Source organism: Vibrio sp. SS-MA-C1-2 (assembly GCF_021513135.1).
In the GTDB taxonomy this organism is placed as follows: Bacteria; Pseudomonadota; Gammaproteobacteria; order Enterobacterales; family Vibrionaceae.
On record NZ_CP090982.1, the window covers coordinates 1 to 57,671 of the forward strand.

The following is a 57,671-nucleotide window of genomic DNA, read 5'->3' on the forward strand; positions in this document are numbered from 1 at the left end:
GTGCGAGCACCAGATTGTACAGCCTCATGAATGAGTTGAATAATATATTGACGCTCTACCAGTGAAGTTAATCTTCCTCTTCCGCCTCGTAGAACGCATTCAACTTTTTTCTAAGCACCAATAATGCTGCAGTTTCTGCAAGTGCTTTATCTTTACGGCGGAGCTCTTTCTTAAGCTTTTTATTCTCAAGCATGAGCTCTTTATCCACTTTATTTTGTGGCTTCTTTTGTTGAGATGCATCATGAAAACCAGATAAAGCGTAACCGCCAATTACTCGACATAATGGTTCAATAAAAGTTTGCTTGAGATAATGACGTTAGTCATTATCAACCAAGGACTAGAATTATGATTATCACTGAAGAGCAATGGTATCAGCATATTGATGCTTGGGAGTTAACTCATTCTACACAAGCTGATTATTGCCGAAATAATCAATTACCACAACATCAGTTCAGTTACTGGAAAAATAAACGCCTAAAAAACAATAGTAAAACAGTCACATCTAAATTTGCCATTGCTCATGTAGAAACGTCATCACAGATAACTCATTCTACTTTATCTATGACTTTACCTAACGGCATAATTATTGACGGTATAGACGCCAATAATGCCCACATAATCCCTCAACTTGTTGAGGGATTATGATGACGTTCCCCACACTCAGACCTTCCATTAGGTTATCTACGGTTTATCTCTATCGTGACCCCATCGATTTTCGAAAGTCACATAAAGGATTGAGCGCTCTGATTGAACTGGAACTTGGACACAATCCTTTTAGTGGGGAGTTATACGTTTTTACCAATAAACAGCGTAATAAAATCAAGTGCCTGTTTTGGGAAAACAACGGTTTTGTCCTTTATTACAAGTCTCTTGCTGAAGAAAGATTTAAATGGCCAAAACGCACTGATGAGGTTGTGAACTTAACTGGTCAACAGATAAACTGGCTACTCGATGGATACGATATTTCATTAATGAAAGGCCATAAAAAATTGGAATATGAGTCACTATTTTAGCGATTTATCAGGCTACTTCTGATATGATAAAGCCTTATCAAATAAGGCTTTAGAGACTATTTAACTGTGACTTCTTCTACTGATTACATTGCTGAAATTGCGCTTCTTCGCGCTCAATTAGCTGAGAAAGAAGCGCAACTCCAAATCCAGTCAGAACGTTTACAGTCTCAATCAGATCGCATTGAAGTATTAGAGGAAGTGGTTCGTCACCTTAAAATCAAACGTTGCATGCCAAGCAGTGAAAAAACCAATGTAGACCAGTTTTTACTCTTCGATGAGTCTGAACTCTGTACTGACCCAGACCTTGAGGCACATGAGAAAAGGAACGAAGATAAAAACAAAGACATCTCTTCTAATAAACCTCGTGGCCGTAAACCTATCTCTAAAGACTTACCACGTGAGAAAATCTTCCTATACCTTACTGATGAAGAAAAGCATGGAGCTAAAAGTACTTTTTTCGCAAAAGTAAAAGAAGAGCTTGATATCGTTCCAGCGAAAGTTCGTGTTCTTGAATACATGCAGGAAAAAGCTGTATTCGAGAAAGTAGATGGCCAACAAACTTTAATCACTGCTGAGTTACCTAAACATCCACTTCCTGGCTCATTAGGAAGCACAGGACTTATCGCCCATGTGATTACATCTAAATACGTTGATGGCTTACCACTCTACCGCATTGAAAAGATGCTTCAACGTTATGGTGGTGAGTTATCACGAACCACATTGGCTAATTACGTCATTAAATCTGCGAAAGTGTTTCAACCACTGATAAACCTGCTTCGAGAGCATCAAAATAGCGGTGATATTATTGCGATGGATGAAACACGTGTTCAAGTGTTAAAAGAGCCAGAAAAAAGTGTCACATCAGATAAGTATATGTGGGTGTCACTTGGTGGGCCTCCGACACAACAAAGTGTTTTGTTCTATTATGACCCATCCCGTAGTGGTGATGTCCCATTAGAATTACTTTATGGCTTTAAAGGTTACCTGCAAACCGATGGTTATGCAGGATACAATGCTGCGTGTGAAAAATATGGGCTAACTCATGCCGGTTGCATGGACCACGCTCGCCGTAAATTCATTGATGCTCAGCAAGCTCAACCGAAGGGTAAAAAAGTTAAGGTGAGCAAGGCAGATATGGCGCTAAACTACATCAACAAGTTGTATCGTATTGAGCGTCAACTTACTGACCTACGAGAACAGCAACCAAAGATGACAGCGGAGCAAGTCATTGCTTATCGTCAAGAGTACAGCGTTCCTCTATTTAACGAATTAAAAGTTTTTCTTGAGAAAAACTTAAATAAGGTACCAAAGGACAGTTTAACCTATACCGCACTTAGCTATACACTCAATCAATGGTCTAAGCTAATTGTTTACTGTAACCACAGCGATCTGCGAATCAGTAACATCATGGCTGAAAATGCTATCCGTCCATTCGTGGTTGGTAGAAAAGCTTGGCTATTCGCTGATACTCCTCAAGGTGCGCATGCTAGTGCAGCATGCTACAGCTTGGTTGAAACTGCAAAGCTAAATGGCTTGGAGCCTTTTAGCTATCTACGCACTCTTCTTACCAAACTTCCTTACTCTGAGACAGTAGAGCAAATCGAAGCTCTGTTACCTTGGAATGTAGAAATAATTTAATTGCTAACCATCCATTAAGCGCTCATTACTGCTGAGTAAAGGGCGCTTACGATAAAGCATTCGCTTTCCATTGAGCTATTTCCTCTGGAAATAGCCCTTTTTCTCGACAATATGCACTTAACTCTGCTTGTGATAAGCAAGCTGTTTCCATGATGATATTTAGCTTTTGTTCTGGAGAAAATGATGCTGATTTTTTCATTATACCGTTCTTTTTTAGAGTGCTAGCTCGCCAAGTGTACAGCGTATTATAAGGAATACCTGTTTCTTTTGCTAAGTCAGAAACAGATTGATTTAGAGGGGGAAGCATTTTACTAATGATTGAAGATTTTAAATCTTTGGGATATTGAGTCATTGTCGTATTTCCTATTTAAATTAGGTAGTGACAACAATCCTGACATCAAGGGTTCTCTCCTGCTCTGACAAAGATTGATGTCAGAGCCATAGGTATCTACACAAATTGAGCAAAAAACGAACTGGATAACGCTTTCGTTTGAAATTACACCTAAAACTCAACCAACTTTGTCACAATGGATCTATAGAGGTGAACTTCAACCTGGCCGTTGATGTCAGGATTGTTGTCTCCACCTTGATCTACAAAGGCTTTAGCAATCTTGGTTTGACATGCCATAGCATCAATAGTTACTAGAGCTCCCTTGATATCGAGCATCTTTATCAGCTCAGGGATCGGTGTGATTCATTGCTTTTTTGTTCGGTATTTAGATGCCCTAGTACGAGCTTGTTTGACGACGCATAGGCGCTGCATATGAATGGTGCTCGTCCTGTCTTCATGATTATATGAGCCGTGAAGTGTTTTTCTGTCAATCGCAATTACTTGACCTTCGGTAAGAGTATGTATTGATGACATCCAGTTAACGAAGCACTCATGAAATTTCTCTGGCTCAACGGTAGAGATGATACGAACAATAGTATCATCCGCAGGAATACCATTCAAAAACAAGTCATTACGCTTAAACCAATCATGATGACCCAGAATGTATTCACGAATATCAAACCAGCCTTTCGCGCCTGCAATTACCGAACATAGTGAACCAAAAAGGACTTCAAACAGGCAATAAGTGACCTTTGCACCTTGGCGATGGTTGATAATCGTTTGAAAATGTTCTTTGAAGTGGTCAATGTGCATGATGCTCTCCCTTAAAAGGGAGTATATGATCACAGCTAAATGTAATCGTCAAATTAATCGTAATTTTGATTGAAAAATGTTCACGATCTCACCTTGACGCACCAATAAGATTTAATCGAGTACGGATACAGTTTATAATCTAAACACTTTCTTGGCCGTTTATTTATTCGCTCTTGTACAAATTGAAGATATTCATCTTCAACTTGCTTTAGATTTGTTCCTTTAGGAACATATTGCCTTAGTAAGCCATTAAAATTTTCATTTAGCCCTCTTTCCCATGATGAATATGGGTGTGAAAAGTATGTTTTGGTCTCTAATTCTTTTGTGATTTCTAAATGCTCCGAGAACTCTAGCCCATTATCAAAAGTGATTGATTTAACATACTCTTTATAAGGCTTAAGGATATCTATAATAGCAGTTTTCACTGCATCAGCGCCCTTATTTGGGACTTTTTTAATGAGATACAGTCGACTCTTTCTTTCAGCCAAAGTGACGATTGCTCCCGTTCCTTGTTTGCCCAATACTAAATCAGCCTCCCAATCGCCGAGACGGCTCTTGTCATTAATATAATTGGGGCGTTCATCAATAGATACGCAGTTGCGTATCTTTCCTCTAACTGATTGTTTTCCTTTACGGTATTTTTTATGTCCTTGTCTTAAATGTTGATAAAGAGTTCCGCCCTGGATTTTATCTTTTAAAACATAACGATAAATCCATTCATGGCTGACTTTTAGATCTAATGACTTTGCTACATGACTAATCTGCTCAGGACTCCAGTCCCATGATAGTGCCATATCAACAAACCAGATAGTTTCTTTAGGAATCTGATATTTATAGGCATTAACTCGTCGCTGACGAGTTAATGAGATAGCAACATCTGGGTTATATACTTGATTAACACTGTTCCTTTTAATCTCTCGATGAATCGTTGAACGATTCACTTCAAGCTTAATCGCAATTTTATTTTGGGAGTAACCCTCTGCAATGAGGAAAGAAATCTGGTATCTTTGTTTCTGAGTCAACTGTTGATAACTCATAGTAGTACTTGTTTTGATTTTGGCGATGAGAAGCATACTACAATCAGCAGTTGACCTTCTCACCTTTACTATGAGTGTTGCACTTATTATATGAATTCAGGTTTAGTTTGGTACAGCAATGATAATCTATATTAAACATGATTTATTCTTACTATTAATTTACAATTGAATATTATCTTCTATTAATTAACGCTAACTTGCAAGTTTGCCACTCTCTCTCTTCATAACTCTAAATTTATAAGTATTTATAATGCTCACTTCTCAAACTTTTAAGTAGGCACAAAAATGTCCTCGGGAATTTTATCATGGAAGTGGCCATTGAATATCAATGGCTTGTATTAAGCTAACTTTCACACAGCCACTTAGACTTGTTTATTGTCGTTATTAAATTACTATTTTTAACGATCTTTAGATTTTTTCTGACTGGTATTATCGCTAGGCAATACACGGGATAATGATGCTGTAATAAAATCATTATTAGCAATAATCTGACCAATGAAATAAAACTATTCTGCACAATCTGTTATTTATGGAACAGCTTATTTTAGCTAAGACATTAATAAAGTATGAGTTTATTTTTTCGCCACCATTATACCCAGCGAGAATAATACGACGCCCATTATTTCCAAATCAAATGACTGTTCCATGTATTGCAACAATCTGTTTTATATAGGGTTAATTATCTACGTATTTAATCCTTGTATAATCAACTTGTAATTTAATCTTAATGAGTATTTCACCTATGACATTCATGGCCTACCAGATTCTGGTAGTTTGTCATAGGTGCTTTTTGGAGCAACCTATAATGAAAATAAACAAATTAACGCTTCTAATTTCCACCGTCATATTCTTAGCGGGTTGTAATTCTTCCGAGCAGAATGTGTCAGTCCCTACAGTACCTCGCCCTGTCAAGGTTGAATTCCTTGACATTCAACATCAAACACACCAATCCAGATTACCAGGTGTGATTAAAGCAACTAATCAAGCTGATGTTGCTTTTCGTGTCCCTGGAACGATTAATGCGCTTTATATAAAAGAGGGCAGTTTGGTAAAAGAAGGCGATAAACTTGCACAATTAGATTCCCATGATTATCAAGTCACCGTTGATGAGTTAAAAGCACGTTTAGCAGAAGCCAAAGCAACGGCGACTCTCGCTAAAATTGAGTTAGATCGTATCAAGATAGCATCAGAGGGTGATGCTGTTGCTCAAGTGAACTTAGATCGTGCTAAAACGGGATTAACTAGAGCCAATCTTGGTGTGGAAGTGGTTCAACAAAATCTGAAAAAAGCTCAAGATGCCTTACGCTATACTACGCTTTATGCGCCATTTTCTGGAAAAATTGCCAAAGTTTACCCTGAGAATTTTGAACAAACCGCCCCAGGTGTTCCAGTTCTTACTTTATTAAATCCAGATGAACAGTATGTTGAAACCGATGTTCCTGAGTCATTAATCGATAACTTGGCTATAGGAGTGAAAGGGACTGTTTCTATAGATAATCAAACTATCTCGGTGCCTGTGACTATTACTGAAATTGGTCACGTTGTTTCACCTATAACACGTACTTATCCGGTCAAATTCACTTTTGATAAACCATTAAATAAAGATTTAATTGAGAAAGTTGCCAGTGTTTGGATTAAAAATAAAAGTAATTATGAAGCGGATTGGGTAGATGTTCCTCTATCAGCTCTTTATCAAGAGGTTGGTGAAAATCCTGCGATATGGTTTGTTATTGATGACCATGCCAAGCGTTTTCCTGTGATGGTGGGTAAATTAAAAGAGTCGACGATTGCGGTAAAAGGTGATTTTCCAGAAAATGGTGAGTTGATTACTGGCGGTGTTCATTTTTTAATTGATAATCAACGTGTCGGTCAACGTATTAATCGTGTTGTAAAGGGGTAAGGGGGGATTATGCAATTAGCAAATATGGCTCTTAAACGTAGACTTTTTGTCTATTTTATTACCTTAATCTTATCGTTCTCTGGATTAATCGCTTATAACAAACTGGGTAAGCTAGAAGATCCAAGTTTTACTGTTAAAACTGCCGCCATTATTACTATGTACCCAGGAGCATCAGCTAAAGAAGTTGAAGAGCTGGTAACGGATAAAATAGAAAGTAAACTTCAAGAGATGGGGTCGTTATGGAAACTACGGTCTCTATCCAAACCGGGTGCATCGATGATTTTTGTCGATTTAAAAGAGGATACGACAAGTCAAGAATTGCCACAGCAATGGGATTTGTTACGCCGTAAAGTTAATGATATTAAATTAGGCCTCCCAGCATCAGCGCAAATGCAATTAGTTATGGATGAATTCTCTGATGTCTATGGTATTTTATATTCCCTCTCTGGTGATGGTTATAGTGGCGCAGAGCTAAAGAATTATAGCAAAGAACTACAACGTCGACTCAAAACAGTTGATGGTGTAAAAAAAGTGGTTTTACAAGGCGCTCAACAACAAACGATTGAAATTAATATCAGTGATGAAAAACTCAATAGTTATAAACTATCTTCTGCTCAAGTATTAGCGCAACTAGCAAGTCAAAATATGATCATTGATGCCGGTGGATTCGATCGTAATTTAGAGCGAATTCGTGTCAATGGTAGTGGGGAGCTGTCCAGTTTATCTGATATAAAAAATATTGTTATACGCGGTGGTGTTGGTCCGATTGGTCAACAGGTTATTCGATTATCTGATATTGCAGATGTTCATTTTTCTTATCAAACACCTGCAGTTACAGCAATGCGTTTTAACGGGTATCCAGGGATCACATTAGCGGTCACTCCAAGAGATGGTATTAACGTTGTTGCTATTGGTGAACGCCTAAAACAGACTGTTGCTCAATACCAGCAAGAACTTCCTCTTGGCGTAAATATCGATACTATCGCTTTCCAGCCAGATGAAGTGCGTGACTCTGTTAATGATTTTGTTATCAACTTATTAGAGTCTATCGCTATTGTTATTGCTGTACTTTGGGTCTTTATGGGCTTTCGAAGTGCTGTTGTGGTGGGTAGCAGTTTACTGGTCACGCTGCTGCTTACGTTAGTGACAATGTGGATATTTGGCGTTGATTTACAACGTGTATCTATTGGGGCATTTGTTTTAGCATTAGGCTTGCTTGTTGATAATGCCATTGTTATCACGGATATGTACATCAGCAGAATTCGTAAAGGGGAGTCGATACAACAAGCCGCCACAGAGCCAGCCAAACAAACAGCATGGGCATTACTTGGGGCTACTATCATCGCGATTATGGGCGCTAGCCCTATCTTGTTCTCACAAACAGATGCAGCGGAATTCGCCGTTTCATTATTCTTTGTGTTAGCTTCATCGCTATTAATCAGCTGGTTAGTCGCAATGACATTAACACCAATCTTATGTGCTGATTTAATCAAGCCTGAGCATTTTGATTCAAGTAAAACCGGTAAAACATCCATTATTGCCGACCGTTTCTATCGTGTAGTTAATTATGTATTGACTTATCGTTGGACAACAATCTCAATCGCTGTATCTTCATTAGTGTTAGCGGGATTTTTGGCAACGAAATTGATGGTAAACTTTATGCCAGCATCTGATCGTCCTATCTTATTTTTAGATTATTGGTTGCCTGCCGGTGGTAAGATTGAAAAAACCTCGGACGATTTGAAAGTTATTGAACAATGGTTATTAAAACAAGATGGCGTTGAAAATGTCGCAACGTACATTGGCGAGAGCGCACCACGATTTTCTGTTACTGTTGAACCTGAACCTATAGACCCAAGTTATGGCCAAATTGTCATTAATATTGATGACTTTGATAAAATTGCACCTTTAATCAAAAAAGGCGATGCCTGGTTAGCCACTCAATTCCCTTATGCTGATCCTCGCTTTAGAGAATTAAAGTTAGCCACAAAAGATAAATTCTCTGTTGAAGCCAGATTTGCAGGTCCTGACCCGCTTGTTTTGAGATCTTTAGCTAATCAAGCCAAAGACATTATGGCTCAAAATCCTCATCTTAAATATATCCGAGATGATTGGCGTCAACAAAGTAAGGTATTAAAACCCGAGTTTAATCAAGATAAAGCGCGACGTGTCGGTATTACCCGTACTGATATGGCAATGGCATTAAAACGCAGTAGTGATGGATTACCCGTTGGTATTTATCGTCAAGGTACTGAACAAATGCCCATTATTGTTAAAAAGCCTGAATGGCAAACCCATACATTAGATTCATTGGATACATTACCGGTCACAAGTTTACTCGGTGGATACTCTGTGCCATTGGGACAAGTCGTTGATGGCTTTCAGTTAGAATGGGAAAACAGTCAAATTTGGCGTCGAGACCGTTTACCTGCTATTACCGTTCAAGCGGGTGTTCAAGATGTTTTTACTTCCGTTGCACGTAACGAAATAGCCAAACAAATTGAAGCTATTCAATTACCTCATGGGTACACTATGGACTGGGGGGAGAGTATTATGATGAGCAGCGTGCGATTAACGATATTTATAGACAATTACCGAAAGCTGCGATAATTATTTTAATTATTATGGTTGCGCTATTTAATAATTTCAAAGCACCATTAACGATTATTTTAACATTACCTCTTGGCTTATTAGGGATGGTAGCAGCATTACTCCTAGGAGGGAAACCTTATGGATTCATGGCCTTGGTCGGCTTGGTTTCTTTATCTGGCATGATCATTAAAAACTGTATTGTTTTGATAGAGCAAATTGCCATTGAGGAAGAAAAAGGACTTTCTCCATTTGAAGCAGTCAGAGAAGCAACATTAGACCGTTCATTAGCCATTGTTATGGCAGCAATGACGACGGTGCTTGGCATGGTTCCTTTATGGAATGATACGTTATTTGATAAAATTACGGCAACCATAATTGGTGGACTATCTGTGGCTACATTTGCAACCATCTTAGTGATGCCCGTCATTTATTGTTTGATCTACAAAATTAAAGCACCAAGTAGTGAATCAGAGCCAGAGTCGACACAAAATCAGCCATTATTAGGAGATAAATAATGAAAAATAAAAGCTTAATTGCCTTGTCATTAACCCTAATATTAACCGGTTGTGCCGTAGGACCCGATTATCAAAAACCGACTCAAACATTGGATGATAGCTATCAGACATTAGGTGAGGGGTTAACCAATGATACAGCCAAAGAACAATGGTGGCGTCAATTTAACGATCCCCTACTTAATCGTTATGTAGACGAAGCATTAAACCAGAATTTAAATTTAAAAATTGCCATGCAGCGAGTGCAAATGGCAGATTCTTATCGTAAAGTTGTCGCCTCTCAAAAAGTGCCAACCGTTGCATTAGGTGCTGGTTATGGTGGAGGAATGTTTAGTGAGTCAGGCCCCATTGCAGGTCCCTTAGTCACAGACAATAACCCACTAGGAATGGAGTTAATGGACAGGCAACAAGATGGCTTTAGGGTGGGTGCGGATATTGCGTGGGAAGCAGATATTTTCAAACGTATTGATCGTCAGGTTGATTATGCTGAAATACGAAAATCACAAAGCGAAATAGTGACCTACGGTGTGCAATTGATGGTTATCTCTCAAGTTGTTGATAACTATATTCAGTTGCGTGGTGCGCAAGAACGACTAGTGGTAGCAGAACAAAATATTGACGATCAGAAACAACTTTTAGCGCGAATTGAAAAGCTAAAAGAAGCAGGGTTAGCGGGTGACCTTGAGATTGCTCAAGCAAAAGGCCTCTTAGCATCGGTTAAAGCAATTAAACCGATGTTAGAAACGGCAATTGATGTTCATCAATACCGTCTCGCGATTATTTTGGCTCAACAGCCACAAGCCCTAAAAGATGAGTTAGCTGTAAAACATTCTCATCCGTTACCTAAAATAGAAGGGTTAATTCCTGTTGGATTACCCTCTGATTTATTATTACGACGCCCTGATATTCAGTTTGCAGAGCGAGATATGGCAGCAAAAAATGCAAAGCAAGCAATAGCTGTTGCCAATAAATATCCGCGTTTTTATCTCACTGGATCGCCTGGCACATTAGGGGGTAATTTTGGTGATCTATTTTCTAACGGGAGTGGTTACTGGACAGCAATGGCCGGCTTTGAATGGACGATTTTTGATGGTGGTCGTAAGAATGCATTAAAAGAGGCGGCAGATGCTGATTTTGTTGCGGCAGAATATCGCTATCAACGCAGTTGGCTCAATGCCCTTGGTGAAGTTGAGACGCTATTAAGTGCTTATAGTCATAGCCAAGATAGTTTAGTTCAGATCAAAGAGGCACTAGATGCAAGTCATTTAGCGAGTGAAAAAGCGCAGTTGCTCTATAAGAGTGGTATGGGGGGCTATATCAGCGTACTTGATGCTCAAAGAACGGAATACTCAATCCGAGATCGTTATATTGCAAGTCAGGTTAAAGTATCACAAAGTGCAGCTAGTTTATCTCGTGCGCTGGGTGGTGGTTGGAAATATCAACCACCGATGAAAAGTTAAATGTTACTAATATAAAATTCAACGCGATAAAATATCATAATTCTTTCATCAGTTTTATCGCGTTTTTATATTTTATCGAAGGTGATTGGAGTTATTACGTGGCGTCAAGTAAAAGGGGTAATAAAATCAACTACTGTGTCATAAGTTATGATAACTAGGCACTAAAAATTTTTCGGGAATTTTACCATGATGGCACTCATTCAATATCAATAAGTTACATTAAGATAACTTTCACACTGCTACTTATTACGTTTGAATATACATAAAAAGTTAGTTATTTATTTAGAGCATTGGAAATAGCAATGTAAACACTTAAATTTCATTAACTTAAAATATTTTTAATAAGGAAAGGTTTTTCATGTCAGTAGATATTTATATAGCTATATTTTGTATTGTTATTTTCACTCCATTTTACTACCTGTGGGTGAGAGAGATTCTCAAATCGATTTATTTGATTGTGTTATTTTATGAAAAAATACAGATGCAAATAATCAATACACAATGAAAAAGTAACAATTTATTGAGAAGTGACTTTTTACACTTCTTATTCCCATGGAAAATATAATAAATAAGATAAATTTATAAATATTGAGTCGGAATGATAGTTAATAATATAGATATAAGTAATAATCATGAAATCATAACTATTTACTCTGACTATCTTAAACCAACCATTTACTATAACTTATCTATGGATACTTACATACAATAAAAATCTTATCATTCTTTTAATTAATTGGTGTGTAATTATGTTTATTTTAGTTATAAAGGCATTATTCAAGAATTTCCTAGGGAAAGCTCCTACATATTATAAAATAGCAATCATTTCTTTTTTAATAATAAATCCGGTTGTATATTTTTTTATCAGCCCATTCATTGCTGGTTGGTTATTAGTTTGTGAATTTATATTTACCTTGGCTATGGCATTAAAATGTTATCCTTTGATTTCCGGTGGGTTACTAGCTATTGAAGCAGTATCTATTGGAATGACAAGTGCTGAACATGTTAAACATGAAATCATTAATAATATAGATGTAATATTATTATTAATATTTATGGTGGCAGGGATCTATTTTATAAAATCTTTACTAATGTTTATCTTTACAAAGCTAATAATTAACATTAGGTCGAAAATTTATCTTTCGCTTGCATTTTGTTTTTTCTCAGCATTCTTATCAGCATTCTTAGATGCATTAACAGTTATTGCTGTCATTATTAGTGTAGCCGTTGGCTTTTATTATGTTTATCATAAAGCAGCAACAAAAAATGAATTTTTGAATAAAAATATTATCCAATCGGAGGAAATCAATACCTTAAACCGACAAAGTTTTGACGATTATCGTGCATTTTTACGTAGCTTAATGATGCATGCTTCAATAGGAACAGCATTGGGTGGTGTGACAACCATGGTTGGTGAACCACAAAACTTAATAATTGCAAAACAAGTTAATTGGCAATTTGCAGAATTCACCTTACATATGCTGCCTGTTACTTTACCTATTTTAATGTTTGGGTTACTAACTTGCTTCTTAGTTGAAAAATATAAGTTATTTGGCTATGGCGTTGAATTACCTGAGTATATACATACTTTATTAGTTGAATATGATAAAGAAGAAAGCCTACAGAGATCTCTTCAAGATAAGATAAAATTAATTACACAAGCATTGATTGGTTGTTGGTTAATTATTGCCTTAGCTTTACATTTAGCGACTGCTGGCCTGATTGGCTTAACAGTAATAATTTTAGTAACAACAATGACTGGAATTACGGAAGAGCATGTATTAGGTAAAGCGTTTGAAGAAGCACTACCTTTTACTGCATTATTGACAGTTTTCTTTGCTATTGTTTCAGTTATTATTCATTTAGAATTATTTAAGCCAATTATTCATTGGGTCTTGCTTATGGAAGGTCAGAAACAGCTATCTATGATTTATATTGCTAACGGCTTATTGTCAATGGTCTCTGATAATGTTTTTGTGGGTACTATTTACATTAATGAAATTAAGAGTGCTTTACAAAACCATATAATATCTCGTGAACAATTTGATTTATTAGCCGTCGCTATCAATGTCGGAACAAATATTCCCTCAATTGCGACACCAAATGGACAAGCCGCATTTCTATTTATGTTAACTTCAGCTATTGCACCGCTAATTAAACTATCATATGGAAGAATGATTTATATGGCTTTACCCTACACGATTGTACTATCATTAGTTGGATTAGTTGCTATTCAATTTTTATCAATATCAACAGATTTACTTTCCTGTATAGGGTTATTATGATCCTATAAATGTATTTTTATCATATTGATGATAAGTGGCTGTGTTAATTTAATATCAATAATTTATATCAAGATAATTTTTATACAGCTACTTAGTAAAAAGAAATAGAAATTTAATAGATTACAAAATAATCTGAATATTAAGTATATTTCCTCTGAGTGAATTACAGTTGCTAGTTTTGCGAAATACGAGCAACCCTCTGTGTTAATAATTTATGATTAGCACAAATATCAGATTATAAGGACAATGATTATTCATATGAAAAAAACATCCCCCCTAAGATAAAAAAGATAACACAAGAAGATAATTTTATTTATCTATTAATAGCCTTAGTTATAAACTTATTATTAACTACTATTGTTGAACAATTTTATCATGAAAAAGTTAACATAACTCTGTTTTCAATTTTCATTTTACTTCTATTAACTGTTTTTGGTGTTAATAGGAAAAAACATTGGTATCAAACTACTTACATTATCTTAATTATATTAATGTTTATATCTCATCAATATAATTATACAGGAATTTTGAAAAATGATTTCTTATCATTAATAATTATAGCAACATTTATTTGTATAACCATCTTTTCAGCCATTAAACAAGTTTTTTTTTGCAAGGAAGTGACTGTTAATATTATTCAAGGGTCTATTTGCATTTACTTATTAATTGGATTGTTATGGGCAATTATATTTCTTATCAATATTACATTGGTTCCAAACTCATTTCATGGTATAGACGACGTTAACTGGTTAAATAACTTTCCTAAAGCTATTTACTTCAGCTTTGTCACACTTACAAGTACTGGTTATGGTGATATTACACCTATATTGCCTATTGTTCGTTTCTTTTCATATATAGAAGCTATTATTAGTCAGTTTTATATTACAATTTTAGTTTCGAGTTTAGTTGCGATTAAGGTTTCTGATTTATCTAAATAACTGCTATGTTTTTGATAGTATGAAATTTGAAGGTAACTTCTCTCACTCGAAAAGCTTAAAGAGCATTGTTATAGTTGAAAAGTTTGGCTCTTCAACGTTTTGTGTGGATTTGAGTTAAAATATGCACCTCCTAAATAGACGTCAATATAAGGTCCAGTCACGTTGAGTGCTTCTGATATTTTTATGCTCGAGTTGGGGCTGAACGTGGGGACTTTACTCCTACCCAGAATGTGGCTTCGCTTGCCCTGCACATAATTTCAAAGAGAAAACATGGCGTCATATCAACTTTTTCAGCACCATTGCTATATCACTGCAAAGATACCAGCGTTCACTGCAAAAATCACGAGGTAAGGCTTATTGAAGTGCCTTGGGCAAGACCAGGTAGTGGCTTTACTTTGCTGTTTAAAGAAGTAACCTTAGCACTGATAAGAGAGATGCCAGTTAACACTGCTGTTAAGTTTATGGAAGTGACGGATAAGCGGCTTTGGCGAGTGGTGGAACATTACGAGGAGAAAGCTTTATACGACTTGACCTGTCATGCCTCACTCCTTTGGATTTGATGAGACAGCGTCAAAGCGTGGGCATAATTACGTTACTGTTTTCATCGATATGCGCGTAAAACCTTCCCCGTTGTATTTGCTATGCCAGGAAAAGGAAAGAAAACTGTCATTGAATTGAGCATTTTTATAGAAAAGCACGGGGCGAAATATGAGCAAGTCCGTGAAGTCGAGTGTGATATGTCTCCGTCTTTTTAAGTGGTATCAAAGATGAATTTTCGAAAGCAAATGTCACCTTCGATTGGTTCCATGTTCTGCAGCTATTTATCCGAGCCGTTGATAAGGTTCGAAAAGAGGAAAGAAAGCACAAGCTTTACTTGACCTAGAGCTATATGCTCTTGAGACAGCAAAAGCTTGGCGAGTGAAAGAAAAGTTACGTTGGATAAGAGAAAACGACACAAGCGGCTCGTTGGCGCCTGACTAATTTCATCAAGTTTACACTTGAATAAATAGGCAGTTCAGAAGCTTTAGAGCCAGTAATAAAAGTATTCAGAGAGAATACATCAGTCCTGGACTTCGACCTATACTCATGCGCGATTGAAAGATCTGAATAGTTTGTTTCAAGGAGAAAGGCCGAGGGCTCGTGGCTATAGAAATACAATCACGTTCATCACTATGCTCTACATGATAGCGAGCCCTACCGCTGAAATATTGAAATTCACTTGAAACGTCGAAGAGCCAAAAATTTTGTCTTGAGAAAGGTAAACCTGTCGCTTTATAGTACAGTTACTACATCAGTTCTAAAGAACTTAGTGTAGAGCAAGCAGCGATGGTATAGAGTTAATGTGTTGGATGTTTGATATGGCAATGAATGAAAGTGTATATCAGATAAGTAGGCACTAAAAAGTTTTTTGGGATTTTATCATAGTGATGTTCATTAAATATCAAACGTTTACATCAAGATAACTTTCATGCGGCTGCTTATGAAAAATTACGGTGCAGTTGAACTTGTTTTGCCTACGTTATAATAAAACCCGTAAAATACCCAGATCTATTAGATCTACGATTGCTATATAATGACAAATTATAATTATTATCTTTAGGAATCATTATGCGATTAGATGATATAGAAATCTTTCATGTTGTCGTTGAAACGGGAGGATTTACTTCTGCTGCAAATGTACTCGACCTCCCAAAATCTAAAGTTTCTAGACGAATCTCACATTTAGAGAATAGTATTGGTACAACGCTCTTTCAGCGAACCACAAGGCATTTATATTTAACAGAAAGTGGAGAGCGATATTATCAAAAAACTAAAATTTTAGCCGATGAATTCAGAAAATTAAATGATGAAGTCCATGATAAAAAAAGTAATATAAAAACCACCGTACGTTTGCAAATTTTAAATGAAGCCATCGAAATTCTTCCCTCTTTAATCGATTTTCAAGATAAAAACCCAAAAATCAATTTAGATATTACAACCCACAGTCAACAACTCCTACTACAGCACACCGGATTCGATCTAGCAATGCGTGTTGGCCCTCAACCAGACTCATCAATGATAGCAAGACCCATTGGCAACTTTACTCGTGTTATGGTGGCTAGTCCTGAATATATCCAAAAATATGGGCTGCCAAAATCACCATTAGAGTTATCTCAACACAACTGCTTAACGTTTAGAGCCCCTGATGGCATTCTAGAAAAGCAATGGACTTTAATGGGGAAAGAACCGATTAACATATCAGGCACAATGATCAGTAATAATGCAGAATTGATTAAAAGAGGAACAATAGCAGGAGAAGGAATTAGCTTTTTACCCGAAATGCTATGTCTTGATGAAATAGAAAAAGGAAACTTGATCAATATTTTTCCACATTTAGAGTCAAAAAAAGAGACTATTTGGCTGGTATACCCTTCAAAGAAACACATCAACCATGCAACTCGATTATTACTGGATCACCTCGCCACCCACCTATAACGAAATAAAATAACGGATAGATTTCGAGCTAAAGTTATCAACGAATCGGCTATAACACAGAGAATTATGTTATAAATATGTATCATTGATTACACAGTGTTGCCATTAAAAAAACAGTTACCTTTATTAGGTTAATAATACGTTAACAAATCACAATATTAACCACTAAGAGGTATGACCAGGTAATTTCAAGTTCATTTATCGTACGAACAAGGGCATAATTATGTGATAAAGTTCAAACTTTTGGATATGTGATGAACAATTTAAAGATAGTACCTTTGTCTCTTGGTTTTAAAATTACAGGAAATGATTTTCCAGAGATAAAATTTGCAACGGCATTAGAAGCTAAACTTGTAGTGGATTTGTTACATAAAGGCGTTGACTTGGCCCGAGCATGTCGCTTAGCCCATATAGAGTCTTATTCCTATTAAGGCGTCGCTGAAAATTATCACTAAAAATTATAATAAGGATAAAAAATGAACAATACCGATCTATTCCAACAACGCTTATCTATGATCACTGCTTGGCAGCCTGAAAATCAACGTGAATCGAAAGTGATGAATACTTTACTCACGACATGCCTAAATAATAAACTGGGTATCAAAAAAGAAGAAAATGCTCATTTACATGTACACTGCCATCGAAATGCACACTATTAATTTCTTAATCATCTTATAGAGAATAGAAATCGCTTCAGATCTAACACTAAGGTTTAAACCGATTTTTATTTTCTTGAGTCACGTTCACAAGCTAATAACTCAGCACGATAAAGTGATTGCTGTCACTCCCCTTTTCACCTTCCCATTAACAAACTCAAATATAATGGATAATTAAAAAGTTAAGATCCAAAAAACATTAAATGACATTATCTCTATGCTCGTTAAATAATCACTTAAATAATTCTCCGACCTCCCTGAACACCCTACACTTCCTGAACTAAAAAAATGTAAAGAAAAGAAGTTAAGACTAAACTATTACATACAAGATTTTTTTATTACATCAATAGTGGAAATTCAGAGAGTAATAACCTTGATCCATTTTTCTGTAAATAGATAAATCATTCAGTAATAGACAATAAGGCTAATAATTTGAACTCTTTTCGGCGGGAAAAATTTCTCTATAAGTGTTTAACTAAAAGTTATCGTGAATTTATTACCATAGGAATTCAGTATGCTTAACACTGAATTCTTTAGTGATTCAAACGATGTAAATGCATCACAAGTAAGCCATTCGTATTTTAACTTTCGCCACAATATTTCAATCAAGTTTAGTTCTGGTGAATATGGGGGTAAATAGCAAATAAGAACATCCTTCATCAACCATTCATCTAATTTTGCTTTAAATAATGCCGAGCGATGCATTGACGCATTATCTAAGATAATAAAGCACGGCGTATTAGCTCTTCTTTCACTTATAAATTTATCGAATGCTTTTATCACTGTTTCTGAATAAACAGTGTCTTCTGTTGACTCGAAGAAAAGCTGCCCTGTTAAACTTAAAAATCCAAGTATATTGATTTTTTTATTTTGGCTGTATGATTGTCTACAGTGAGGCTCACCGATAGGTCCCCAGCAATAAGGAAGGTTCGATCGTTGACTAACTGTTCTGGTCTAATGGAACTGGACACTGAATTGAGAGACAATATTTGTCAGAACAATGAGGTGATGAATGACTCAGAAAAGAGCGTACAAACGCTACCCTAAAGAATTTAAAGAAGAAGCTGTAGCATTGGTACGAGAGCAAGGCTATACCGTTCCTCAGGCCGCAGAAGCCGTGGGTGTAACAACAACGGTCTTGTATAAGTGGAAGGAAAAAATCGAAGCACAACTTGAAGGTACCGAGCTTTCTGATGATGAGCGCGACGAACTAAAAAGGCTACGTAAAGAAGTCAAAGTGTTGCGCATGGAGAAAGAAATTCTAAAAAAGGCGTCAGCCTTCTTCGCGAAAGAAATGAAATAAAGTTTAATTTTATCAAGGCTGAGTCGGTAAAGTACCCGGCCTTTCACCTATGTCGTGCTATGCAAGTAAGTCGATCAGCCTACTACGATTGGCTCAACCGTCCTGCGAAGCTAATTACGGCTGAGACGCTAAATTTGTATCGACGCACCAAGGCGCTTTTCGAGAAAAGTCGGCAGAGCCTTGGTAACCGAGAAATGGTGAAAAAGCTACGCGAGGAAGGTTTTGCTGTAGGACGCTACCGCGTTCGGGCTGTGATGAACAAGTTAGGTTTGAAAGCAACTCAGCGAGTCGCCTACAAGGTGACAACCAAACGCAAGCACAGCGATGCTGTCGCAGACAACTTGTTGAACCAGAATTTCAACCCTGTAGCTCCAGATCAAGTTTGGGCTGGTGACGTGACGTACTTGAAAACCGGAGAAGGATGGATGTATTTGGCTGTTGTTATGGATCTGTATTCCCGTCGTATCGTCGGCTGGCATATTGATAAACGCATGACTACAGACTTGGTTACCTTTACTTCCGTTTGTTCTAACACAACATTTTCATTTAATTGGGTCACGTCAGATAAAATATGGCGAGCTCGTTGTAAATAAAACTCTCCAGCCACGGTCAGGCACGACGTTCTGGTTGTTCGATTGATTAACTTACACTTTAACAGCGACTCCAGCTCATTTAATCGCTTACTCACCGCAGACTTTGCTATATTTAACTGTTCAGCCGCTTTAGTAATACTCCCCGACTCGACAATAGTAATAAATAATTGCATATACTCTAATTGACCCATAAGCCCTCTTTATTGATAAAGTTACAACAACTTAAGCTTATTAGAGTATTTCACACTAGGATAAATTATTCCCGTACTTAAGAGAAAAAACAGATCATTACCGCATAAAAACTAGCATAAAGGAGGCAATAAAAAGGGTAGCCCCAGTTTATGCAAAAGTTTATTATAGGGCCTCAGACAGACTCCCCCAGATTTAAAGGCTACCAGTGATAGAGTGCAACCAACCATTAAGCCACCATTATGAAAAAGAAGGTTACTTTGTTATTAGAAATTATTTTGATGAAGCTGAAATTTTATCACTAAGAAAAGTCATCCTCAAATTCCATCAAGAGTGGAAAACAGATAACGGGCAGTTTTATCAAGAAGAAGCCTTCAATTCTAGCCTTATAACAGGGAGTGAATATTTATCAGACAATGATAGAGCCACCCTATTCAACTTCATTAGCTCACAAAAAATGATGGAAGTCATCGATACGGTGATACCAAAAAAACCGTCATTTATGAATACACAGCTGTTTTTTAACCCAGTAAACCCGCAACAAAAAGATTTCTGGCACCGAGACTGTCAATATGACTATGATATTGAAGATCAGATGAAAGTTATTATGGAAACTCAGGTTTTACACCTTCGTATTCCCCTATTTGATGAACTAGGAATGGAGGTTATCCCCGGAACACACAAACGGTGGGATAATGATGAAGAGTTCAATGTTCGCCAAGAAATGAACGGCAAAGTGAGCAGCGATAATATCTCTGGTGGTAAACAGATCCCTTTATCCGCAGGTGACTTATTGGTGTTTAGTGCGGATATGATCCACCGCGGCCTCTATGGTTTAGATCGCTTAGCCTGGGATATTTTAATTTTTGAATCTGCCGCTGATTATGCAGATTACGTCGATGATGATTGCTTGCCCACTCAAGGAATGTTGAAAAACATGGCTAACCCACGATTATTTTTAAATACCTTAGATCTAAAATCCACAGTTGGTAATGAATAGCACCATGTTGATTTATAAAAAATTAACAATTAACTTACGCCAAAAAGTAACACTTATTCAGAACATAAAACCCCTCTGATTTCCACCAGTATAGCGTAAATTATTACTCCACTTTTCTACATTTGAACTATGATTATGGGTAGATAATTGATAAAGGAACCGACAGAAAAGTATAAACCATCACTCTTTCATTCTTATCAACCGTGCGTGGAGGTAGCAATGATTACTGTATTCTATGATGGGAAATGTGGCCTATGTTCACGAGAAATCAACCATTATCGAGAAATTGCCCCCATAGGCATATTTAAATGGCAAGATGTCACCGTATCTAACCGTGAATTAGAAAAAGAAGGGATTACTCTCTCGGAAGGTCTAAAAATTATCCATGCAAAAGATGCCAAAGGTCGCCTTTATCGGGGGGTTGATGCCTTCATTTTAATTTGGAAACAACTTAACCGATGGTCGATATTAGCCAATATTATCTCTCTCCCTGTAATCCGACAATGCGTAGATATTGCCTATATCTACTTTGCTAACTGGCGATTTAATCGTCTAAGCCATTGTCAAATGGCCTCTAAAGAAGACAACAAAAAGAGCTAAATTCCACCCTTTTTATTAACGAATGAAAATCGAAAGCGTTCTATTGCGATAATAAAATTGAATCTACAAATTGTTTATTTGCTTGTTCATCGCAGAGATCTTTCCATTGGCAAGCGATACAACCGCCTCTTATTTTCCCTGAAGCAAAAAGGTCACGACTGTTATCATTGAAAATATCATCACTATTTATCAGAGTCCCTATTCGCAATGTTAATGGGCTGTTCTGGTTAAAGTCATCAATGACCGCTTGATCTCTCTGGCTAATCCTCCCTTCATAACAGTGATGGTGAGGATCATGACAAACAGGTTGGCAAATATCATCCGGCTCAGCCGTTATCATCAATAGCTCTCCCCTTTTAATCCTCTGGATAATGTCATAATAATTAACGATAAAAGCCTGAGTATACCCTTGACCAGAAAAAGTTAAGCAACATAGAAGATGATGGGGACGTATTTTTATCATGGTAATACCCTAATATCCTATGGATTAAAATTAAAGATGAGTACCTGCCGATCGCGCAGTAATCGCATCCGACATCTCATCCGCCGATTTTAACACGCGAATAATGGTGATCATCGCAAGGGAGTGCCAGCTATTTTTTAGACCTCTGACTTGCTGTGCCTCTTTAACTTCTGTGAATATTTCGCGTATCTTAGGGATATAACGAATAGCAAGGGAGATGGCTAAGCTCACTTTATTGGCCTTTTCTCGACTAACAATCACTCTTAGTCCATGATTAATCGTATCAATTAATTGGCTGGTTGTCGTTGTCACTGTCATCAACATCGCCAATGATAAAATCACCATAAATCGCGTTACCGTATACATAGCCGATGAAAGATCATTAAAGAAAATTTGCGCCATAAATAACAATAAGGCAGGAAAAATCATCGACTTGAATAACCTAACTAGCTGATGAACCGTCACCTTAGCCAAACAATACAACGTGCCACTAAAAAGGGCGACAGCCGCTAAGACGATTCCAGAATTAACAATAAAAACCCCAGTACAGATAAACATCAACCCCATCAGCTTAACCCCCGCTGACAGACGATGAAGCGCGCTATCACTTCCTATATACGCCATCCCTAGCATAGGGATATCTCCTTATACTTAGCGATCATATCTAAAGGTGATCCCACACCCATCACCTCACCTTGATGGAATAAAATCACCTGCTCCATCTCACTGATCAGCCCTAAATCATGGCTAACAATAATTAATGTCTGCTCTAAACCCGCCAATAGATGAATTAACCGACCACGATTTTTTAGATCGAGCAGGGTCGTTGGCTCATCCAAAATAATATAGTCCGGCTGCATAATTAATACCCCAAGTAGCGCGATTAACTGTTTTTCGCCGCCACTTAACTGATGAGTTAGGCACTTTTGTAAATGTTCTAAGCCAAACTGACCAAGAAACTGACTAACCCGCTGAGAGATTTGCTCTTTTGTTAATCCACTATTTTTCAAACCAAACGCTAAATCTTCTTCTACAATCGGAAAAATGATTTGATTATCTGGATTTTGAAAGACAAAACCCATGTGTTGTTGGCGAGGTAAAGAGCCCCCTTGGCTATCAAAGATAGTAATCTCCCCAGATGTCGGTGTTTCTAGGCCATTTAACAATTTACTAAATGAAGTTTTTCCACTGCCATTATGACCAATGATCCCAATTCGCTTCGCTGTCAGCGTTAATGAGATATTTGAGAGTAAGGTTTTACCGTCTTTTTTTAATACAATATCATGACAAGAAATCATCTTATTTATCTTTACTCGGTTGTTTAATCATTGGGTAGTAGTTTGAAATAGCAAAGATAATGCTTGATGCAATCATCGCTTTTACTGTATCCCCTACGATAAAAACCGATGAACCAATAAAAGCACTAGCTAAAGACATGTTCGCCATATAAGAGAGCCATGGGACACCAATGAGATAAACCACACCAATGCCACTCACCAGGCACATGAAAAATATTTTCACTCGGCTTAAATGATGCCAGTTCTTTTCAACAAGCCATCCCATCAAATATGCCGCCAAAGGCCAGCTAATCAAAAATCCCCCCGTCAATCCAAAGAAGACTGAGATGCCTCCCCCACCACCAGGAAGCAATGGAAGTCCGATAAAAACTAAAACTAAAAATAGGGTGATCGATAAAAATCCCCGTTTGCTACCTAAAATACCTCCAGCGAGCATCACCCCCAAGGTTTGTGCGGTAATGGGAGCCGGAATTAAAGGTAATGTTATGGGCGGAAAAAGGGCTAATACTGCGGTGATAGCGGCAAAAAGTGAGATTAAGACAATGTCTTTAATTTCCATTGAAAGGTTCCATCCTAATTATTATTTTATCTGTCATACGTCAAGGTTGAATGTTTTTTATACATGATGACAAATCACAGCCAAAAATGTAAACATTCTTACTTTAAAAAAGTTTACATGTTTGTTTTTTACTGTCAATAGTTATCTGTTTTCAGCAAAGAGGAACAATAATGGCAGAGTTGCCTGTATAAAATTTAAAAGGATAAGTTGAAGTATAAAGGGAAGAGGAAATATTCAATCAAGTATATTTTCGGTAGAATTCTTTTTGCGATGATATATTGCTGAACAAAGATGAGTTAGATAGCCTCTATTATTGATATAAAGAGAATCATTAAGCACTTCGATTTAATAAGTAGAAGAAAAACCACTACTTCCTAAGTGATCGCATCTACATTTACTGACTCACTGATAGATAATGCATCTGAATGACGAGGTGATGTATTATCTCCATAAGAGAGCCCACTGGTATCATAATCAATGCGACATTTATCAAAAGGTGTTCAGGTGTGACATCAACTTTAACTGAATAAAAAAAGCTACAATAAGCAGCTTTATGGGAACGATCATAGAATTAAAATAGAAAAGACCAATCAACTCTCACTGGATTGAGAGGTATCAATCACTACTTCATTATCTGGTGAAGAGTGACTTTGACTATCATCAGTGAAATCGATGTCGATACCATTATTACTGTCTCCTGCGCTGATCCAGTCGTGACTTTCATGGTCATCAAAATGATCCGCATCAGAAACAGCCGTTGATGGTGATGACGCTCCTGCATATTGCTCATCGACATCAAGAGATATGGTTTCTTGGGTATCGGGAACAAGGCTATTCAAACTATCATAACCTTGGAACTGCAAGTCAGCACTTCCTTGATAAGTATCACCTAAAGTAATACAGACATCTTGAGTTAAATCACCACTAATGGTGTAGGTACCATCACTATTATCTAATGCTCCAGTCACTTCTGCACCTTCAGGTAAACCGGAAATTTCCACGTAATCGACATCTTGATTACTGCTAATAGATGTTGGAATATCAACGTGTAGATCATCACCGGGCGCCGCCATAATATCAGCATCGGAGACTGAAGAGACAACTTCTTCATTCACCTCTACACTCTCATCGCTCTCGGTTGTATGGCTACTCACTTGCTCCGTTGCAAACTCATTAGCAGTCAAAGATAACGAGTGAACATCTTGCTGTCCCCCATTATCAACGGTGACATCCATGACTATTTCGCCGGTAAAGTCATCATTTGGCCAAAAAGTCCATTCATCTTGGGCGGACTCAGTAAAGAAACCCAGATCCCCAACATCTTCAACATTGGTAATCGTCCCTTCTGTTAACCCAAGCTGTTCAAGTAGTTGATTTTCAGTGTAAGTATACGCGGTGTCATCATCACCAATTTCAACATTGAAGAAACTCTCAATCTGATTTTCACCATCACTGGCAACAAATCCAACTTGGGCCTCTCCGGTATAATTTTCTGCCGGTGTAAATTGATATTCACCATTACTTAGCGTTTCTAATACCCCATCTCCTTGTAATAAACGAATAGACTCGATGGATAAGGCATCATTCTCTTGATCCGTTAATGTATCTAGCATTTGTTGTTCAGTAAATGATAACGTCGCCCCTTCAGCCAACTGAGCGGTTAATATGGTGTTAGCCTCTAGTGCATGATTGCTAATTACACCACTATCATTAATGGCGATAGAGAACTGCTGGTCTTGTAATATTCCACCTTGATCAATGGCGTAAAAGAGATCAATTTCACCACTAAAATCGGTGCTCGGGGTAAATGTCCACGTATTGTCGCCATTATCAATAATGCTGCCTTGATCTCTGTCGGCGAGGTGGACTAATTTAATTTCATCATCATTGGCAACATCACTGCTGTCAAATAATGACAATAAATCTTCCCGTGTGAGTGTTACCGCCTCATTAATCGTAGAGGTGAAATCACCTTGTACGATATTATTTTCAAAAGCTTCTTCTTCATCTCCATAATCTACGGTAGTGGCTGATACGGTAACAAAAAAGTCTCCGGTATAGTTTTCTTGCGGAGTTATCTCTAAATTAGCCAGATCCCATCCTGTAACATCGATATATTGGTTCTCTTCAGTAACAGTAAAGATATTATTGCTATCATTAATAACAAATCCTACAGGAAAGCCCGTTAACGTCACTAAGCTTAAGCTTTCTGATTGATCAACAAGTGCAACGTTAATTCCTAATTGAGCCGTTGAATCTTCGGAAAAAGAGAGAATGCCATCATGGTTTGTGGTAATCACCGCACCATCGGCGACGGGACGAACATAAACGGGAATATCAAGCAGGGTCTCATACTCGCCATCACTCACAACAATATTGAGATCAGCAACCCCAGCAAAGTTATCACTCGGTGTAAATGTCCAGCTGCCATCTTGATTATCGGTGATCTCCCCCCCTCTTCATCATCAGGAATAACAATGCGAGAAACGACCAAATCATCATTATCTATGTCACTAAACAGATCCATTAAATCCCCAGCGGTGAAGGTAAATGCACCATCCTCACTGGTTGTTAAAGAGGCATTACCTTCTGAAATAGGGGTATCATTCACTGGGATAACATCAACATTTAAGGTTCCGTCAACGGTGGCCTCACCATCACTCACTTGATAATCTAATTCAACTAGCCCATTAAAATCTTGCGATGAAACCAAGTGGTACATACCATCTGGCTGTTGAGTTAACGTCGCATTCGCTGGGGAACGTACCGTCAGGCTCTCTAAAGTAATATCATCTCCATCAATATCACTGATTTGATCAGTAATATAAGCCGGATCGATAACAAGAAGTTGGTCTTCGGTTCCTTGCAGAGAAAATGTTGGCGAGTTTGGCTCGTCATTTACAGCCGATAGATTAACCGCCATGCTGGTTACGACACTCTCTTCCCCATCGGAGACCGTATAACTTATTAAGATATCTCCGTTGACATTCTCATTTGGTGTGACGGTAAAGGTGCCATCTAAATTATCGACTAAAGTTGCATCATCAGAACTTAAGTTACTGGCGGTCAGTGAATCACCATCAATATCCGATGCATTTGCCAATAATTCAGCTTGGGTTAACACAAAACTGGTGTCTTCTGTGCCCGTTGTAGAGGTTGCACCGGAAATTACAGGGGCGTCATTATCCGGGGAAACCGTTAAGTTCAGCGTTGATGATACTTGCTCAGTGCCATCGCTGACATTAAAACTAACTGCAATTTCACCATTAAAATCGGGATCTACCGTGACGGTGAATGTACCATCAAGGTTATCGACAATCGTAGCGTGACTGGCTGAGAGATCCGCGGCAGTTAAATTATCCCCTTCGATATCTGACGCATTGGCCAATAAATCATCTTGAGTGAGGATAATAGCATTATCTTCATCAACTGAACTAGAAAGGTCACCAGAAATATCGGGGCCATCATTTACCGCAGCTAAATTAACCGCCATGCTGGTTGCGACACACTCTTCTCCATCGGAGACCGTATAACTTATTGAGATATCTCCGTTGACGTTCGCGTTTGGTGTGACGGTAAAAGTGCCATCTAAATTATCGACTAAAGTTGCATCATCAGAGCTTAAGTTACTGGCGGTCAGTGAATCACCATCAATATCCGATGCATTGGCCAATAATTCAGCTTGGGTTAACACAAAACTGGTGTCTTCTGTGCCCGTTGTGGAGGTTGCACTAGAAATCACGGGGGCGTCATTATCCGGGGAAACCGTTAAGTTCAGCGTTGATGAAACTTGCTCAGAGCCATCGCTGACATTAAAACTAACTGCAATTTCACCATTAAAATCGGGATCTGCCGTGACAGTGAATGTGCCATCAAGGTTATCGACAATCGTAGCGTGACTGGCTGAGAGATCCGCGGCAGTTAAATTATCCCCATCAATATCAGATGCCGTAGCTAAAAGATCGGCTTGGGAAAGCGTAATACTATTATCTTCAGCCACACTGGTGGTTACGGGGTGACTAATTGTAGGAATATCATTAACCGCGGTTACCGTGAGATCTAAAGTAGAAGAGACCATCTCTGAGCCGTCAGAAATATCATAATTCAGACTTATTTCACCATGGAAATTCGCCTCAGGCGTCACGGTATACGTGCCATCTTGATTATCAACAACAATAATATTGTCACCGGATAGATTTGAGGCTGTTAAGCTGTTCCCATCAATATCAGATGCATTGGCCAGAAGGTCATCTTGTGTAATCAATAAACTAATCGGATTAGGCGTAACCGTAACATCAAATTGTTGATCAAAATCAGAGGCTATAATAGTTTGTAGTAAATCAGTGATATTGTCATCATTGCTTAACCATTGAAGGCCATTCAAACCATTAACACCTAACTCTGTTAGGGTATAAGCTTCCCCTGAAGATAATTCAAATCCATTAATAGTTAGTGTATCTGCACTAGATAAAAAGTCTTCTCTTGCCTCTTCACTATTAAACTGCAACCAAACTGCAGCACCAACACCACTTTCGTCCCCATCTCCTGAGTGCATATCCAGTACTTTAATATTGCTGATTTGATAATTATCAAAAAGTGGATCACCCGACGAAAGATACGTGGCTAACTCCATATCATCATCACCAACAACAGTTAGCGGTAATTGCTCCATCGAGGTTGAAGGTAAATCACTTTCTAAGGTCGTTGCAGAGGTATTCCCCGATATAATTGGTGTATCATTCACGGCTGTTACCGTGAGATCTAACGTCGAAGAGACAATATCTGAGCCGTCAGAAATATCATAACTCAGGTGTATTTCACCATGGAAATTCACCTCAGGCGTCACTGTGTAGCTACCATCAAGGTTATCAACAATCACCACATTTTCACCGGATAAATTAGAGGCGGTTAAACTATCTCCATCAATATCAGATGCAGTGGCTAAAAGGTCGGCTTGGGAAAGCGTAATACTATTATCTTCAGCCATACTGGCTGTTACTGGGTGACTAATTGTAGGAATATCATTAACTGCGGTTACCGTGAGATCTAACGTGGAAGAGACCGTATCCGAGCCATCAGAAATATCATAACTCAAGCTTATTTCACCATGAAAATTCGCCTCAGGCGTCACGGTATACGTGCCATCTTGATTATCAACAACAATAATATTGTCACCGGATAGATTTGAGGCGGTTAAGCTGTCCCCATCAATATCAGATGCATTAGCCAAAAGGTCATCTTGTGTAACCAATAAACTAATCGGGTTAGGTGTAACCGTAATATTTACCTGCTGATCAAAATCAGAAGCAACAATAGTTTGTAGTAAATCAGTGACATTTTCATCATTGGTTAACCATTGAATACCATTCAAACCATTAACACTTAACTCGGTTAGGGTATAAGCTTCATCGGTAGATAATTCAAATCCATTAATGGTTAAAGAGTCGGCACTGGATAAAAAGTCAGCTCTATCTTCTTCACTATTAAACTGCAACCATACTGCAGCACTACTACCAGGCTCAGTCCCATCTATCAAGTCAAAATCAATTATCTTTATATTGCTGACTTGATAATTATCAAAAAGTGGATCACCTGACGTAAGATATGTGCTTAACTCCATATCATTACCGCCAACAACAACGAGTGGTAATTGCTCCATTGTGGTGGAGGGTAAATCACTTTCTAAGGTTGTTGCTGAAGTTCCCTCCGATATTATTGGTGTATCATTCACAGCTGTGACAGAGAGATTTAATGTCGAAGAGACCGTATCTGAGCCATCTGATATATCATAACTCAGGCTTATTTCACCATGGAAATTTGCCTCAGGCGTCAGAGTATAAGTTCCATCAAGGTTATCAACAATCACCACATTTTCACCGGATAAATTAGAGGCGGTTAAATTATCTCCATCAATATCCGATGCATTGCCCAATAATTCAGCTTGGGTTAACACAAAACTGGTGTCTTCTGTACCCGTTGTTGAAGTTGCGCTAGAAATTACAGGGGCATCATTGTCCGGGAAAACCGTTAAGTTCAGCGTTGATGATACTTGCTCAGTGCCGTCGCTGATATTGAAACTAACTGCAATTTCACCATTAAAATCAGGGTCTGCCGTGACGGTGAATGTGCCATCAAGATTATCGACAATCGTAGCGTGACTGGCTGAGAGATCCGCGGCAGTTAAATTATCCCCTTCGATATCTGACGCATTAGCCAATAAATCATCTTGAGTGAGGATAATAGCGTTATCTTCAACAACTGAACTAGAAAGGTCACCAGAAACATCAGGACCATCATTTACCGCTTCTACTTGAACGCTCACTGTTGCTGAATCTGTAGAACCATTGCCATCTGTGACGGTATAACTAAAGGAAGCTTCACCGTTATAATCCGCATTCGGTGTAAAGAGAATATCACCATTAAGATCCAATGAAACCGTCCCGTGCGTATCATCGATGGCATTCACTGCACTAATAGAAACAGTATCCCCATCAATATCACTGTCATTGGATAATAAATCAGAAGCCGAAATAGTAATAGGTTGATCTTCTGATGTAGAAAGCGGTTTAGTGGTAATGTCTGGATCTATCGCAATCAACTCATCGGTTAAAGGGATAGCATCATTGGAGTTTTCAGACGTAAATTCTAAATGGGTCGTGGATGAGGTTTCAGTACCATCAGCTTGAATTGTTGTTACTGTAATATCTTCTGTTGGTACCCGTGAAACAGATAGACTTTGAACAACATAAGTTCCCAGAGAATTATCTGTGCCTATCTCAAAATAAGCAACGGGCTCATCGAGGGTCAAACTGTATGTGTGAGTATAAATAGAATCATGGCTACTGCTACTTAATTCAGTTGCTAATAAATGACCATCATTATCATAAGCGTTAATAATGATATGGGTTTCAGCGTCATTAGCTCCAGGTGAGCTCTCTCTAAAATAGCCACCTAAACCATCTAAGGTGAATGACACGCTATTAATATCCTGACCTGAGATATCAACACGCATCATTTCATCATTAGATAAACCTGCATCTTGAGTTATAAATGTTTCGCTATCGGGATCATCATCTCCAAGCCCAGTTCCTGTGCCCTGTGAAGCTCGACCATCACGTAGCTCATCATTAAATACCTTGAGAGGATCATCCTCATTAGTAGATATGGTTACGGTTAAGTCACCATCAGTCATCACAAGAGTATTATCGTCAGTTAGTGTTCCCCAGTCTGAAAACTCTGCTGTTTCATCAATATTGGTGCCAAACTGTGAAACTTCAAATGTGCTATTGATTAAATCACTATCAGGTACAAATCTTATCTCAGTATCGGCCGAGTATTCTGTTTCAGCGGTCATGGTCTGCCAATTTGTACCGTCATGGTACTCCATTGAACCGTAATTTGGTTCTGACTCTAGACGTATTTGTGGCTCATCAATATTGGTTGTGGTTGAGTCATCCCTCGCGATAACAAGGTCATTAACAGGAGTGACCGTAAGAGTTGAAATCCCGGCCACTGAACCTGTTCCATCACTAACGTCAAAACTCAGTGAGATGTCACCATGATAATTCTCGTCAGGCGTTACGGTAAAAGTTCCATCACCATGGTCGGTAATCGTAGTCTCACCCGTTGTGGTTAAGTTACTTGCCGTTAAGTCATCACCATCAACATCACTACTATTAAGTAGCAGCTGCGCCTGAGTCAACGTGATTGAGTGATCTTCATTGACGGTATGTGACGTTGAAGCAGAAAGAGGGGTATCATTGACTGCGGTCACTGTAACGTTTAACGAAGCATCGGTAACATCAATACCATCACTGACTTGAAAGTCAATATTCGTTTGACCATTAAAGTTTTCATTCGGTGTAAATGTATAAGGATAGTCACTACCTTCAGGATTAATCGTTAATACCCCGTCAGTACCGGTATAACTCACCTCTGAAATGGATAGATCATCTCCCTCAATATCACTGGCTTCTGAGAGTAAATAATCTGCCGTGAAATTAACCACCCCATCCTCTTCAATGGTGTAGGTTACATTTTCTACAATCGGGGCATCATTACTTGAAGCAATATCAAAATTAATCAGACCAGAACAGGAACCTCCAGAGCTATCTGTTGCGGTATAGCTAACAGAGAACTGACCAAAGAAGTTTGTATCAGGGGTGATCGTGTAAGTGCCATCACCGTTATTAACGATAGTCCCGTTATTAACAGAGATATCATCTGTAGAATCTAAATAGGTTGCCTGTTCTGGGGCTTGCTGCTCTGTGCTCTCATCGCTATTAGCAATATCAGAAATAGTAATACCATTCTCTGCACTCTCTGCCTCATTGCTACTGACAACATCAAAGTCTGAACTTCCGTAACCATTATTATTTTCTTGTAAGGGGACAATAATCCCGTCAACCACATCAAAGACATGCCAGTAACTTCCACTTCCTGAAACTTCAGGCGTAAAGCTTTGAACTAGGCTATCGCCGACAAAAACCTGCACCGAAACTTCATCTGTGCCACTGACATTCCATGAATTTGAGGTATGGTTTTTTACCGCGAAGTGTAAATCGGCATCGGCATAATTAGGTATCGTAATGGTTTCTGGACCATAATAAGAGACGTCATCTCGGTCTAAATTAACCGTATCCCCCGCTAGCGAATGCGTTTTATCGGCAAAGTAAACTTCATCCAGCTCATTTCCTGTCTCTTTATCATATAACCAGAGGTGACTATCGAGATCTTTAGTTTGCGATGAGCCACCCCAGGTGAGGACAATCCGCATATCATCAGCATCTAACTGATCAGAGAGTGCCGTTAACCCTAAATCCGCAGTCGATCCCGCATCAATATTATAACTACTAGAAATACCGCCGGGTTGCTCTATGGATACTTGTCCATTTTCAACCACTTGCCCTGTTACGGTATATTCACCTTGGACATTGGTGGTTGCAGTTGTGCTATGACCAGAGCTATCAAATAAAGTCACGGTTGCACCCGATATCGGGTCTCCCGTCAATGAGTCAACAACACTTCCCGAAGCTGTTGTCTCCGTTGGCTGAAAGGAGATAGCCGCGGTAATATCATCCCCTTCAACGTCTGAGATAAACTGTAATAATTCCGCTTGAGTGATGGTATAACTGCCATCTTCGGTAATCGTGATGGGGATATCAGTGTCGATAACCGGAACATCATTAATAGGATCGACGGTTAAATTAAGGTTCGCGGCGAGGGTGCTTTGTCCATCAGAAATATCATAAGCAACATCAATAATGCCGTTAAAATTCTCATCGGGAGTTAAGCTAAAGGTTCCATCATGATTATCAATGATAGTGACATTGGATGCCGATAAATTATCAGCGGTTAAGTCATCACCGTCAACATCTGCGGCATTAGCGAGAAGCTGCTCTTGCGTTAAAGTAATGGTATGATCTTCATCCACCGATGCGTTAATGTCACCACTATTTGTCGCGGCATCATTAACAGGAATAACGGGAATACTTAGTGTCGTATCAATGGCTTCATCTTGGCCACCACTTAATAGGGAAATATCAAGTTCAAGATCACCATTAAAATGTTCATTTGGCGTCAGTGTATAAGTACTATCACCATTATCAGTAAATTGGGCATCACTTCCCGAATAAGAAACTGAAGAGAGTGAAAAACTATCCCCTTCAACATCGGTAATTAATGCAAGAATATCTGCCTCAGACAATGTGATTGCACTATCTTCATTAATGCCATCAATTGTTCCCGTCACCTCTGGAGCATCATTGACCGCATTAATATCTAACTCAACATTAAACGCTGTCAATGACTCACCGTAATCGACACCATAGCTGATCAACGATGTTTCCGCAGGAATCACTAAGCCATTGTCATCGGTTGAATCACTATAAGTAATATAATCATAATCAACAGCGGTATAGCTTGGAACGAGGTTTTCAACATCCCCTGTCAACGTCGATGGATCAGTACTGGTTGTCACCGCCATCCATGTGCCATCACCGTAATTATTATCGGATCCATCATGGTCACGCTTGATAAGTAGCGTCCACTCATCATCACCATTATCTTTATAGTAATAGGCATAATCACCGTCATTATGGGTATAATCTAAATCTAAACCAGCATTTGACGCATAACCCGGTTGGGCTGCTTTAATATATTCTCCATCTAAACTAGCAAAGTCACTACCCGAAATAGTGAGTGTATCCGAGCTAGATGAAACGGCTTCAGAATCATAAACTTCAACGTTTAAATTTAGCTGCCCATTAAAGTTTTCCGGTGGTGTAAACGTCCAAGTATCATTACCATTATCAACGAGAGTTCCACCGCTTTCAGTGGAAATAGACGCAATTTCAACCTCGCCTTCCCCATCATAAGAAACCGTTTGTAGTACTTCTGCTTTCGTTAAGGTAATTGAAGTATCTTCATTGATAGCAAAGTTTTGATTATTTACTGCAGAAAAATCAGTAACCGGGATAAATGTGACGGTTCCTGACGTCGATTCACTATGGTTACCATCACTGATATCGAAGGTGAAAACGACATCACCATTATAATCAGCATCAGGAGTAAGGGTAAAAGAACCATCGCCATTATCGGTTACGACAGCATTATCTGAAACAGAGACGTTACTTGCGGTTAGGTTATCTCCTTCAGGATCAGATGCATAAGCCAAAAGATCCGCTTGGGAAAGCGTAATACTGTTATCTTCTTCTCCGGTTGCCGTTATCGGGTTACTAATAATTGGAGCATCATTCACCGCAACAACATTCACAACTGCACTTGAAGAGACAACGCTGCCGTCTTGGTCTGAAACATTGAAACTTATATCAATATCACCATTAAAGTTCTCATCTAAAGTAATGAGAAATGATTTACTGCCTGTATCAGGATCAATAACTGTAGTATAAGTGGCGTTTGGTATACTAAGATTTGTAACAATTAATTGTTCACTATCGATATCACTGGCGTTACTTAATAACGAGGCTTCTGTTATTGTAAACTGGGTATCTTCCATCGCATTAAAGACTAATGGCGTATTTTCATTAATGACAACTTCATCATTAATACTTTGCACTTGAAGATAAAAAGGAGGAGCAGATGTTGAAGCCTCACCATCTGAAACACTATATCCAAACTCTACTTGTCCATTAAAATCTTGAGTAGGTATAAATGTCCACGAACCATCCTGGTTATCAACTAATGACCCTTGATCCGTATTATTTAATGTCAACTCCACAACAGATAAGTCTACACTATCAATATCGGATGCATTAATTAATAAAAGCTCTTCGGTAATCAAGTATGAAGTATCTTCAACTATAGTGCCTTGATCTGTACCGGTAATGGAACTTAATTCAACATTAGAAATAGTTTGCTCTGCATATGCACCACCGGTACTGGCTGTATACATTACTTTGATATCGTCTGGAATATTTACTCCAGCATCATTTAGATTGAGACTAACAACAATAGGCTGAAAACTCTGACCATCATCAAAACTCATATTTACGTTCAATAAACCATCTGGTGTTATTTCTATTTCTACTGAACGCGCATCTGTTTCATGAGATATACCACCATAAGAAGAAACATCGACTTCGAGAATTAATTCTCCATTAGCATCTGTAATCTCTACAACCTGGTGGTTATAAGTATCAAAGCCAACCGTTAGAAAATCGGTAGATAATCCACCGGCTCCTAATCCTCCCCCTGTCCCACCAATGACAGCATTGTCCGCATTAAGCTCTGTACCGTTATGGAAGCTGACTGCTGTACCATCGCCTACACCATAAGGGCTGGCTCCTCCCTGAGGATCAATATGGATATCAAAAGAAGTACGAAACCCTTCGTCACTGTTAAATGATTGGTCATATAGCATGCCTCCACTTTGATAGGGAAGATCATCAACTAAAAGCCCTTCACCATCGATAACATCTGCATTACCAAGGGAAACCCAAGGACTCGATTCCTCAAAAGAAGCAACTGTAATGCCATCTGTTACAACAGGGGCATCATTCACCGCAGCAACATTCACAGTCGCATTTGAAGAGACAACGCTACCGTCTTGGTCTGAAACATTAAAACTTAGATCAATGTCACCATTAAAGTTCTCATCTAAAGTAATGAGAAATGATTTACTGCCTGTATCAGGATCGATAACAGTAGTATAAGTGGCGTTTGGTATACTGAGATTAGTAACAATTAATTGTTCACTGTCGATATCACTGGCGTTACTTAATAACGAGGCTTCTGTTATTGTAAACTGGGTGTCTTCTATTGCATTGAATATTAAAGGACTATTTTGATCAATAATAACGGCATCATTCACGCTGAGTACATCTATAGGGAAAACTTCTGTTGTTGATGATGTCTCGCCAGTACTTGCCTCAACACTCACCGCTGTTATTTCTAATAGTATCTCACCAGAAAACGATGCCGTTGGTTGAATCGTTAATTGACTCAAATCCCACTCTGCAATATCAACTAAACTCTCGTTACCTGTTGATATAAAATCGTTAGTGCCATCACTTAGTACTACACCTTCAGGTAAACCCGTTAATATTAATGATTGCAGTGACTCAGAGCCATCATCGTCAACAAGAATGGCTTCAATGTTTAAATCAATAAGTTGATCTTCAATAACCCCCACTTTTACTACGGTAATAGTATCTAATATCGCTCCTAGACCATCTTGAGATGGTGAATCAAATTCCAGTCTAGGGTTTTCGGTTGTCGCGGTCAATGTATAGGCATGCGATTCCCATCCAACGTCTGGTAAAATAGAGTCAATCAATACCCCTTCAAAATAGAGATCAACTTGAGAGCTTGCTCCTCCGTAACCAGCTCGTGCAGAAAGGTCAAAACTAATTGTAATCGTTTGACTTGCTGATATACCTAGGTTTTGATAGAGATTTGATTCATCACCGGGGTATGCCTCTAGCTCAATAACCTGCCCTCTATTATCACTAACACCATAGCTAGTATCTGGGTGAATCTCAATGTAGCCGTTATAGTTATTACTGTTATCGGTTGACCATTGCGCTAAACCTCCTTCGCCTCGCAGGTCAGCTTCGGTAAGCTCTGCCACTGTTTGCTTAAGAGATATATTCAACGCAGGAGCATCGGCGATAGCATCAACTGAGACTGTTGATGTAAAAGACACCGTATCTATACCATCATTAATTGAGATAGAAAGCTCTGCATCACCACTAAAATGTTCTGAAGGTGTAAATATCCAATTACCATTTTCATTTTGAACAACAGTACCATTACTATCATTCATGCTAACTGAAACTATTGAGAGTGTATCACTGTCAATATCAGCCGCATTTTCCAGTAGTAAGTCGTTAGTAATAACGATGCTATTATCTTCAGTAGTCACAAAAGATGTTTCGGAAAATGTAGGTAGATCATTGACGGACGTAATACTTATATTTCCATGGGCAGATGTAGTAACAGTCCCATCACTTACTGAAAATGAAAAAGGAACATTTCCATTATAATTAACCGATGGCGTAAAAGAGAAAGTACCATCACCATTGTCAAAAACCTCACCAAAACTCTCATCAATACTTAAGTTTGATGCTGTAAGAGTATCGCCATCTATATCGACTGTATTACTCAATAAACTCTCTTGTGTGATAATGACAACATTATCTTCATTTCCAGTTAAATCTGTAAATTCTGTCGTTGGAGTATCATTTACAGCAACAACATTCACAAGCGCATTTGAAGAGACAACGCTGCCATCTTGGTCTGAAACATTAAAACTTAGATCAATGTCACCATTAAAGTTCTCATCTAAAGTAATGAGAAATGATTTACTGCCTGTATCAGGATCGATAACAGTAGTATAAGTGGCGTTTGGTATACTGAGATTAGTAACAATTAATTGTTCACTGTCGATATCACTGGCGTTACTTAATAACGAGGCTTCTGTTATTGTAAACTGGGTGTCTTCTATTGCATTGAATATTAAAGGACTATTTTCATCAATAATAACGGCATCATTCACGCTGAGTACATCTATAGGGAAAACTTCTGTTGTTGATGATGTCTCGCCAGTACTTGCCTCAACACTCACCGCTGTTATTTCTAATAGTATCTCACCAGAAAACGATGCCGTTGGTTGAATCGTTAATTGACTCAAATCCCACTCTGCAATATCAATCGAGCCTGCTTCACCTGTTGAAATAAACTCATTAACGCCATCACTTAATACAGCATTATTAGGTAAACCCGTTAATGTTAATGACTGAAGGGATTCAGACCCATCATTATCAACTAAAATTGAACTAATATTTAGCTCAATAGTGGTATCTTCAACCATCGTTTCTGGTTTTAAAACCAAAATGGTGTCTAATATAGCACCAGTGCTATCATGAGATGGAGCATCAAGTTCAAGTCGAGGATTATCGGTACTTGCAGTCAGAGTATATTCATGAGTTTCCCATCCTAAACTGGGAAAAATAGAATCAATTAAAATACCTTCAAAATAAACATCAACTTGTGCATCTTCGCCAATATATACATTATCTCCATCAAGACGTCCTGAAAGATCAAATGCCAATGTTACTGTTTCACCAGCCGAAACATTTAAATTTTGATAAACATTTGATTCATCACCAAAATTATTTTCTAACTCAAGAACTAACCCACGATTAGTATCAAGACCATAAATATAGTCGTAGTTAACTTCAATATCACCACTTGCATTATCTGTGCTCCATCCAGATAAAACCCCACCAATGATATTATCATCATTAAATTCTGCTAAAGAAACTTGATTAAGTGATACATGTAATGATGGTTCATCAGCAACTGCATCAATGCTTACTGTAGATAAAAATGTAACACTTTCAGTGCCATCGTTAATTTCAATATTAAGTTCAGCAACACCACTAAAATGTTCTGAAGGTGTAAATATCCAATTACCATTTTCATTTTGAACAACAGTACCATTACTATCATTCATGCTAACTGAAACTATTGAGAGTGTATCACTGTCAATATCAGCCGCATTTTCCAGTAGTAAGTCGTTAGTAATAACGATGCTATTATCTTCAGTAGTCACAAAAGATGTTTCGGAAAATGTAGGTAGATCATTGACGGACGTAATACTTATATTTCCATGGGCAGATGTAGTAACAGTCCCATCACTTACTGAAAATGAAAAAGGAACATTTCCATTATAATTAACCGATGGCGTAAAAGAGAAAGTACCATCACCATTGTCAAAAACCTCACCAAAACTCTCATCAATACTTAAGTTTGATGCTGTAAGAGTATCGCCATCTATATCGACTGTATTACTCAATAAACTCTCTTGTGTGATAATGACAACATTATCTTCATTTCCAGTTAAATCTGTAAATTCTGTCGTTGGAGTATCATTTATAGGATTAACGATTAAATTAATACCCGTAGTTACTGATGCGGTACCATCCGAAATATCAAAACTAAGTACTAAATCACCATTAAAATCTTCATTTGGTGTTATCGTAAATGAGCCATCTTGATTTGTGATAACCGTACCATTGCTATCAACTATTAAATTATTTGCAGTTAGGCTATCACCCTCAATATCTGAAGCATATGCAAGAAGGTCGGCTTGGGTAAGAGTAATGCTATTATCTTCATCTACATTTGTAGTTATTGTATTACTGATGACTGGTGCATCATTTACAGCAACAACATCAATATCCGCTGTCGCGCTGGTTATTCCTGAGCCATCATTGATATCAAAAGTAAACCGAGATGTTCCAGAAAAGTTTTCAGCGGGAGTAAACGTATAGCTGCCATCTACATTGGTAGAGAGGGTGCCATCACTACCGCTATAATTGAGATTTTCAATGGTTAAGTTATCACCATCACTGTCTACCACGTTAGCTAAAAGGTCACTATCATTAAAAGTTAACGCATTATCTTCATCGGTTTCTAAAATAAGATCAGGTGGTGGGATAAGAGAAAAGGTCGAAACACTATGACTAAACTCAGGTAAGTCATTCACCGGATTAACCGTTAAATCCGCACTACTGACTACAGTATTGGTACCATCACTAAGATCAAAACTGATGGCAATATCACCATAGAAATCAGCATCCGGAGTGATGGTAAACGTGCCGTCACCGTTATCAACCACGGTACCGTGAGCATCAATGGTTAGATTATCGGCGGTTAAACTCTCCCCTTCTACATCTGAGGCTTGAGCAAGCAACTGCGCTTGTGAGAGTGTAATCGATCCATCTTCATCCACCGAATAAGCCAAACTGCCAGACACAGGTGCATCATTCACCGCCACCACACTAATATCTGCGGTGGTGGTTTCTGTAGTGCCATCTTCATCACTGATAGTCACATCCAACGAGAGATCGCCATGGAAGTTTTCATTCGGGGAAAAGCTAAAAGTGTTATCCCCGTTATCAGTTAAGATTCCATCACTGCCACTGTAACCGACGGAGTCTAAAGAAACATCCCCTTCAACATCACTGCTGTTCCCCAACAGTTGCTCGGTAGTAAATGTCAGCACGCTATCTTCATTCACACTGTAACTGGTTGAGCCAGCAACGGGAGGATCATTGACAGCAACCACGGTCAAATTCACCGATGAATCAAGGATGCCTGTCCCATCATTCACCGTGAAATCGAAATTCACATTGCCATTAAAGTTTTCATTTGGTGAAAAAGTATAACTTCCCCCATTATCAGTAAACACGCCATCGGTGCCACTGTAACTGACACCATCAATGATGAGGCTGTCACCATCAATATCCGATAACTGACTGATTAATTGCGCATCGGTAAAGGTGAGGGAGTTATCTTCTTCAACACTAAAAGGCGAAGCGGCGTGAGTGGGAAGATCATTCACCGGGTTAACCGTTAAATCCGCGCCACTGACTACAGTATTGGTACCATCGCTGAGATCAAAACTGATGGCAATATCACCATAGAAATCAGCATCCGGAGTGATGGTAAACGTGCCGTCACCGTTATCAACCACGGTACCGTGAGCATCAATGGTTAGATTATCGGCGGTTAAACTCTCCCCTTCTACATCTGAGGCTTGAGCAAGCAACTGCGCTTGTGAGAGTGTAATCGATCCATCTTCATCCACCGAATAAGCCAAACTGCCAGACACAGGGGCATCATTCACCGCCACCACACTAATATCTGCGGTGGTGGTTTCTGTAGTGCCATCTTCATCACTGATAGTCACATCCAACGAGAGATCGCCATGGAAGTTTTCATTCGGGGAAAAGCTAAAAGTGTTATCCCCGTTATCGGTTAAAATCCCATCACTGCCACTGTAACCAACAGAATCTAAAGAAACATCCCCTTCAACATCACTGCTGTTCCCCAACAGTTGCTCGGTAGTAAATGTCAGCACGCTATCTTCATTCACACTGTAACTGGTTGAGCCAGCAACGGGAGGATTATTCACTGCATTGACGGTCAAACTTACCGATGAATCAAGGGTACCTGTTCCATCATTCACCGTAAAATCGAAATTCACATTGCCATTAAAATTTTCATTTGGTGAAAAAGTATAACTTTCCCCATTATCGGTAAACACGCCATCGGTGCCACTGTAATTGACGCTATCAATGGTGAGGCTGTCCCCATCAATATCCGATAACTGACTGATTAATTGAGTATCGGTAAAAGTAAGGGAGTTATCTTCTTCAACACTAAAAGGCGAAGCGGCATGAGTGGGAAGATCATTCACCGGGTTAACCGTTAAATCCGCGCCACTGACTACAGTATTGGTACCATCGCTGAGATCAAAACTGATGGCAATATCACCATAAAAATCAGCATCCGGAGTGATGGTAAACGTGCCGTCACCGTTATCAACCACGGTACCGTGAGCATCAATGGTTAAATTATCGGCGGTTAAACTCTCCCCTTCTACATCTGAGGCTTGAGCAAGCAACTGCGCTTGTGAAAGTGTAATCGATCCATCTTCATCCACCGAATAAGCCAAACTGCCAGACACAGGGGCATCATTCACCGCCACCACACTGATATCTGCGGAGGTGGTCTCAGTGCTGCCATCTTCATCACTGATAGTCACATCCAACGAGAGATCGCCATGGAAGTTTTCATTCGGAGCGAAGCTAAAGGTGTTATCCCCGTTATCAGTTAAGATTCCATCACTGCCACTGTAACCGACGGAGTCTAAAGAGACATCCCCTTCAACATCACTGCTGTTCCCCAACAGTTGCTCGGTAGTAAATGTCAGCACACTATCTTCATTCACACTGTAGCTGGTTGAGCCAGCAACGGGGGGATCATTCACGGCATTGACGGTCAAATTCACCGATGAATCAAGGATGCCTGTCCCATCATTCACCGTGAAATCGAAATTCACATTGCCATTAAAATTTTCATTTGGTGAAAAAGTATAACTTTCCCCATTATCGGTAAACACGCCATCGGTGCCACTGTAATTGACGCTATCAATGGTGAGGCTGTCCCCATCAATATCCGATAACTGACTGATTAATTGCGCATCGGTAAAGGTGAGGGAGTTATCTTCTTCAACACTAAAAGGCGAAGCGGCGTGAGTGGGAAGATCATTCACCGGGTTAACCGTTAAATCCGCGCCACTGACTACAGTATTGGTACCATCGCTGAGATCAAAACTGATGGCAATATCACCATAGAAATCAGCATCCGGAGTGATGGTAAACGTGCCGTCACCGTTATCAACCACGGTACCGTGAGCATCAATGGTTAGATTATCGGCGGTTAAACTCTCCCCTTCTACATCTGAGGCTTGAGCAAGCAACTGCGCTTGTGAGAGTGTAATCGATCCATCTTCATCCACCGAATAAGCCAAACTGCCAGACACAGGGGCATCATTCACCGCCACCACACTGATATCTGCGGAGGTGGTCTCAGTGCTGCCATCTTCATCACTGATAGTCACATCCAACGAGAGATCGCCATGGAAGTTTTCATTCGGAGCGAAGCTAAAGGTGTTATCCCCGTTATCAGTTAAGATTCCATCACTGCCACTGTAACCAACAGAGTCTAAAGAAACATCCCCTTCAACATCACTGCTGTTCCCCAACAGTTGCTCGGTAGTAAATGTCAGCACGCTATCTTCATTCACACTGTAACTGGTTGAGCCAGCAACGGGAGGATCATTCACGGCATTGACGGTCAAATTCACCGATGAATCAAGGGTGCCTGTCCCATCATTCACCGTGAAATCGAAATTCACATTGCCATTAAAATTTTCATTTGGTGAAAAAGTATAACTTTCCCCATTATCGGTAAACACGCCATCGGTGCCACTGTAATTGACGCTATCAATGGTGAGGCTGTCCCCATCAATATCCGATAACTGACTGATTAATTGCGCATCGGTAAAGGTGAGGGAGTTATCTTCTTCAACACTAAAAGGCGAAGCGGCGTGAGTGGGAAGATCATTCACCGGGTTAACCGTTAAATCCGCGCCACTGACTACAGTATTGGTACCATCGCTGAGATCAAAACTGATGGCAATATCACCATAGAAATCAGCATCCGGAGTGATGGTAAACGTGCCGTCACCGTTATCAACCACGGTACCGTGAGCATCAATGGTTAGATTATCGGCGGTTAAACTCTCCCCTTCTACATCTGAGGCTTGAGCAAGCAACTGCGCTTGTGAGAGTGTAATCGATCCATCTTCATCCACCGAATAAGCCAAACTGCCAGACACAGGGGCATCATTCACCGCCACCACACTGATATCTGCGGAGGTGGTCTCAGTGCTGCCATCTTCATCACTGATAATCACATCCAACGAGAGATCGCCATGGAAGTTTTCATTCGGAGCGAAGCTAAAGGTGTTATCCCCGTTATCAGTTAAGATTCCATCACTGCCACTGTAACCGACGGAGTCTAAAGAAACATCCCCTTCAACATCACTGCTGTTCCCCAACAGTTGCTCGGTAGTAAATGTCAGCACGCTATCTTCATTCACACTGTAACTGGTTGAGCCAGCAACGGGAGGATCATTGACAGCAACCACGGTCAAATTCACCGATGAATCAAGGATGCCTGTCCCATCATTCACCGTGAAATCGAAATTCACATTGCCATTAAAGTTTTCATTTGGTGAAAAAGTATAACTTCCCCCATTATCAGTAAACACGCCATCGGTGCCACTGTAACTGACACCATCAATGATGAGGCTGTCACCATCAATATCCGATAACTGACTGATTAATTGCGCATCGGTAAAGGTGAGGGAGTTATCTTCTTCAACACTAAAAGGCGAAGCGGCGTGAGTGGGAAGATCATTCACCGGGTTAACCGTTAAATCCGCGCCACTGACTACAGTATTGGTACCATCGCTGAGATCAAAACTGATGGCAATATCACCATAGAAATCAGCATCCGGAGTGATGGTAAACGTGCCGTCACCGTTATCAACCACGGTACCGTGAGCATCAATGGTTAAATTATCGGCGGTTAAACTCTCCCCTTCTACATCTGAGGCTTGAGCAAGCAACTGCGCTTGTGAGAGTGTAATCGATCCATCTTCATCCACCGAATAAGCCAAACTGCCAGACACAGGGGCATCATTCACCGCCACCACACTGATATCTGCGGAGGTGGTCTCAGTGCTGCCATCTTCATCACTGATAGTCACATCCAACGAGAGATCGCCATGGAAGTTTTCATTCGGAGCGAAGCTAAAGGTGTTATCCCCGTTATCAGTTAAGATTCCATCACTGCCACTGTAACCAACAGAGTCTAAAGAAACATCCCCTTCAACATCACTGCTGTTCCCCAACAGTTGCTCGGTAGTAAATGTCAGCACGCTATCTTCATTCACACTGTAACTGGTTGAGCCAGCAACGGGAGGATCATTCACGGCATTGACGGTCAAATTCACCGATGAATCAAGGATGCCTGTCCCATCATTCACCGTGAAATCGAAATTCACATTGCCATTAAAATTTTCATTTGGTGAAAAAGTATAACTTTCCCCATTATCGGTAAACACGCCATCGGTGCCACTGTAATTGACGCTATCAATGGTGAGGCTGTCCCCATCAATATCCGATAACTGACTGATTAATTGCGCATCGGTAAAGGTGAGGGAGTTATCTTCTTCAACACTAAAAGGCGAAGCGGCGTGAGTGGGAAGATCATTCACCGGGTTAACCGTTAAATCCGCGCCACTGACTACAGTATTGGTACCATCGCTGAGATCAAAACTGATGGCAATATCACCATAGAAATCAGCATCCGGAGTGATGGTAAACGTGCCGTCACCGTTATCAACCACGGTACCGTGAGCATCAATGGTTAGATTATCGGCGGTTAAACTCTCCCCTTCTACATCTGAGGCTTGAGCAAGCAACTGCGCTTGTGAGAGTGTAATCGATCCATCTTCATCCACCGAATAAGCCAAACTGCCAGACACAGGGGCATCATTCACCGCCACCACACTGATATCTGCGGAGGTGGTCTCAGTGCTGCCATCTTCATCACTGATAATCACATCCAACGAGAGATCGCCATGGAAGTTTTCATTCGGAGCGAAGCTAAAGGTGTTATCCCCGTTATCAGTTAAGATTCCATCACTGCCACTGTAACCAACAGAGTCTAAAGAAACATCCCCTTCAACATCACTGCTGTTCCCCAACAGTTGCTCGGTAGTAAATGTCAGCACGCTATCTTCATTCACACTGTAACTGGTTGAGCCAGCAACGGGAGGATCATTCACGGCATTGACGGTCAAATTCACCGATGAATCAAGGATGCCTGTCCCATCATTCACCGTGAAATCGAAATTCACATTGCCATTAAAGTTTTCATTTGGTGAAAAAGTATAACTTTCCCCATTGTCGGTAAACACGCCATCGGTACCACTGTAACTGACGCTATCAATGGTGAGACTATCTCCATCAATATCCGATAGCTGACTGATTAATTGCGCATCGGTAAAGGTGAGGGAGTTATCTTCTTCAACACTAAAAGGCGAAGCGGCGTGAGTGGGAAGATCATTCACCGGATTAACCGTTAAATCCGCGCCACTGACCACAGTATTGGTGCCATCGCTGAGATCAAAGCTGATAGCAATATCACCATAGAAATCGGCATCTGGGGTGATAGTAAACGTACCGTCACCGTTATCAACCACGGGTACCGTGAGTATCAATGGTTAAATTATCGGCAGTTAAACTCTCCCCTTCCACATCTGATGCTTGGGCAAGTAACTGTGCTTGCGTCAGGGTTATAACGCCATCTTCATCCACCGAATAAGCCAAACTACCAGACACAGGGGGATCATTAATTGGCAAGATATCAATAATCAGTGAAGTGTCAGCAGTTGCGCCTTCGTCATCTTCAACGGTAACAGATAACGAAACCTGACCATTAAAATCTTGATTCGGAGCAAAACTACACGTTCCATCCCCATTAATGAGAAAATATCCCATCATTGCCAGTATAAGTAATATCAACGAGGGACACATCCCCTTCAATATCAGAGGCATTAGCAACAATTTGCGATTCATTAAAGGTTAATACTTCATCTTCATTGATGGTATACGTCAAAGATTCAGCAACGGGAGGGTCATTGACAGCAACCACGGTCAGATCAACTTGACTCGTTATCGTCCCTGTACCGTCTCCTGACCACCATATCAAAACTAAGATCACCATTAAAATTCTCATTTGGCGCAAAGGTATAACTGCCATTCCCATGATCTGTAAAGACACCCTCAGTGCCACTGTAACTAACACTATCAATGGTTAAGCTGTCCCCATCAACATCTGAAAGTTGAGAAAGTAGTTGGCTATCGCTAAACGTTAAGGAATTGTCTTCATTAATAGAAGAAGGGACTTGGGGTGAAAACAGGCAAGTCATTGACGGGATTAACCGTTAAATCAAGAGCACTGGTGACCGTAGACGTGCCATCACTAATATCAAAGCTTAATGTTGTCACCCCATTAAAATCTTGATGTGAATTAATCGTAAATGTACCGTCACCATTATCAACCACCGTTGTATCATTCGATGCTTGAAGATTGGTAGCAACTAAATCATCACCATCAACATCACTGGCAAATTCAAGAAGTTGTTCCTGCGTTAATGTAATTGAACCATCTTCATCAAATTGATGATTAATATTTTGAGAAACATCGGCATCATCATTGATATTATCGACGGAAAATTGAAATGTTTCAGTCTGAGTACCAGAATCAACATCTGATAATTCTTCACTTTCTGCATCATCGGCATCAACACTCACTTGAAACATTTCAGTGGTAACCGTTGAATCTGACTCGACGTCCTCACTACTTTCATCATTAGACGTCGCTTGAGAGCTAGAAGAAGGCTCCGTTACCTGCTGTTCTTCATTAGTCAGAGATTCTCCACCATCGGATCCTGAGCTGACTTCGCTTCCTGAATCACCTCCAACATCTTGCGTTTCACCGCTTCCACCGCTCGATTCTGAGGTGAATGAATCATCAAGTTCACTATCTACAACGATTTGATTGACTATTTCAGAGCTGCCTATCATCACTGTTTTCACTCTCTTCATTACTGCTAGTTGTATTATCACTACCACCTTCCTCATCGGAGGCCGACGACGGTTGCCCTCCCCCTCTGAGTCCGTGTTTTTTGTTCAGCGATAATCGTATTCCCACCACTGGCTACAGTAGATGTCACGGTGTTCTGTTGATTCGATTGACTCTGTTGCTCACTACTGGAGCTCGTATCATCCGTTTCAATGTTCTCAACCGCATCATTTAATGGATTATTTTGTTGATTATTATCAGCCATTCGCTCTACTCAGTGGATTTAGGGATACATATTTGAAATTTCTCTAAATTTAAGTAAAGCACTGGTTAGTGAAAAGCGCAAATGAACAACAATTTTTATATTTAGATAACCTAGTCGCTACATTTTGTTTACCTACTGATTTCTTAATATAAAAATTGAACTACACTGAAGGATAAAGTGATGTTTTATCTTTTCACTCCTTTACATTAACTGTTCATTGGAGAGGACAAGTGATCATCAATAGCAATTTTTCATAAATATATGGATTTGAATGATGCGTAATGAGATAGAGAGGCACCTTAGAAATGCGTTAATCTCTCATGAAGATAATAATAAACAACAACCCAAGCATGTAGTGTTACCCAGTAATTTAACGTCTCTGCATAAATCACTATTATTTATATTTATGTTTATACTGCTTGTGCTGGGGATTTCATCTCAAGCAAAGATGGATATTGTGGTCTCAACACGAGGGGAATTATTATTAGAATCGGATATTGAGAAAGTTCAGCATCTTGAGGGAGGGATCCTTGAAGAGCTCCTAATCAAAAAAGGCGACTTGGTCTACCAAGGTGAGCCGATTGCCCGATTACGCTCCCTTAACAGTCAAGTTCAGCTGAACACTATTGATCTTGAAATCATTCAGTTATCAATGGAAAAACTTCGTTTTCAAAGTCTGATCCAGATGACGAAGCCCGATTATAAACAATTTCTCGCCTATCCCACATTGTTAGCAAGCAACTTACAGAGCTGGCAACAAGAGTTTGATAAAAATGAGTCAAACCAAATGCTCATTACCCATGATCTCAAACATAAATCATCCTTAATCAATTCCATGAAGCAACGGAAGAACAGTGCCCGTAACCAACTTAGTCTTATCGAAAAACAAGTAAAAATAAAAGAGACGTTATATCAAGAAAAAATGGCGTCATATGTTGATGTGTTGAACATGCAAGTTCAACAATCGAACATGCTACGGGAGATAGAAAACCTCGATGAATCGATCTTAAATGAAAGCCTATCAAATCAGCCGATTACAATCGCAACTTAACGGATCTTATCGCTAACCGTAACGCTGGGTATCAGGGACAAATAAGCCAAATTGAAAAAGAATTAGAAGTGAAGCAAATTCAAAGACCAAAAGCGTCAGACCAAGTAGATCGTTTAACCATCTACTCCCCCGTTGATGGCATCGTTGATAAGGTAAATTATAACTTTCATTCTGCAGTTATCCCGCCAGGAGAAAGTATTGCGGATATCGCCCCCCTAAACAATCATTTACACGGCGAAGCTAAAATCCCCCGTAAAGAGTTGGGCTTTGTTGAAGTGGGGCAAACGGTTAAGGTCAAACTGGATACCTATAATTTTGCTAAGTATGGCTATGTCGAAGGAGTTATCTCCTCCATCAGTCGCTCTTCATATCAAGAAGAAGAGAATGAATTCTATCTAGCGACGATCACTTTAGATAGAAATTATCTGCAACACACAGGAACAAAATATAACCTATCCCCCTATATGGAATTTACTGCGGATATAAAAACAGGAGGATCGCCGAGTAATTGATTATGTTGCAAAACCGATTATGTCTGCAATCGAAGATGCATTTGATGAGCGTTAGAGATGACTAAAAAAAGCCCCCCTCATAGACACAACCGAATCAATCAAATTGGCTTGGTGATTGTAACCTTAATTTCACTGCTATTACTTTGGATTGCATCCATTGAGATTCATCGATCGAGTGAAAAACTACACCAACAAGATCACCTGATTATCTCTGCGCAGCAACTTAATGAGCAGATTGAAGTGACGATTCAACAGCTCAACCAATGCCAAATAGAAGGGCAATGTTCAACTCTATTAGCGCAACTAACGTCACTTGAAAACCAATTAATCACGTTTAAAACGTTAGCATCTGAAGATAAAAGCTCATTCAGCTTAGTCGGTGCCATTGAATACCCAAAAATACAACTGGCTATGAATCGCTTTGTCCTCCAATCACCTAAAACATCTGACGATTATCAATTATTAAAAAACCAACTTGTCACGGGTTATATTGAGCTATTACAAACCGTAAAAGATCTAGAATCTCACCATACACACCAAGTTCACGACGAGAATCACGGTGAGCTTATTTTATTTATTGCCTTAGGAGGGCTCCTCACGGCGCTAGCCTTTGGCTTACTATTTTATAATTATCGTCTCATTGCGGCACAGAAAGCGACGGATAAGCAGCAAGAAAATGAGCTGCAACAGTTATCGACGGAATTAAGTCACATTAATACCCAGAAGCTGAATGATATCCTACAAAATAATACATTAAGTCCAGAAAAGCGGGCGATTTACTCTCAGTTAAAAACGTTATTCTATGACATTGAAGCTTACCAACAAAATAGTGATTTTAATCGCCAACTCTATACCTTAATTGGTTATGAAATTCGAGGTATCACCAATACGATCAATGGCGGTGTTCAGTATTTAGCGCAAGAAGCGAATGATGATATTGCGTCTATGGCAAGAGATATCAACTCAGCCACCAAAACCCTGTCTGATCTGGCTGAAAACTACAATAAGCTCATAGCCAAAGGGATGGACAATCAAGTCAGTGAGTTTTCTTTTCTTACAGATGGCCTCAGAGTTGATGCTTCATATGAGCTCAAAAGTGCAACATAATGGCAAGCAGGTTGAATGTCTGTTTAGTCCCCGCCTCCCTGATCAAGTTAAAGGACACTCAACCAGCCTTTTTTGGATCCTATTTTTACAACTGGCTCAAATGCGATTCAAAATCATAGCCATATCAACATTTATTTGTTGATGTTTAAGACAGGTTCCGCAAAAGAGATAGAAAAAACACAAATCGTTATCGAACTCTACTTCTTAAGCTCATTTGATATTTCTTTGGCTAAGCTCCAACAGCTATTTTGGACACCTGCATAATGTTCAAGATCAGCATAATGATGAATGGGTTAAAGAAGTATTAGTCAATATCAACCACTATCATTCCAACTGGTATCAATCTGGTAATCAATTAAAATTAGAGATTGAATTCGACATAGAAGTTGAAAACTTTCAGCAAACCAAGCCCCATGCATTACAAGGCAAAAGTTATTATTATGCTCGGCATTAAAAAGGCGTCGCTCTCCAGTGATATATTATCACCAGCATTATTAACCTCAGAGGCCGCCAATTATACCCAAGTTAACTCCTTCTAACGAGTTCTCCTACAAGATCAAAAGCAACTTCTCAAAGAGTATGACGCTATTTATTTAACGGATTCACTACCTGCTGAAGCTCGAAGATAAATAGTTTAAGTAAAACCCTTCGTTCGATGTTGAACAAAGTCTCCAGATACTAAATTGTTTATCTCATCCTCCACCTCTACGGAATTACTTAAGCAGCATGCAATACGTGGATAAAATTTTTATGCCACCCTATCTTCCTTTCAAGAGTTTAATCATGAGCTATCCACCTTATTAGCGATGAAGTCGATTGAGGAGACGCTTCACTCAACGCGCTTTCTTAATCGTTGAAGATGATCGTGTTCAGCAGATCCTGTTAAAACGCATTTTAAATAAGCATGCTTTTCAGGCTGAAACCGTTAATGAAGGGTCTTTAGCGGTTGATCCTTCTTTAAAGAGCACCGTCCAGATATTATTTTTATGGACTGTATTATGCCGGGGATGGGGGGTATTGAGGCCACTAAATTAATTCGTCAATATGAGCATAAAAACCCTCAAGGACGAGGTTGTACCATTATTGGTGCAACGGCATTAACCAGTGCGGCAGAGCACCGACAATGTCTAGAAGCTGGCATGGATTACGTGATCAGTAAGCCATATAAAAGTGATGAAATTATTAAGGTGATCAACAAGTATGTTGCCGTTCAAAAGCTGGGTTAACGTTAACCTCTCGCTCATCCATAGGACTTTTTTGCCGATCTCATTAACATCAGGCAGAAACCCTGTTGCAAGCGGTCGAACTAGGATTGGAGAATAACTTAGCATTACAGGCCAGTCAGATTAGGGGTGGAAGAAAATCAATATAATATCGATATTCGTCGAGCAAATTTTCTGCCTACTCTTGATGCCAATGCCAATACGACTTGGAATAAAGACCGCGAGAGTAACGAGCAACATGGGGCCTCAGATGATACCCCTAGTTACAACTCCCATGGCTATGGCGTCACGCTCAATCAATCCATTATTAATGTGGGTGACATCTTCCAATACGGTACCGCTAAACTGAATTACAACATTGAGCAAATTACCCATGAACAACTGACGTTCAAAATACCATCCTACAAATTTCTATGCAATATTTTGAATTCTTAAAAAATAGAGCACAACAAAAAGCAACCCAAGCTGAATTCACTTCTTTTACCACTCGAGAAACTACAAATGAGGCGTAATGTTGCATTAGGTAATGTCGCAGAAAGTGAAATTTTTGAAGTCATGGCACAAAAAGAAGAGACGAGCCACCGCCTTAGAACGCTTCAAAAAAGAACAAAAAGTTATTCTAAACCAGCTGGCGTCTCTGGTGCAACACCCTATCACACCAACCCAAGATATTATTAACGATACCGAGTTTTCACTGTTAACCGAAACCCGACAACAGCAAGTTCTGGATCATGCGATTCAATTTAATAATGACGTTTTGTTGGCTAAAAAGCAATTAGAGGTTAGTCGACGCGCCTTGAAAGAGAGTGGCTCTAACTTTATGCCCACGGTCTCTGCTTTCTGGTCGCTATCAACATGATGATAGTAATAATTACAGCTCAACAGCGACAGTTGAGCCCAGCATTACTGGGGTTGGAGATACCACCTCTGTTAGCTTAAACCTGTTGCGCTTACCGCTTCTTATCTGGAGGCAGTGATTTTTATGACTACAAACAGGCAAAAAAAGCATCTCCCGCTATGAGAAACTGTATGAGCAAATGCACTTTCAACGGTTCGTCACGATACAACCGATGCGCTTATTAACGATTAATGATCTCTCTTCGGCACCATAGCCAGTTATGAAACGATTATCCGAGCTAACTATGCCTCCTATTTAGGTATCCAACGGGCGTATGAGTTAGGTACTCGCACCGTAACCGACTTACTGGCTGCAGACACTAAGCTCTTTAATAGCTTACGAGATTATGAAAGTGCACGATATGACTACGTTATTGAACTGATTTCATTGAGCCAATTACGAGGAGGATTAACGGTCTCTACCATTAAAAAAATTATGCAATTGATGATTGAAAGTAATGAACGAGACCCACAACCTTTAGTTCCCAAACACCTATTAACATTACCAAAAGTTTAAGGAGTAAAAATGAAAAGCGACTATTTTTCTCAAAAAATTAGTACCTATGATAAATGGTACTTAACTTTCTCAACATTAATTTCAACGCTGCTGGGTCTGGTTTTACCTTTTTCGATCCTAATTATTTTTGACCGGATTTTGCCAAACGAAGCCACGGATACGTTATTTGTTTTATTCGCTTTTATTCTTCTTAGTGGCGATTTATGCCGATTTTTTGGTTAAAAATCAGGAGAATCGTGTTACCAGCAAAGATCATGACCCATTTTGAAAGTAATTTGACTAATCGATTATTTCACTCTATCTGTTTAGCCAAAATTACGGAATTTCCAAAAGCGAGATATTGGTGAGTACTTTAGAACGGATCTCAACCATTCCTGAAATAAAAACCTTTTTTGCCGGAGAAATGGTCAAAGCCATCATCAACCTTGGGGTCTCCATCATTACTATCTTAATTATTATGGTGATTAACTTATCGGCGCCGGTTTAACCCTACTTGCGGCCTCCCTATTGATTTTAATGCTGTGTGCTATGAAGCTTTCTAATCAAAAAATTGCCGCGATGGCACTAAAATCAAATATTGAAGGAATGACTAACTCCAAGATTATCGAAGTGGTCTCAAGCCCTCTTGATAGCAAAGCCCGAACTATGGAATATCGATTAGAAAGCTTTATGGCGCAAATGATTGGATCGAACGAGAAAAACAGAGCATTGCTTACGAAAAAATTGAATCCTCCTTTACCCTTTGATTCTCAACCTTATCCAACAGATCTCCGTCGCTATTGTTGTGGTTCTTCTGGCGATTTCTGTGATTAACCTTGATGCGAGCCAAGGGGTGATGGCTGCCATTATTATGCTAACTAACCGTTATTTTGCGCCTTATCAGCAAGTGATGAAAACCTTGAGTAACTGGGGAAATTCAATAAACTCAATATTGAGCGCATTAATGAGCTATTGTCGCTTTGGCAGAAGGGATCCGCATACGGATGCTACGATGAAGTGAGTAAAAGTGAGTCATATTGACGATTCAATTTCCATCAGAAGCAACCGTATTGAGCTAACCGTAGGGCAACCTTATCTGTTAATGGGGCCAAGCGGTATTGGTAAATCTTATTTAATGGCTTGTCTTGCTAGCATTCCCAAGATCACCATCACCTGATATTGACGATCACCGATGATAATAGCCCGCTTAGTGAAATGGATTATGGGGTTTGGCGTAATAGCGCACCTGTTGCAAATCGATAGTAGTTGCGCTTTTGTTGAAGGTACGATTATCGACAATCTAACGTGCTTCCGTCCTCAATTAAGCCAAGCGGCTTATTCCTTATGTGAAAGCTTTCAAATCAAGCAACAAATTGACCGTCTCAGCTCTGGTTTTTATACGCCACTAAATAATCAAAATCGTTTACCCTTTTCACGCCAGACAAAATACACTCTATTTTTAGTGCAAGCTCTTATTCAGTCAAAAGCAGGTTATTATTCTTAGATGACTTTGATGAGGTCTATGACAAGGCGTTTACAGAATACTTTATTGGCAACCCTACAACCGCAAGCCAATGATAAAATTATCATCGTTATCGTGAGTAATAAAATTGAACAGCCCCTATCTCGCCTGAAAACCTATCAAGCTTAAACCAGATGGCTTATTTCGAGGTAAAGACAAGGTGGCTTGATGAGCATTCTTGTTAATTTTAATCATATAGAACAACGACTGGCAGATTTTGACGCAGCTAATCATACCAGGATCGCTATCAAGAAGCGCCATTACTTCGAGGGCTCGCTTATACGTTAATTGCCGTAGAATGGGAAGGAACACCGGGGATATTCTAAGTGATATCTATGTTCCTAAAATTGATGACTGACCAAGCCAGTTTCAAACATGCCCTGACTCGTTTAGGTTATCAATGTGAAAAGACGTCTTACCTCAACCGCACTACTTCGCTTCGATCATCAAAGTGCCTTTTCCGGCTCATTAATTACCATTGGAAATTTAGAGGCAATATTTCCTCGGGGTATCGAAGATGATTGTGCCATCCTCTTTGATTACCACAATAATAATACGATTTACTATCAGATGGATAATACAGTCCCTGTAAGCTTATCGTTATTTCTGAATATTCTCGTTTATTTAGAGAACGAACCTCCTGAATCACAAGATAAATCTAATTGGATCAAGTATGCATTTTATCGTTATACCGGTGAAATAAAAAGTTTAATTTTATTGAGTTTTGTGATTAGTGTCCTTGGTGCATTACAGCCTTTTTTTATCATGAGCGTCTATAATTTTGCTCTGACATCTGGGTCGCAATCAACGCTTTACTTTGGCTAATGTTATTTGCATTTTTATTAGCGATCTCTGAATATCTATTTTAAAAAAATGCGAATTAACATTCTCTCGACTTCGGGTCAGGGTTTGGCGGTCTTTATTTCACAAAATGTGATTACTCAAAGTTACTGTGGTTTCCTTATGCAATGACGTCTTCAGCTGGCGTATCAGCTCAATTGGCTCGACTTTGAAAGATATCGATAATTTCCGACGGTTAGTAACAGCAGATTCCACTTTAAGTTATTTTGATATGCCTTTTGTGATTGTTTTCATTATTGCTATTACGTTTATTTCAGGTCCTGCGGCGATTACCGTCTTAGTGGGGATCTTGTTAATGCTCTTTTTTTGCCTCTATTCCCGTTATGTTTATGGTCAAATTACGGCTAAAAACTCTCGGGCCAATGCGATGGTGTCATATCAATGGAATGAAATTTTAAGAGGGATCCACTCGATTCAGGGCTTGCCTTTATTAAACGGATCATTCAATCAAGATTTTCTGCATCTCACCAACAGAGTAGTCGCGATATGCAGAACAAACCTCTCAAGCTAATAATAAAATTCAAAACGGGGGCGGTGCATTGATTCAGGGGATAGGAACGGCCAGTATTGTGACGGCGGTTCTTGCCGTCATGAACGGTACTTCTGATTCAGGTGCAATGTTGGCGACTATTATTCTAGTTTGGAAGGCGTTAGGGCCGATTATGGGGATTTATAACTCCATTTCTAAGTATCAATCTTTAAAAGCGTCAGGTCGCCAAATTAATAACTTAATGACCCTAGATGATGATCGACTTCAACTTGAGAAAAAGCCCGCCGATAAGAACGCTTTTAATGGCGGTAAAATTGAGATTAATGGTATCGTGACTCATCGTTATCCGTTGGCCACGATTGGTCTGACGAATTTATCATTTAAGATCAATGCGGGAGATAAGCTGTCTATCTCTGGGCCTGCTGGATGCGGTAAAAGTACCCTGTTATCTATCCATTCTTACAGGTATTGAGCAACGCTATCAAGGTTCAGTTTTAACATTGATGGCTATAATATTAAGCAGTTTAATAATTATCGATATCGAAATGCGATTAATTTCATTCCTTTTGATCTTCATATCTTTGATGGCTCTTTAGCGGCTAATTTTATCTTCCATAATGGGGTGATTTCAACACAGAGTCCATGGAATGAGATGCTGCACTTTTTTGATCTACAAGAATACGATTTTTGGTCAGATGGCGTAAATACTTTAGTCTCGCAATCGAGTATTAATCAGCTATCTAGAGGAGTGACTCAACAGCGTCTACGTCTCGCTCTTGGACTAGCCAGCTGTCATCAGCAAGTGGTGATTATTGATGAACCCTTCAGTGGTGTTGAAGGGGAACACACTCACTACATTGTGAATAAATTATTTTCAGGGCAATTAAAACAAAAAACCGTGATTTTCACCTCAATCTCACCTGATATTATCACTACTTCCAACACAATGCTTGATCATTGATGAAAATGGTGGACAAAAATTTATGGGGAGTCCCGATAAGTATTTACAAAGCATAAAATGAAATGGTCTAAAATAATAACTAGTATGCTCAATGACTTTTAAAAGGATAACGAAATGATTAATTTAGATGCACTGAATTAGATGAAATGTTTGAAGACGATCAAGAGCTAATTTGCGATCTTTTTGCAGTACTTACCTCGAAGATCACCAACAAGCCGCAGGATAAAATAGACTCTGCTTATTAACCAGCAACAATTTGATGGTCATTATTTCATCTTGCGCATAATGTTTATGGCACATTGGTTAATTTAGCTGGAGAAGAGACGATACCTACCCCTGAGTTGAAAGAGCTAGAAAATGCTGCGCGATCAGGGACGTTAATGTCGATGGAAAAAGATGAAAAGGCTGACAAAAGTGAAGCAACAGCTCAATGCGATAGAAGAACAAATGAAAACTTACATCACTGATAATGGCTAAATTTTCAAGGATATTCTTCATCATTATCATTCAAGTATAGGATCTGAAAATAGATCATTTATGGGTCATGACGCCAATCTGTTGATTAATGGTAGTATTCTCTTTCAATAAGTGTTCCAATTATTTTGTAAGGTTTAAGTGTATCTATAATGGCGGCCTTCACTGTATCGGCTCCCTTATTAGGGACTTTTTTAATGAGATAAAGTCGGCTTTTTCTCTCCGCTAAAGTTACAATTGCTCCCGTTCCTTGTTTACCTAATACTAAATCAGCCTTCCAATCGCCGAGACGGCTCTTGTCATTAATATAATCGGGACGTTCATCAATAGATACGCAGTTGCGTATCTTTCCTCTAACTGATTGTTTTCCTTTACGGTATTTTTTATGTCCTTGTCTTAAATGTTGATAAAGAGTTCCGCCCTGGATTTTATCTTTTAAAACATAACGATAAATCCATTCATGGCTGACTTTTAGATCTAATGACTTTGCTACATGACTAATCTGCTCAGGACTCCAGTCCCATGATAGTGCCATATCAACAAACCAGATAGTTTCTTTAGGAATCTGATATTTATAGGCATTAACTCGTCGCTGACGAGTTAATGAGATAGCAACATCTGG

At 39.2% G+C, this 57,671-nt stretch carries 34 protein-coding genes and 9 pseudogenes (1 of these 43 running past the window's edge); 25 read left to right on the forward strand and 18 right to left on the reverse strand.

Going from position 1 to position 57,671, the window contains the following annotated elements:
* Positions 1-187: pseudogene (locus tag L0B53_RS18285) on the reverse strand (IS3 family transposase); the annotation flags it as partial.
* A 158-nt stretch (positions 188-345) separates the two neighbouring features.
* Between L0B53_RS18285 and tnpA the strand changes: the two are divergent.
* From tnpA to tnpC, 3 genes are all read left to right on the forward strand, one after another.
* Entirely contained in the window at positions 346-645 is a 300-nt protein-coding gene (gene tnpA, locus L0B53_RS18290) for an IS66 family insertion sequence element accessory protein TnpA (protein WP_235062400.1), read from the forward strand.
* Positions 642-1,013: an IS66 family insertion sequence element accessory protein TnpB gene (tnpB, locus tag L0B53_RS18295; protein ID WP_235062401.1), complete on the forward strand. Its 372-nt coding sequence runs from the start codon at positions 642-644 to the stop codon at positions 1,011-1,013. The genes tnpA and tnpB overlap by 4 nt, the downstream gene beginning before the upstream one ends.
* A gap of 66 nt (positions 1,014-1,079) precedes the next feature.
* A complete protein-coding gene (tnpC, locus tag L0B53_RS18300) occupies positions 1,080-2,651 on the forward strand; it encodes an IS66 family transposase (RefSeq protein ID WP_235062402.1) in 1,572 nt (523 codons plus the stop codon).
* A gap of 46 nt (positions 2,652-2,697) precedes the next feature.
* On the opposite strand, the gene L0B53_RS18305 is transcribed toward tnpC, so the two are convergent.
* The 3 genes and pseudogenes from L0B53_RS18305 to L0B53_RS18315 form a co-directional block, all read right to left on the reverse strand.
* A complete protein-coding gene (locus tag L0B53_RS18305) occupies positions 2,698-3,003 on the reverse strand; it encodes a transposase (protein WP_235062403.1) in 306 nt (101 codons plus the stop codon).
* Positions 3,004-3,228: 225 nt separating this feature from the next.
* Positions 3,229-3,795: pseudogene (locus L0B53_RS18310) on the reverse strand (ISAs1 family transposase); the annotation flags it as partial.
* 80 nt (positions 3,796-3,875) lie between these two features.
* Positions 3,876-4,832 (reverse strand): IS30 family transposase, encoded by a 957-nt coding sequence (locus L0B53_RS18315; protein WP_235062404.1) that lies wholly within the window; start codon positions 4,830-4,832, stop codon positions 3,876-3,878.
* 805 nt (positions 4,833-5,637) lie between these two features.
* On the opposite strand from L0B53_RS18315, the gene L0B53_RS18320 reads away from it, so the two are divergent.
* The 10 genes and pseudogenes from L0B53_RS18320 to L0B53_RS18365 all read left to right on the forward strand — a co-directional run bounded on the left by L0B53_RS18320 (position 5,638) and on the right by L0B53_RS18365 (position 17,653).
* Positions 5,638-6,732 carry an efflux RND transporter periplasmic adaptor subunit gene (locus L0B53_RS18320; protein WP_235062405.1) on the forward strand — a complete coding sequence of 365 codons (1,095 nt, stop codon included), beginning with the start codon at positions 5,638-5,640 and terminating at the stop codon, positions 6,730-6,732.
* A 24-nt stretch (positions 6,733-6,756) separates the two neighbouring features.
* Positions 6,757-9,839, forward strand: a pseudogene (locus tag L0B53_RS18325) (efflux RND transporter permease subunit).
* Positions 9,839-11,296, forward strand: a complete 1,458-nt coding sequence (locus L0B53_RS18330; RefSeq protein WP_235062406.1) for an efflux transporter outer membrane subunit — start codon at positions 9,839-9,841, stop codon at positions 11,294-11,296. The pseudogene L0B53_RS18325 and the gene L0B53_RS18330 overlap by 1 nt, the downstream one beginning before the upstream one ends.
* A 749-nt stretch (positions 11,297-12,045) precedes the next feature.
* Positions 12,046-13,581 carry a sodium/proton antiporter NhaB gene (nhaB, locus tag L0B53_RS18335; RefSeq protein WP_235062407.1) on the forward strand — a complete coding sequence of 512 codons (1,536 nt, stop codon included), beginning with the start codon at positions 12,046-12,048 and terminating at the stop codon, positions 13,579-13,581.
* A gap of 527 nt (positions 13,582-14,108) precedes the next feature.
* Entirely contained in the window at positions 14,109-14,519 is a 411-nt protein-coding gene (locus L0B53_RS18340; RefSeq protein ID WP_235062408.1) for an ion channel, read from the forward strand.
* Between the two features lie 362 nt (positions 14,520-14,881).
* Positions 14,882-15,079, forward strand: coding sequence for a transposase family protein (locus tag L0B53_RS18345; protein WP_235062409.1), 198 nt, complete (start codon positions 14,882-14,884; stop codon positions 15,077-15,079).
* Positions 15,080-15,279: 200 nt separating this feature from the next.
* Positions 15,280-15,402, forward strand: coding sequence for a transposase (locus L0B53_RS19630; RefSeq protein WP_409202848.1), 123 nt, complete (start codon positions 15,280-15,282; stop codon positions 15,400-15,402).
* A 725-nt stretch (positions 15,403-16,127) separates the two neighbouring features.
* Positions 16,128-16,994 (forward strand): LysR family transcriptional regulator, encoded by an 867-nt coding sequence (locus L0B53_RS18355; RefSeq protein WP_235062410.1) that lies wholly within the window; start codon positions 16,128-16,130, stop codon positions 16,992-16,994.
* A gap of 254 nt (positions 16,995-17,248) precedes the next feature.
* On the forward strand, positions 17,249-17,425 hold the full coding sequence (locus tag L0B53_RS18360; protein ID WP_235062411.1) for a hypothetical protein: 177 nt from the start codon (positions 17,249-17,251) through the stop codon (positions 17,423-17,425).
* A 45-nt stretch (positions 17,426-17,470) separates the two neighbouring features.
* A complete protein-coding gene (locus L0B53_RS18365) occupies positions 17,471-17,653 on the forward strand; it encodes a hypothetical protein (RefSeq protein ID WP_235062412.1) in 183 nt (60 codons plus the stop codon).
* Between the two features lie 468 nt (positions 17,654-18,121).
* Here the strand turns inward: L0B53_RS18365 and L0B53_RS18370 are convergent.
* Positions 18,122-18,592: pseudogene (locus tag L0B53_RS18370) on the reverse strand (IS630 family transposase); the annotation flags it as partial.
* Positions 18,593-18,662: 70 nt separating this feature from the next.
* On the opposite strand from L0B53_RS18370, the pseudogene L0B53_RS18375 reads away from it, so the two are divergent.
* Positions 18,663-19,465 (forward strand): annotated as a pseudogene (locus L0B53_RS18375) (IS3 family transposase); the annotation flags it as partial.
* Positions 19,466-19,608: 143 nt separating this feature from the next.
* On the opposite strand, the pseudogene L0B53_RS19635 reads toward L0B53_RS18375, so the two are convergent.
* Positions 19,609-19,737, reverse strand: a pseudogene (locus L0B53_RS19635) (LysR family transcriptional regulator); the annotation flags it as partial.
* Between the two features lie 206 nt (positions 19,738-19,943).
* Between L0B53_RS19635 and L0B53_RS18385 the strand changes: the two are divergent.
* Together L0B53_RS18385 and L0B53_RS18390 are read left to right on the forward strand one after the other, a co-directional pair.
* Complete coding sequence (locus L0B53_RS18385) at positions 19,944-20,735, forward strand: phytanoyl-CoA dioxygenase family protein (protein ID WP_235062413.1); 792 nt, start codon at positions 19,944-19,946, stop codon at positions 20,733-20,735.
* Positions 20,736-20,954: 219 nt separating this feature from the next.
* Positions 20,955-21,335, forward strand: coding sequence for a thiol-disulfide oxidoreductase DCC family protein (locus tag L0B53_RS18390; protein WP_235062414.1), 381 nt, complete (start codon positions 20,955-20,957; stop codon positions 21,333-21,335).
* 40 nt (positions 21,336-21,375) lie between these two features.
* On the opposite strand, the gene L0B53_RS18395 is transcribed toward L0B53_RS18390, so the two are convergent.
* The 11 genes from L0B53_RS18395 to L0B53_RS18440 form a co-directional block, all read right to left on the reverse strand.
* Positions 21,376-21,798 (reverse strand): DUF1284 domain-containing protein, encoded by a 423-nt coding sequence (locus L0B53_RS18395; protein WP_235062415.1) that lies wholly within the window; start codon positions 21,796-21,798, stop codon positions 21,376-21,378.
* Between the two features lie 30 nt (positions 21,799-21,828).
* Positions 21,829-22,431, reverse strand: coding sequence for an energy-coupling factor transporter transmembrane protein EcfT (locus tag L0B53_RS18400; RefSeq protein ID WP_235062416.1), 603 nt, complete (start codon positions 22,429-22,431; stop codon positions 21,829-21,831).
* Positions 22,425-23,096 (reverse strand): energy-coupling factor ABC transporter ATP-binding protein, encoded by a 672-nt coding sequence (locus L0B53_RS18405; RefSeq protein WP_235062417.1) that lies wholly within the window; start codon positions 23,094-23,096, stop codon positions 22,425-22,427. The genes L0B53_RS18400 and L0B53_RS18405 overlap by 7 nt, the downstream gene beginning before the upstream one ends.
* Before the next feature lies 1 nt (position 23,097).
* Positions 23,098-23,655, reverse strand: a complete 558-nt coding sequence (locus L0B53_RS18410; protein WP_235062418.1) for a biotin transporter BioY — start codon at positions 23,653-23,655, stop codon at positions 23,098-23,100.
* Positions 23,656-24,245: 590 nt separating this feature from the next.
* Positions 24,246-26,102, reverse strand: a complete 1,857-nt coding sequence (locus tag L0B53_RS18415) for a cadherin-like domain-containing protein (RefSeq protein WP_235062481.1) — start codon at positions 26,100-26,102, stop codon at positions 24,246-24,248.
* Entirely contained in the window at positions 26,021-45,805 is a 19,785-nt protein-coding gene (locus tag L0B53_RS19475; protein ID WP_260115598.1) for a tandem-95 repeat protein, read from the reverse strand. The genes L0B53_RS18415 and L0B53_RS19475 overlap by 82 nt, the downstream gene beginning before the upstream one ends.
* Positions 45,798-46,106, reverse strand: a complete 309-nt coding sequence (locus L0B53_RS19480; protein WP_260115599.1) for a cadherin-like domain-containing protein — start codon at positions 46,104-46,106, stop codon at positions 45,798-45,800. Before L0B53_RS19480 ends, L0B53_RS19475 begins: the two co-directional genes overlap by 8 nt.
* Positions 46,084-46,371, reverse strand: coding sequence for a cadherin-like domain-containing protein (locus L0B53_RS18430; RefSeq protein ID WP_409202845.1), 288 nt, complete (start codon positions 46,369-46,371; stop codon positions 46,084-46,086). Before L0B53_RS18430 ends, L0B53_RS19480 begins: the two co-directional genes overlap by 23 nt.
* A complete protein-coding gene (locus L0B53_RS19640) occupies positions 46,265-46,534 on the reverse strand; it encodes a cadherin-like domain-containing protein (protein WP_409202846.1) in 270 nt (89 codons plus the stop codon). Before L0B53_RS19640 ends, L0B53_RS18430 begins: the two co-directional genes overlap by 107 nt.
* The gene (locus L0B53_RS18435) at positions 46,494-47,234 is read right to left on the reverse strand and encodes a cadherin-like domain-containing protein (RefSeq protein ID WP_235062420.1); all 741 of its coding nucleotides are present in this window, start codon (positions 47,232-47,234) and stop codon (positions 46,494-46,496) included. Before L0B53_RS18435 ends, L0B53_RS19640 begins: the two co-directional genes overlap by 41 nt.
* Positions 47,235-47,245: 11 nt before the next feature.
* Positions 47,246-47,455 (reverse strand): hypothetical protein, encoded by a 210-nt coding sequence (locus tag L0B53_RS18440; RefSeq protein WP_235062421.1) that lies wholly within the window; start codon positions 47,453-47,455, stop codon positions 47,246-47,248.
* Between the two features lie 271 nt (positions 47,456-47,726).
* Between L0B53_RS18440 and L0B53_RS18445 the strand changes: the two are divergent.
* The 9 genes and pseudogenes from L0B53_RS18445 to L0B53_RS18510 all read left to right on the forward strand — a co-directional run bounded on the left by L0B53_RS18445 (position 47,727) and on the right by L0B53_RS18510 (position 57,042).
* A pseudogene (locus L0B53_RS18445) lies at positions 47,727-49,073 on the forward strand (HlyD family type I secretion periplasmic adaptor subunit).
* 2 nt (positions 49,074-49,075) lie between these two features.
* Positions 49,076-50,125 (forward strand): hypothetical protein, encoded by a 1,050-nt coding sequence (locus L0B53_RS18450; protein ID WP_235062422.1) that lies wholly within the window; start codon positions 49,076-49,078, stop codon positions 50,123-50,125.
* 998 nt (positions 50,126-51,123) lie between these two features.
* Positions 51,124-51,351: a response regulator gene (locus L0B53_RS18455; RefSeq protein WP_235062423.1), complete on the forward strand. Its 228-nt coding sequence runs from the start codon at positions 51,124-51,126 to the stop codon at positions 51,349-51,351.
* 126 nt (positions 51,352-51,477) lie between these two features.
* Complete coding sequence (locus L0B53_RS18460) at positions 51,478-51,783, forward strand: TolC family protein (RefSeq protein ID WP_235062424.1); 306 nt, start codon at positions 51,478-51,480, stop codon at positions 51,781-51,783.
* Between the two features lie 112 nt (positions 51,784-51,895).
* Positions 51,896-52,207, forward strand: a complete 312-nt coding sequence (locus L0B53_RS18465; RefSeq protein WP_235062425.1) for a TolC family protein — start codon at positions 51,896-51,898, stop codon at positions 52,205-52,207.
* A gap of 300 nt (positions 52,208-52,507) precedes the next feature.
* Positions 52,508-52,762: a TolC family protein gene (locus L0B53_RS18470; protein ID WP_235062483.1), complete on the forward strand. Its 255-nt coding sequence runs from the start codon at positions 52,508-52,510 to the stop codon at positions 52,760-52,762.
* A 9-nt stretch (positions 52,763-52,771) separates the two neighbouring features.
* Positions 52,772-54,392 (forward strand): annotated as a pseudogene (locus L0B53_RS19645) (ABC transporter transmembrane domain-containing protein).
* A 39-nt stretch (positions 54,393-54,431) separates the two neighbouring features.
* Positions 54,432-56,636, forward strand: a pseudogene (locus L0B53_RS18505) (ATP-binding cassette domain-containing protein).
* 238 nt (positions 56,637-56,874) lie between these two features.
* Positions 56,875-57,042, forward strand: coding sequence for a hypothetical protein (locus L0B53_RS18510; protein ID WP_235062432.1), 168 nt, complete (start codon positions 56,875-56,877; stop codon positions 57,040-57,042).
* Positions 57,043-57,137: 95 nt separating this feature from the next.
* Here L0B53_RS18510 and L0B53_RS18515 read toward each other — a convergent pair whose 3' ends face one another.
* On the reverse strand, positions 57,138-57,671 hold the 3' portion of the coding sequence (locus tag L0B53_RS18515; protein ID WP_235062433.1) for an IS30 family transposase. Its footprint extends 156 nt past the window's final position; the window shows 534 of its 690 coding nt (coding positions 157-690); the start codon falls outside the window, past its right edge; the stop codon is at positions 57,138-57,140.

Bases quoted from the DNA above. Each gene is read 5' to 3' on its own strand.
- tnpA (WP_235062400.1), top strand. From the start codon at position 346: ATGATTATCACTGAAGAGCAATGGTATCAGCATATTGATGCTTGGGAG.
- tnpB (WP_235062401.1), top strand. From the start codon at position 642: ATGATGACGTTCCCCACACTCAGACCTTCCATTAGGTTATCTACGGTT.
- L0B53_RS18305 (WP_235062403.1), bottom strand. From the start codon at position 3,003: ATGACTCAATATCCCAAAGATTTAAAATCTTCAATCATTAGTAAAATG.
- L0B53_RS18315 (WP_235062404.1), bottom strand. From the start codon at position 4,832: ATGAGTTATCAACAGTTGACTCAGAAACAAAGATACCAGATTTCTTTC.
- L0B53_RS18320 (WP_235062405.1), top strand. From the start codon at position 5,638: ATGAAAATAAACAAATTAACGCTTCTAATTTCCACCGTCATATTCTTA.
- L0B53_RS18330 (WP_235062406.1), top strand. From the start codon at position 9,839: ATGAAAAATAAAAGCTTAATTGCCTTGTCATTAACCCTAATATTAACC.
- nhaB (WP_235062407.1), top strand. From the start codon at position 12,046: ATGTTTATTTTAGTTATAAAGGCATTATTCAAGAATTTCCTAGGGAAA.
- L0B53_RS18355 (WP_235062410.1), top strand. From the start codon at position 16,128: ATGCGATTAGATGATATAGAAATCTTTCATGTTGTCGTTGAAACGGGA.
- L0B53_RS18360 (WP_235062411.1), top strand. From the start codon at position 17,249: ATGAACAATTTAAAGATAGTACCTTTGTCTCTTGGTTTTAAAATTACA.
- L0B53_RS18365 (WP_235062412.1), top strand. From the start codon at position 17,471: ATGAACAATACCGATCTATTCCAACAACGCTTATCTATGATCACTGCT.
- L0B53_RS18390 (WP_235062414.1), top strand. From the start codon at position 20,955: ATGATTACTGTATTCTATGATGGGAAATGTGGCCTATGTTCACGAGAA.
- L0B53_RS18395 (WP_235062415.1), bottom strand. From the start codon at position 21,798: ATGATAAAAATACGTCCCCATCATCTTCTATGTTGCTTAACTTTTTCT.
- L0B53_RS18400 (WP_235062416.1), bottom strand. From the start codon at position 22,431: ATGCTAGGGATGGCGTATATAGGAAGTGATAGCGCGCTTCATCGTCTG.
- L0B53_RS18405 (WP_235062417.1), bottom strand. From the start codon at position 23,096: ATGATTTCTTGTCATGATATTGTATTAAAAAAAGACGGTAAAACCTTA.
- L0B53_RS18410 (WP_235062418.1), bottom strand. From the start codon at position 23,655: ATGGAAATTAAAGACATTGTCTTAATCTCACTTTTTGCCGCTATCACC.
- L0B53_RS19480 (WP_260115599.1), bottom strand. From the start codon at position 46,106: ATGATGGGATATTTTCTCATTAATGGGGATGGAACGTGTAGTTTTGCT.
- L0B53_RS18430 (WP_409202845.1), bottom strand. From the start codon at position 46,371: ATGGGAATGGCAGTTATACCTTTGCGCCAAATGAGAATTTTAATGGTG.
- L0B53_RS19640 (WP_409202846.1), bottom strand. From the start codon at position 46,534: ATGACTTGCCTGTTTTCACCCCAAGTCCCTTCTTCTATTAATGAAGAC.
- L0B53_RS18440 (WP_235062421.1), bottom strand. From the start codon at position 47,455: ATGGCTGATAATAATCAACAAAATAATCCATTAAATGATGCGGTTGAG.
- L0B53_RS18450 (WP_235062422.1), top strand. From the start codon at position 49,076: ATGACTAAAAAAAGCCCCCCTCATAGACACAACCGAATCAATCAAATT.
- L0B53_RS18455 (WP_235062423.1), top strand. From the start codon at position 51,124: ATGCCGGGGATGGGGGGTATTGAGGCCACTAAATTAATTCGTCAATAT.